Raw genomic sequence first — 53,789 nt, 5'->3', positions numbered from 1 at the left:
ATTTTTCAGAAAAAACGTCTGAAAAATGGGGTTAGGGCATCTTTATTTTTCGAATACTGTCTGTTCTGTTACTTCAGTTTCCAATGCTCTTAATGCTCTTCCAACAAGGTTTCTTCTGATGTCTTGTTCTTCTTCAAGAGTCAGTGAAGGATTTCCAAGCGGGTGAGGAATTGCTATAGTAGGAACTATTCTGTTAGCTCCAACTGTCAGGGATATAGGAACTATTGTGCACATATGTACAACAGGAATTCCTGCTCTTTCTATTTCTTTTACCATCGTTGCGCCGCAACGAGTGCAGGTACCTCAGGTTGATGTGAGTATAACTGCGTCAACTCCGTCAGCCTTCAGTTCCTGTGCAAATTTTGCAGCAAAAGCTTTTGCGCTCTTAACAGCTGTACCGTTTCCGACAGTTGTATAGAAATATCTGTGCAGACTTCCGATTTTGCCTTGTTTTTCAAATTCTCGAAGGATGTCAACAGGCAGTACTCTGTCAGGATCAAGATTTGCATATACAGGGTCATATCCGCCGTGAGCTGTTTCATAAGTTGCTTCTGTTAAATCCATCACTCCGTCAATGTCGTATTTTCCATACTTGGAAGCACTTGATGATTCAATGTGGTCAGGGTTTCCTTTAGGAACAATACCACCGGAAGTAACCAAAGCAATTTTAGCTTTTGTTATGTCTTTTACTGCAGGGTTAGGAGCAACTCTGTCAAAGTCAGGCATTGGGAATTCTGTTTCGAATTCTTTATCAGCCAATTTGTTCAGAAGCATCTTAACTGCTCTTTTTGATCCTCTTTCAGTATCAAAGAAGTTCTTTCTGATTCCGTTTGGCATGTAGCCTTCTTCAGAAGAAGCTCCTATTTTTTCACCTTTTGCAAGTTTTAATGCAAGAGGAGCCATTTTCTTAACTGCATCACGCATGCCTGCTGCTGAATTCTTTGTGGAAACAACATACAGACTTGTTTTGAACATATCAGCTCCGGGATTTTCTTTGTACATACCTGTTAAAACAGGAATGTTCAATTGATCTTTAACTGCCTTTGCAATAGTTCCACATGCAACGCCGTATCTTCCTGCATTAAATGCCGGACCAGCTATGAATAAATCTGGTTGTAATTCTTTAACCATGTCTATGATGATTTTTTGTGCTTCTTCCATGTTCTCATTGAAATAAGAGTCTCCGCACACAATTGTAGCTACAATTTGTGCTTCATCTCCGAATGCCTGCTGGAAAGCTAATCCAGGTCCTACATTGCCTTCTCTTAATTCAGCCGGAATGTGAGCCATTTCTTCTCCGCCTACATTGGCAAAGAATTGGTTTATATAGTGAACAACTTTTAGCATAATTATCTCCTCCTTCCTATCTTGCACTCAATTTGTTGAAGCCCATTTCATTGGTAGCTCCTGTAATAACCTGCAGCTCAGCAGTTATGCTTCCGTCAGCATGGAGACTGCCGTCAAAACCACCGGCAATTACATCAGCAACTTCAACGTGGCCAATTATTTTGTCCATAGGTGGAAGTTCAATTACTTCATTGGCATTTCCGCCTGTTACAACTGCATTTGCTCTTACGTCAGCGTCTGCAAGAGATTGTGATGTGCCGTCTCTTCCTGCATATTCATCTGTGATAAGAACAGTCTTAATGCCTTTGTTTTCAATTTTCTTGCAGTTCATTATAAGGTCAGTGTCAGGGTTACCGAAACCTTCTTCTGATACTATAACGCCATCAACTCCAAGATACTCAGCAAGCTTAGCACTCCAGTTTGATGATCTTTCTTTGTCTGCAAGGTACACATTTTCATTTGTGATAATAACACCAACAAAGTTCAATGTTTTTCCATGTTCAGCAAATAAGTCATGAACTACAGGGTTGTTCAAGTGGTGGTAAGTAGTGTTTTTATCGCATGCAGATACGCAGTTGCCGCTTACAATAGCGCCATCCATCATTTCTGTAGGATAAATTAATGTTGATATGGTCTGTTTAGCATCAACGCCATATACATATGTATCATGCATTAAGCCCTGGCTTTGAAGCATGCATACATAAGCAACTCTCGGAAGTTCAGGATACATTTTGATTCCTTCTACCAGAGTAGGAGTTTCAAATGTTTCAGCCTGATCTGGAGTCATGCTTTTCGCAAGTTCTCCAAGATACATAGCTACCTTGTATCCTGCAAATCTCAATGCTTTTTCATGTTCGTGCTGTTTCAGTGAATCTATTGGTTCACAAACCAATACTAAATTGTTCAATTGTGAAAATGGTGTATATTCTGCACCAGGACCAGTCATATCGATTATACCTTCCTGGAACCCAACGATCTTACCCGTTGTTACAACAGCTGCGCCTTTCAGTACATTTGTTTTGCCTGAACCCACAGTTTCAACCTTGCTTACCATGCCTGGGAATATTCCTCCAGGTCCATCTACTTTAACCCTTGGTTCGATAACATCCTTAACAGGCATTATACGAATGCTCTCACCAGGTCTTGCAAGCTCAACATCTGCTGACTTAAAATTTTGATCTTCTAGAATTAACGCTTTTACTTCTTCCTTGTTGACGTACAATGTGCCGTTTTCTACTTTGGACACTTCAGCAAACTGAATATCCTTAATAAAAATGTAGCCTAATTCTAACTTCAAAACGTTCACCTCCATATTTTTTAGCTCGTTTATATATTTAACGCGCTCTCCAGCACAGTTAAATCAATTAGTTTGAAATCTTCCTGCATTCTCTCATCAATACACATTATTCTGCACTTGTTGAAATTGTCGTAGGCCATTATGGAATTTTCTATTATGTACAGGGAATCAATATTCAAGCTGCCTTTATTATCAGAAATCATAACTGATTTATAGGGCGTTTCATTGGGTTTTACGCTGCTTGAAAGGGGGTGAGTCAACAACTCGTGTCCTTCATGCACCTTGTCCCTGATTTTTACAAGCACATCTCTGTAACTTCCGTCGATGAAGACGATTTTGTAATCATCCTTGTATTTACCGAAAACCTTTTCGTTATTAGTAATAATCATAGATACCACCTTAAATCATTATTCCCACTAAAAATAAGCTTATTCTTTTTTGTCAAAAACATTAATGTTTACATTGAACAGACTATTTTTAATTTAAACGTTATCTTTGCGGACAGTTTGAAGCATGACAATTTTAAAATTATCAGGCTTAACCAAACAGCCCGGATTTTAAGTACTTTTGCACAAAATAAAAAGCAGAAAGCAAATAAAAACCATATGCCTTCTGCTCTGTTTTCTAACCTGAGAGTTTCCTCGCAAGAGTTGCCCCTTCGGTGCTTTCGCTTTTCAGAGTTTTGTCAGTCTACGGTCCTTTTGCCTGAGATTATCATCAATAATACGGCTAATATATATTTACTTACTCCTTCGGCGCTGTTAAATACATAACAGTCTCTCCCGCAAACGTCATTCAATTATTAACTTAATTCAATTATATATAATAATTTTTAATAAATCAAGTGATATTTATTATTTTTTTTCATTTTTATTTTGGATGACCTCAAGTATTGATTCTGCTATGTTTGAAGAATGATCACCAATTCTTTCAAGGTTTCCGATGATATCAAGGAATATAATTCCTGCGCTTGGTTCGCAAATGTACTTGTTTAGCCTCTCAATGTGGTTTTTCCTTAGAGTTTTGTACATTTTATCGATTCCGCTGTCTATTTTGATTACTTCGTCACAATCATCACAATTTATGGTTGCCAGCGCAGTCAGCGAACTTTTGAAAACACTGACTGAATCTTCAAACATCTCTCTCAGCTCCTCTATCGCCTGATCGGAAAAAGGAACATTGTTATCTAACTTGTACAATACAAGCTCACCTATATTGTCTGCATGGTCTCCCACACGTTCAATATCATTGTTGGTGTTCATAAGCACGACAAGTTTGTCTTTCTCGAAATTCGTCAGCGATTCCTTGTCCAGTTTGACAAGGTACTCCAAAACCTTCTTGCTCAGCTCATTGACTTTCTTTTCTATTTCAAAAACCTTGTATGAAAGATCATCGTTGTTTGAAAGAAATGCATCAACTGCAGTCTGAAGCTGTTCCAGCGCCATGTTTCCAAGATGCAGAACCTCCTTTGAAGCCTGTGTGAGCGCTATGGAAGGAGTAACAAGTATTCTTTCATCTATATACTTGGTAACGTGCTCTTCATCGCTGCCATCGCTCTTGACGATGACCTCAGATGCCTTAACCAATAAACCGGAGAAAGGAAACATTATTACTACATTCAGAATATTGAAGAAAATGTGACCTGCTGCAATCTGTTTGGGAACATCCGCAGGTATCATTCTCATAACTGCCAATTCCACAGGCATTCTTAAGAAAATCATGAACAATAGCGTTCCTATAATGTTGAAAAGCAAGTGAATAACCGCCGCTCTTTTGGCAGTCGTGTTTGCACCCACGCTGGAAATCATGGCTGTAACACAGGTTCCGATGTTCTGTCCAAAAATTATCGGGTAGGCAGCATCGAATGAAATGACTCCCGTAGCTGCGACAGCAATCAAAATACCAGTAGTGGCACTGCTTGACTGAAGTATTGCAGTCATGACAAAACCAACAAGTATTCCCAAATATGGATTGTCAAATCTGGTCATGAGACCGGTGAAGCTTGGATTTGACTCCAAAGGCTTCATTGCATCTTTCATTATATCCATGCCGATGAACAAAATACCAAAACCTATTATAACTTCGGCAAAACTTTTTACCTTTCTTTTTTTCGCCGCTATGTGCAGAATTACTCCAACACCTACCATGAAAGTTGCAAACTTTGTAATGTTCAATGATACCAAAAATGCCGTAACTGTTGTACCGATGTTTGCTCCCATTATGATGCCAACAGCCTGGTTCAGATTCATAAGCCCTGCATTGACAAATCCCACAACCATTACCGTGGTGGCACTGCTGCTTTGTATTACTCCGGTAACCAATGTTCCGACCAACACTCCCATCAGCTTGTTTGTGGTCAGTGCTGCCAAAATGTCCTTCATCTTGCTTCCGGCGGTTCTTTGCAGCCCGTCTCCCATATAGCTCATTCCAAACAGGAACAAACCTAGGCCGCCCATTAAACTAATTGCTATATCCATACATCCTCCTAAATCATCTTTGGAAAGCCCATCTGTCTCAAGGCTTCGTACATTACTATATTTACAGAATTGGCCAGGTTCAAGCTTCTGGCATTAGCATTGTCAATCATAGGAATCTTTATCCTGCTTTCTTTAAACCTCTGATGTATGAAATCAGGGAGTCCGGCAGTTTCCTTTCCAAAAATTATGTAACATCCGTCAGTGTAGGTGACATCCGTATAAAAACGGCTTTCCTTTGTGGTTGATATAAATACCTCCTTGTTTATCACATTGCCTATAAACTCGTCAAAATTCTCATAGTAGGTAATATCTACAAGATTCCAGTAATCTAGTCCCGCTCTCTTCAGATACTTGTCCTTTACGGAAAATCCCAAGGGCTTGATAAGATGAAGCCTTGAACCCGTTGCAGCGCAGGTCCTGGCAATGTTGCCTGTGTTCTGCGGTATTTCAGGTTCAAACAAAACTATGTTTAGTGACATTTCTTTCTCCTGCGGTAGTTTATTTCAAACTCTGTAATTATAACATTAAAAGTGCATATTATAAAGACATTATTTTTTCCATATGCTGTAAATTTTCAAAGTGCCTTTGCCTTGAATTCTTTCCTGTAGTAATTGCAAAGATCTCTCACAGCGCAGTCGCTGCAGCGCGGGTTCTGTGCAATGCAAGTTTCCCTGCCGTGTGTTATAAAAAGATGATGCGTAAGATGCCATTTATACTTTGGAAGCTTCTTCATCATTTCATCCGAAACCTTGTCTGCCGTGGACCCTTCCGCCAGCCCTATTCTCCTTGTTACCCTGTATACATGAGTATCTACAGGAAATGCCGGAATGTTGAATGCTTCAACCAGCACAACAGAAGCCGTTTTTCTCCCTACACCCGGCAGTGAAATGAGATCATCCATGTTTGTCGGCACATGGCCACTGTATTTTTCCTTCAGAACCCTGCACATGGAATATATGTTTTTTGCCTTATTTTTGTACAGCCCGATTTTCTTTATTTTTTGTTCAAGCTCTTCCTGCGTCAAAGTGAGAAAGCTGTCTAAATCCGGATAGCAGGCATACATTTCGGCAGTAACCTTGTTAACGCTTTTGTCGGTAGCCTGGGCACTGAGCATCGTGGAAACCAGCAGCTGAAATGGAGTTGCGTAATCCAATCCACACTTTGCATCGGGGTATGTTTCCCTTAAAATCTCATATACCTTTGATGCCTTGTTCATCAGTAAATCTCCTTGTTGTATGTTATGATTTCTACCCTTTCATCATTATCCACAAAGTTAATTATCTTTGAAATGGCAGATTCACACAGTTTCTGGTCGTTTGACACTACAGCCACTCCTATGACAGATTTGTTCCAGATGTCGTTGAAATCCACCTCTGCCACGGAAGCATTGAATCTTGACTTTATACGTTCAATTATGCTTTTTATCACATGTCTCTTTTCCTTCAGGGAATGTGATTCATAAATCAATATCTCTATCTCGCATATTCCAATTGTCATCATAAACCTCCAGAAGTTTTTCAAATTCATGTCTAACCTTATCTTTTTCATTATTCAGGCGGTTATTCAAAACAACAGATGCTTTTTTCGCATGAAGCATCAACAGGGACCATGCGGCATAAATGCGGATCATTTCAGAAGGACTGTCAAGTTCCTTTTCAACAGCCTCATACATGGATTGAAGCCTGAGATTTCCTATAGCTATGAGGGCATTTCTTTTCCAAATGTTTTTTCCCCTCCATCCTCCCGACGTATTTCCGTATTTTTTTGCAAATTCCGCGCCGGAGATTGTAAGTATTTCTTTTAAATCAACGGCAAGACAGCTGTAATCAACAGAAGAGCCCATACCCAGAACCTTCTTGTTCCTGGGGCACACCAGCTGGCACATATCGCAGCCGTATAACTGGTTTTTCATAGACAGCCTGTATTCGTAAGGAATGTCTTTTTTGGTCTGCGTCAAGGCTGAGATGCATCTTCCTGTGTCAATTCCGCTATCCGTTATGGCTTTGTTCGGACAGCTTTTCATGCAAAGGCTGCAGCTGCCGCATATGTCCTTTTCTTCATATTTTTCACACTCCATTTCAATATCGGTTAGAATATATCCCAGGTTGACAAAGGAGCCGTAATGATTGTTTATTAGCATGGTATTTTTGCCTTGATGTCCAAGATTTGCATTCCTGCAAACCTCCCTGTCCAAAAGCGGCGAGGTGTCTACGCAGATCACGTATTCAAAATCAAATTGTTTTTGTATTTCTTTGGCCAGTTTCTCAAGCATGCAGCGAATTTTTGTATGGTAGTCTTCGCCGAAAGCAACCACGCTTAAGAGCCCTTTGTCCGCAACGGATGGTTTCTTATATCCAACCCCATAGGGAACTGCCACTGCTATTATGCTTTTGCACTTCAAAAAAACGTTGCGGACATCCAGTCTCTTCTCGATATCATGCTCCTCAAACTCGCTTTCGAATCCATATGCTTTCCTGCGGCGCAGATTTTCCTCCAGGTAACTGTAATCCAAAACATTGGTGAAGCCTATTGATTCTATGCCCAAAGACACAGCAGCTTCCTTTATTGTATCTTTTATGTTCATAATAATTTCCTCATCTATAACAACAATATATCACATGCAAAAACATTTTTAAAGATTTTTTCATTCAAATATAAAAAGTAGTTGTCATTATAATCAGAAGTAACCATAGTGAATTTCCCACCAAAAAAATGATTCAGGCAAAAACCCGAATCATTTTTTCATAGGATATATTAATGTTATATGTTATACCAAAACCTTTACGGCTTCAGCACCTTTTTGTAAAGCTTCTTTGTTTAGAGGAACCAGGTGAGACTTGTTTTCACCGAACACTTTCAGGAACGCGTGAAGAACTGATTCAATATCAACAATCTTGGTTAATCCAATGTAGGCTCCTAGCATTACCATGTTTGCAACCTTTGGATTTCCGAGCTCTGCTGCAATCTCATTTGCAGAAACATAGTAAACTTCAAGGTCTTTTCTCTTTGGTTCCACATCAATCAGCGATTTGTTTATTATGAGTTTTCCTCCCGGAACAAGCTCGTTTTCAAACTTAGTAAGTGAAGGCAGGTTCATTACTATTGCTGCCGTTCCGTCCTTGGAAATCAAAGGAGATCCAACCGCTTCATCAGACACGATTACTGCACAGTTTGCAGTGCCGCCTCTCATTTCAGGTCCATATGAAGGAAGCCAAGATACTTGTTTATCTTCAAGCATTCCGGCGTATGCCAGAAGCTTGCCTATGGCCATAATGCCCTGGCCGCCGAATCCGGCCATTATTACTTTTTCTTCCATGTTATTTGTCCTCCTCAAAATCTCTGAAATTTCCCAAAGGATAATATGGAATCATGTTTTCACGAAGCCATTCCAAAGCCTTAACGGGAGTGTAACCCCAGTTTGTAGGGCATGTTGATAAAACTTCTACGATTCCGAATCCCTTACCCTGAATCTGGCATTCAAAAGCTCTCTTAATGGCTTTTTTAGCTTTTCTAATATTTGCCGGAGTATCCACTGATACTCTTTCAACGAATTTAGCTCCGTCTATGGTTGCAAGCATTTCAGAAATTCGTATAGGCTGTCCGCAGTGGCTTTCGTCTCTTCCGAAAGGTGATGTTGTGGTTTTTTGGCCCACCAAAGTTGTCGGAGCCATCTGTCCGCCAGTCATTCCGTATATAGCGTTGTTAACGAATATTGTAGTTATTTTTTCTGCTCTGTGAGCTGCATGAACAATTTCAGCAGTTCCTATGGAAGCAAGGTCACCGTCTCCCTGGTATGAGAATACCACGCTGTCCGGGTGAACTCTCTTGATGCCTGTAGCTACGGCAGGAGCTCTTCCGTGTGCTGCTTCCTGCATGTCGCAGTTGAAATATTTATAGCAAAGTACTGAACATCCAACAGGAGCAACTCCTATGGCCTTATCCAACACTCCCAGTTCAACCAATACTTCGGCTACAAGTTTATGAATAACTCCGTGTGTGCATCCTGGGCAGTAGTGGAAAGGAACATCAGTAAGTCCTTTTGATTTTTCATATACCATTGTCATTATTTTGTACCTCCCGCAATTTTTTCAATTTCAGCCAATATGCTTGCAGGTGTAGGAACCATACCGCCTGTTCTTCCGTGGAAGTATACCGGCATTCTTCCTTCAATACCCATTCTTATATCATCTACCAATTGTCCCTGGCTCATTTCAACTCCAAGAATTCCCTTGCAGTCCTGATTGATGTCCTTGTAAATAGCATATGGATACGGCCACAGCGTTATAGGTCTTATCATTCCAACCTTTATTCCTTTTGCAGCAGCCTGTTTGATAGCTGTTTTTACTATTCGTGATGTAGTTCCGTAAGCCACGCATACAACATCTGCATCTTCCAAACCGAATGCTTCGTAGCGAACTTCATTTTCTTCAATTAATTTGTATTTCTTTTCCAGTCTGATGTTGTGTAATTCGCACTCTTCAGCTTCCAGAAACAGCGAGTTAACGATGTTCTTTTCTCTCTTGCCTTGAGTTCCTGTTGTAGCCCAGTCTTTCGAAGGCAGGTTCTGGTTCATTTCATCTTTGAATTCAACTGCTTCCATCATCTGTCCGATCATACCGTCGGCAGCAATAAGTACAGGGTTTCTGTATTCGTCAGCCTTGTCAAATGCCAGCATAACCAGGTCTACAGTTTCCTGAATGCTTGCAGGTGCATAGCACAATGTCCTGTAGTCACCGTTTCCGCCGCCTCTTGTTGACTGATAATAGTCTGCCTGTCCAGGCTGAATGCTTCCAAGTCCGGGGCCCCCTCTCATCATGTTAACAATAACACATGGAATCTCAGCTCCGGCAGCGTAAGTGATGCCTTCCTGTTTCAAAGATATTCCAGGGCTTGATGAAGCAGTCATACATCTTGCTCCTGCTCCCCCTGCTCCGTATACCATGTTGATTGCCGCTACTTCACTTTCAGCCTGCAGGAACATCCCGCCCACTTCAGGAAGGGCTTTTGACATATATTCTGGAATTTCACTTGATGGAGTTATTGGATATCCGAAAAAATATCTGCAGCCAGCTTTTATAGCTGCTGCTCCAACAGCTTCATTACCTTTCATCAATATTTTAGACATAATCTACCTCCGCTATTATAATCTTTCTACTGTTATTACCGAATCAGGACACATGATTGCACAGCTTCCGCAGGCAATGCATTCTTCCATGTCAGTTACATAGGCCGGGCTGTAACCCTTGCCGTTGATCTTTTCTTTATTAAGCTTTACTATTCCTTTTGGACATACTGAAACACACAGTTCACAACCCTTGCATGCTTCATCGTTGAATGTAACTTTACCTTTTGCCATTTTTGACCTCCATTCTTAACTCATCCATTCTTCCCTCATATAAAGATTTATGGGGAACAACTTTTCCAAAATTTCTTTATTGGTAATTTTTAAAGCCGTCTGATTTATAACAGCTTCATATCTAATTGGTATATCAGTCTCCCAAGATACTTTCTTGGTAAGTTCGTGGCCGAATTCAACATCTTCAACAGTAGTTTCTTTTAAAAGATGCGTGTTATTTATAAGGCCTGTAATTTTCAAACCAGATGTTTTCTCTATCAGTCTGAGATATTTTACGGTGTCTTCCGGCGTCCTTGTTTCAGGACGATTTCCGTTTATGACGTAAAACATGTCGTGATCAACATTCTTTATCTGTTCCGCATATCTTGCAAGAACTCTGGCGCCTACCGGATCTCCGCCTACATCTATGACAGACCACTCATCCTGGTTCATTATGACTCCTGTCATTTGAGCAGGAAGTGCCGGAATGTCAATGGCCGTGTTCCTTATGCTGCTGTCAAACACCTTAATGCCCATCTTTTCAAACATTTCTCTTTTTTCTCTGGACCTGAAATAAGGATTGACAATATCCAAGTCGGCAATATTAACCTTATCATGACGCTCCTTCAGTTTTACGGCATAGTTTACTGAAAATTCAGTCTTTCCGCTGCCGTAATGACCAATAACAATAACTAACCTCTTATCATGCATATTTACCCCACCTTCCAAGTCCGTCATACTACATGTATTCCTTCGCCAGTTCAGTACCGTTCAATACTCTCAGTCCTCCCTGAGCAAGTGCCAGGAGTTCGTCTTCGCCGGGATAAGTTATTACGTCTGCAATAAACTTAACCTTGTTTTCTATCATATCAACAAAATATCTGTCGTAAGCTATTCCGCCTGTTATCAAAATGGCATCGACTTCGCCGTCAAGGACAACTGCATATTCTCCAACAGCCTTTGCCACCTGGTAAGCCATGGCACTGTATATGAGTCTTGCCTGTTCATCTCCTGCCTTTGCCCTGTCACTTACTTCCTTGGCACTGTTTGTACCCAGGTATGCGCTGATACCGCCTTTACCTACTATCATCTTCTTAATTTCTGCTTCTGTATATTTTCCGGAGAAGCACATTCTCACCAGCTCCTCTGCAGGAAGCGATCCTGACCTTTCAGGAGAGAATGGGCCTTCACCGTTAAGTGCGTTGTTAACATCTATTACTTTTCCTTTTTTGTGAGCTCCTACTGAAATACCTCCGCCCAAGTGAACAACGACAAAATTCATGTCCTTGTAATCCTTGTTGAATTTTTCCTTAGCTGCTCTTCTTGCCACTGCCTTTTGATTCAAAGCGTGCCAGATTGATATTCTTTCAAACAGAGGATGTCCGCTTATTCTTGCAACATCATCCATCTCATCAACAACCACAGGATCCACTATGAATGAAGGAATGTTAACCTCGTCTGCTATGGAACGTGCAATGAGTCCTCCAAGGTTTGAGGCATGCTCTCCCTTTACGTTTGTCTTCAGGTCTTCAACCAGTCTGTCGTTTACGGTATATGTTCCGCCTTCAATAGGTTTTAAAAGGCCTCCGCGACCTACAACTGCATCCAGAGAATCAACCGGAATGCTGTTTTCCTTTAGGGCTTCCAGTATGAGCTGCTTCCTGAATTCAAACTGTTCTGCAACTTTGTGGTATACGCTCAGTTCTTCGTTTGTATGTCTTAGGGTTTTTTCAAATATAAGATTTTCATCTTCAAAAACTGCTATCTTTGTCGACGTTGATCCCGGATTAATAATTAATTGTTTCATATTTATCTCCTTTAATGTTATGAACACACCACTGCTAAAGCGATGGAATTCAACTTGGCCACATCCGAATCCGCTCTTGAAGTAAGCACAATCGGTGCTTTAGCTCCGAGAATAATTCCTGCATTTTCAGCTCCGGCAAAGTATGTAAGTGATTTGTACAGCACATTTCCAGCCTCTATGTTCGGCATAAGCAGGATGTCAGCATCTCCTGCAACATCACCTTTGATTCCCTTCAATTCTGCAGCTTCCCTGGATATGGCATTATCAAGTGCATAAGGCCCGTCAACGATGCATCCTGTTATCCTGCCATCGTTGTACATCTGCACAAGTTCCTGGGCATCTACGGTTGCCTGCATTTTTGAACTTACCTTTTCCTTGGCACATATAACTGCAACCTTTGGCTTTTCAATCCCCAGTGAATGCGACAGAACCAGAGAGTTTTCAAGTATCTGCCTTTTTTCATCCGCATTGGGAGCAATGTTCATTGCAGCATCTGTAATAAGTACAACCTTGTGATATCTTTCAATGGCGAACACAGCAGCATGGCTTAGGATATTTCCTGTTCTAAGGCCTATTTCCTTATCAAGGACGGCTTTCAATATAACCGATGTGTCAATAAGCCCTTTCATCACGATGTCAGCCTCGCCGCTGCTTACAAGTTCAACAGCCTTTCTTGATGCTTCATTTCCATCTTCCTCATGGATAATTTCCAAATTGTTCAGGTCAAAACCGATTTCTTCGGCAATTTTTTTTATTTTTTCCTTGTCCCCCACAAGCACGGGAACACAGATTTTTTCATTAACAGCTGATTTTACCGCCTTTAGCACTTCCTCATCCTGAGCAACGGCAACAGCTATCTTCTTTAGGCCCTTGCTCTTGGCAAGAGTCAATATGTCTTCAAACTTTTTCACTTTCTCACCTCACCATATAATATAAGCAATTATCGTGCCAACTTTTTTCGACAAAATAAAATAAAAAGCCAACTATTGAAAATTCAACACTGACTTTTTATTTTTCATTTAAATATATATTTTTTTGTTTCAAGTTTTGCAGATTATTGCGTGCAATATATTGCATATGCAACTTTTTTGCAATTTCTTGCATCAGCTTATGCCGTACTTCTCCATCTTGTAGTATAGACTTCTGATGGAAATCCCCAGAAGCCTGGCGGTTTCGGTTTTGTTTTTGTCCAGCCTTTCATATGCGCTTTTGATGTAGTCTGCCTCTGCCTTGTCCATTACTTCGCTTAAAGATGTTATTTCGTGACTGTTATATACTACGCAGTCTGCAGTCTGCACCTTTTTGTTTGAATACAAATGGGGTAGGTGATCAGATTGAATTGTTTTTTCGTTGATGTTCATGTTGATGATGGATCTTCCAACGACATTCTCAAGCTCCCTTACGTTTCCCGGCCAGTCGTGGCTCATCAGAATGTTCAGAGCTTCTTCAGATATTCTGACGATGTTTCTTCCATATTCATCATTGAATTTGACTATGAAATTTTTCACCAGAAGCGGTATATCTTCTTTTCTTTCCCTTAAAGGCGGGATGTATATGGGAAGTATGCTCAGCCTGTAGAACAGATCTTCCCTGAACCTTCCTTCTTCTACGGATTTTATAAGATCGGCGTTTGTAGCTGCTATGACCCTTACATCGACGGAAATGGTCTTGTTGCTTCCGACCCTCATTATTTCTTTCTCCTGCAGAACTCTCAGAAGCTTAGCCTGTGTATTCATGCTTATTTCCGATATTTCATCAAGAAATATGGTACCCTTGTCGGCTTCTTCAAACAGTCCCTTCCTTCCGCCCTTTACAGCTCCAGTGAAGGAACCTTCTTCATAGCCGAAGAGTTCGCTTTCCAGAAGAGAATCAGAAAGAGCAGCACAGTTAACCCTGACGAAATTGTTGTTTCGTCTGCTGCTTTGTGCATGAATTGAATTAGCGAAAAGTTCCTTTCCTGTACCGCTTTCTCCTCTTAAAAGCACCGTTGCTGGAACCTTGGCGGCCTTTTCTATCATGTTCTTGACTTCCTTAATGGACATGGATTCACCGATTATGTCCTCTGGCTTGTACTTATATGTCAGTTCCCTTAATTTTTTTTCAGCTTCCTCTAGCTTGTCTGTAAGGTCCTTGATGCCTGATATGTCGTGAAGCACAGCAACGCTTCCCTTCATCACTCCGTTAACTATTATTGGAGCTGCCTGGGCAACAACCGTCTTGCCGCTGGGCCTTATCTTAAGCTTTGTGTTTTCAACAGGTTTTTTTGTTGAAAGGACCTTCATGTGAAGGCTTTCTCCTTCTTCGATGTCATAGAGGGCGTTTTGCCCCAGGACATCCTTATGTTCCAGTCCTGTTATTTTTGTGTAAGCAGGGTTTACAAGTATGTGAATGCCTTTTTCGTTTACAACGCTTATTGCATCCTGCGTTGCACGAAAAACGGCTTCAAGCATACCCTGGTAATCCATGCTGTTTATTTCTATTTCAGGAATTTCTTTTGATTCCATCTTTACCCCTTATAATAGTTATTCTTCTGCAGTCAAAGCTGAAGAAACTGTCACCTCTACAGTTTCATTGCTCAGTGTGATGCTGTTGAATTTTTCTTCCGTCACACATTGAACAACTGCAACATTGTTTCCCTGCAAAGCACCCGCCATATCAGCAGTAAGAATGAGGTCAGTTTTCTTCAATGAATTGACGATACTTGAAGTTCCTACAACCTTCACGGTTATTTCGCCGTCAGGATTGGCAGGTTCTGCCGTTGTTCCTTCAGCAAGGTTTATGTACTGCACTTCAGAATTGTTGAATACAAATTCCTTCTCCACCACTTCTTCCACAACAGCGTTAATCACAGGTGTCGTTGCAAGATCAAGAATTATGAGCCCGTCTGTGTTCAACACTTCCCTGGGAGACATGATGTTGTTGTATGATCCTGAAACATCAAGCTCGGCAAGTTTCAGTTCCTTTACCGTGTCCAATATATCCTTTCTTGCAGCAATTCTTACCTTCTCAGGATTTACTGTCACGCCTGCAAGCTGGTATCCTTCCTGAGGCGTTCCTGTTACATTAGGTACAAGGCTCACGTACTTGGTTGGATATACGGGAACTGTGACTTCCACATTGCCCACAGGCGATGACATGAATATTTCGTTGTCTGTTCCGTCATAAATTCTCACCGGAACGGTCTTAACAAGGTCATTCGTCACACCGTCGATATTAACCGTGGCCACTGCAAGGTTAGCTGAATTCACAACGCTTCTTGGTCCAGTAATCTTTACTGAAGACGGATTTGAAAGCGGCAGCGACCTGTAGTAGTCATTTGCCTGATTTCCGTCAAACTGTACCGTAACATCCATTACCCTGGATATTATGCTTTCAATGCTGCATGCAATCTGAGCGGGATAGGTGCTGACTATTTCAACTCCACTTGGTCCGGAAACTTCAATCTTGGCATTTGTAATTCCCTCACCGTAGCCGAGAACATCTATGGATGCCGAAAAATCGCCCTTGCTTATTTTGCTGAGCTGCTCGCTGTATCCCTTTACCCTTACCGTAACAGTCAGATTGTCTTTGTCCGTATTCATCATGACCAGGTTGGAATTTTCAAGGGCAGCAATGTTTTTAATCGTAACGGGAATGTTGTTGTATGTGCCTTCAAGAAGCGGACTTGTTTCAACCATAATAATTATCCAAAGGATTACTGAAACTACAAGACAGGTTACTTGAATGACTAATTTATCGTTTTTTATCTTCATTTCGGTTTCTCCATTTATCAATTATATTTACCTTGTCATTGTCCAAATACAGGCCGGAGAGCATATCCTGAAGCTCTTCTATCTGAATGTTCCTGTAAAGCCTTCCTTCAACTGCATAGGAAATGTAGCCAGTCTCTTCTGATACGATCAATGCAACGGCATCGGACTTCTCTGTCATTCCTATGGCTGCCCTGTGCCTTGTTCCTATATCCTTGCTCAGCAGATTGTTTTCGGTCAAAGGCAGGAAACATCCGGCTGCCCGTATGGTGTAATCCTTGATAATTACGGCTCCGTCATGAAGTGGTGTGTTAGGTATGAATATGTTTATCAATAGTCCGCTTGAGATGTTGGCATTTAGCCTTGTTCCGCTTTCCGTAATGTCTGTAAGGCCTATTTTTTGCTCAAAGATCATGAGCGCACCTATTTTTTGCCTTGCCAGAGATGATGTGGCAGATACAATTTCCTTTATAACCTGCTCGGAAGTCTGCGCGTTCTTCTCATAGCTTGTAAGCGTGAACGAAGTCCTTCCCAGATATTCGAGAGCCTTTCTGATTTCCGGCTGAAAAACAACTACCAGGGCAATAATGCCTACCTGAAAAGTGTGGTCAAGAATGTACTTGACCATGTGCAGCTGAAATATCTGCGAAATTGGTATCAAAGACACTAGAAGAACAATACCCTTCACAAGCTGCTTCGCTCTCATATCTCGTATGAGCAAGTATCCGTGATACAGCACATAGTATACGATTCCTATATCAACAATGCTGTTTAATCCGATGTTAGAAATAATTAATTTAATCTGCTCCATGCCATCACTTCCCCAATTTATTAGTATCAACTACTCTGCATTCATTTGTGCCATTGTGTCACTGTAGGACCTGCTCATCCTTGATATGGAATCTTCACTGAGATCATTGTTTTCAAGAAATTCCATTATTGGATAAACAATGTGTTCAGTTCGTCCCTCTGATGTTGTTCCTTTGTAGACCCACAAAGGTGTGTATTCGATGCTTTTAATTGAAACTTCCCCTGTTTCTCCCTTTTTTTCTATGTCTATGTCTATTATTACTCCATCTTCCGTATACTTGGATACCTCCGCCGACATACCGTAAGGAACCAATGTTTCAACTCTCTGGTTTGATATAAAGTTTCCCATGGAATATGCCACAAATTTCGTCTTTCCGTCATAATCAAGAGTCTTTGCAGGCTGAATAACGTGAGGATGGCTTCCGAGTATTATGTCCACACCTTCTTTAAACAGCATGTCTGCCAATGCTTCCTGGGAAGGGGTCTGTTCTCTTTTGTACTCAATCCCCCAATGAAGATACGCAATTATCACATCGGCATCATTCTCTTTGGCATATGCAATGTCTTCTTTCATCTTGGTTTCATCCGTTATGTTTATGAGTGTATCCAGGTCATCTGCCGTAAGAACCGAATCAAGACCGTTGAGCATTTCAGTGTATGATAAAAATGCAATCCTGATTCCTTTCACATCCTTAATGAGAACCCGAGTTTCAGGCTTTTCGGTGTAAGTGCCTACATTGTACATTCCTCTTGATTGAATCTGTTCCACTGTCCTGATCAGACCTGCCTTCCTCGTATCGAGGCTGTGATTATTTGCAGTTGACAGAATATCAAATCCCGCATCCCTTATGGCGTCCAGAACTTCGTCCGGAGCGTTAAACAAGGGATAACCCTGGTAGCTGTAAACTTCATCCCCAGCCGTTGTCCCTTCAAAGTTGGCTATTGCCAGGTCTGCTTCCTGGAAAATACCCTTCACCGCCTTGAAGCTGTTGTGAAAGTCATAGGATTTTGTGGATGCATTGTAGCCACCGTCTATCTGGGAAGGATGAAACATTATGTCTCCTGTGGCCTTTATGTTTATGATCGTATCTGGAATCACTTCTGGTTCAGGTTCCTGCGGCTCATTCTGCGACACATCCTGCGGTTCTTCAACTGCAGGCTGCTCATTTTTTATGTCCTCGCTGTCTTTTCCGATGCCCTTAGCGGCAAAGGAAACTGCTGTTACAGCCACTATGACAAGGAGGCCAAGAAGCGATGCCCTTAATCTTTTTTTTCTAAGTCGTGCTTTTCTGTTCATCAGTTACCTCTTGTACTTTATTCATTTGCTGATACTTCAATATTAACTTAATGTGAAAGAATTTGCAATATTCTAATTATTAAAAAACGCTTAAAAATTCCCGCAAAATCTTGATTTAAATCTTAATTTTTTCTTGGCTTTATTAGAGCTTTTGGACCGTATCCTATCAGGTCGCGCCTGTTTTCCTTAAGCAGCGCCCTTTCGACAAGATCATAATTTTCCTTCTTGCTGTACTGCATCAAGGCTCTTTGCATTCTCTTTTCTTCCTTGTCTCTGGGAACATATACCTTTTCATCTGTAAGCGGGTTGATGCCTGTATAATACATGCAGGTGGACAATGTGCCCGGAGTGGGATAGAAATCCTGCACCTGCTCCGGCATGTGCCCCATGTCTCTTATATATTCCGCAAGTTCAACTGCATCCTTGAGCGTGGAGCCCGGATGGGAAGATATGAAATATGGAACAATGTATTGTTCCTTGTTCATTTTTTTGCTGATGTCGCTGAACTTTTTTACAAACTTGCTGTAAGTTGCTATGGAAGGCTTGCCCATAAGCTTCAGAACAGATTCAGAAACGTGCTCCGGTGCGGTTCTAAGCTGTCCGCTGACATGGTGGCTGCAAAGTTCCTCTAAAAATTCATCATTATTATCATATATTGCGTAGTCATATCTTATGCCTGAACGAATGAAAACTTTTTTGATTCCTTCAACCTTTCTGATTTTCCGCAGAAGTTCGATATAATCACTGTGATCCACTTGAAGGTTTTTGCATTTTTCTGGAGTAAGACACTCCTTATCCTTGCAGGCACCAAATTTTTCCTGTTTTTTGCAGGCCTTAATTCTGAAATTTGCTGTGGGTCCCCCCACATCGTGGATGTAGCCCTTGAATTCTTTGTCATGTTTCATCTTTTCAACTTCTGAAAGGATGGACTCATGACTTCTGGCCTGAATTATTCTTCCCTGGTGGAAGTTGAGCGCACAGAAGCTGCATCCGCCGAAGCATCCCCTGATGCTGGTTATGCTGAACTTTATTTCATTAAGAGCCGGTATGCCGCCGTCTTTTTTGTAAACAGGATGACAGTCCATCATGTAGTCCAAATCGTATACATCGTCAAGCTCAGAGGTGCTCAGTGTTTCCATGGGCGGGTTCTGGACCACGTATACAGTATCGTACTGTTCAACCAGCGTCTTTCCGGAAATTGCATCAGTGTTTTCATACTGTATCTTAAAGCTTTTCGCATATTTTTGCTTTGACGAGGAAACCTCTTTATAATCAGGCAAAAATAGAGGCTCATATGGCCGTTCCCTGTCCTTGGTCTTATAAACTGTGCCGTTTATGAACGTTATTTCCCCGATGGGCAGTCCGGAGTCCAGTGATTCGGCAATTTGGACAAGCGCCTTCTCTCCCATGCCGTAAACCAGAAGATCTGCTCCCGAATCCAGAAGCACGCTTCGTTTTACCGTATCGCTCCAGTAATCGTAGTGGGCTAATCTTCTTAGGCTGGCTTCAATTCCGCCTATTATTATTGGTACGTGCCTGTAGGCTTCCCTTATGCGGTTTGAATACACTGTCACTGCTCTGTCCGGTCGAAGATTCGCCTTGCCGCCGGGAGAATATGAGTCTGTGCTTCTTTTTTTCCTGAAAGTTGTGTAATGATTAACCATGGAATCGATGTTTCCCGAATTAACCAAAAAACCAAGGCGAGGTTCTCCCAGGACCTTGAAGGAATCCAAATCCTTCCAGTCAGGCTGGGCAATTATTCCCACCTTGTAACCGTATCGTTCAAGAAGCCTTGAAAGGATTGCGGCTGCAAATGATGAATGGTCCACGTATGCGTCTCCTGTAACAAACACAAAGTCGCATTGATCCCATCCTCTCTTTTTCATATCATCTATGCTGATTGGCAAAAAATCCATGTATCCTCCAAAATATTTGATATTTTAATTATACCATCAAACAAAGGATTAAAACAATATAAAATATGTTCCTACTATATTATCGTCATTTTACGCAAAAAAATAAACGGAAGATAAACTTCCGCCATTTAACCATTTTGATTTACATAAAATATATTTATGTACTATTTTATTACTTCTACTGCATCTCCGTTTTTAAGTCCTGCTGCATTTCCTTCTTCTACGTCAAGGTGCATATCCAAAGCAAATGAGTCACTTACCCTTATAAGCACGTTGTCAAAAGTCAGGCCTCTCTGTCCGCCAACTTTTACAGATACAACGTCCTTATCCTTAACGCCGAATTTTTCTGCGTCTGTTGTATGCATATGAATGTGTCTGGAAGCCACTATAACACCTTTTTCGAGTTCAACTTCTCCGCAGGGTCCAACCAGCTTCAAACCAGGTGTTCCTGTTGTGTTTCCGGAATCTCTGACTGGAACATCCTTAAGTCCCAAGGCAAATCCGTCTGCCATTGATATTTCCACCTGTGTTTCCGGTCTTGCAGGTCCGAGTATTCTTACTCCCTTTAAAGTTCCCTTTGGTCCTACCAGATCAACCTTCTCGTCGCAGGCATATTGACCCGGCTGGCTCAGATCCTTAATGCATGTCAACTCATGTCCTTCACCGTACAATATATTTATATGTTCCTTGCTTAAATGAACATGCTTGTTTGATAAACCCACTGTTACTTGAAAACTCATTTCATCCTCCGTGTTTTAATATTTTCTTGTAAAATTATAATATACATTGAAAATAATATCAACATCAAATTGGACTTTTTTCGATTATTTAGCTTTTTTTTTCAGGTTAATCCCCGCAATTGTGTAAAGCAGTCCAACTACCGAAAGAAGAGAAAAATAGTAAAATATGTATCTGGATACAAAACTCCCGCTCATTATTCTGGACGAACCATAAAAGAAAATTGCTGCCAAAATATATATGACAGTCTTTTTGTTTCCGAAAATGTTATTCTTGATTTCCTCCCTGCTCTTAATCACATTTTTCTCTTCTGTAAGTCTATGTATGAAGCTTTCATCTTCGGGCAGCATTTGATATCTGCTCATAATTTCATAAAGCTCATCAACTCCTATGCGGTTAATTTCAAGCCTGTCTTTGAATTTTTCAAGCATTTCCGTAGCTCCGTCGCTCAATGAGCCCGTATAAACCATATGACCGGTTTTTATGCTGTTCTGTCCCATGTATTCAATCATGTTTCTGACATCGAGCCTTTCAACATCAATGTCCGCATAAGTCCTGAAAATCATGATACAGTGTATTATCCCGTCTTTTTCGGCCAGGTACATGTGTCTGCCTTTTTTTACGTAATTTCTCCAACCCTCCTTACCGAACAAAAAACCTATAAGAATTTCAAAATCTTCAGTATTTATTTCATCCAGCCTCTTTCTAAAGTGTTCCTTCTTCTTCCTTAAAATAAGTTTTTCCTTTCCCTGGTCCGTTTTCCTGTCCACGTTAAGTTTGTTGATCAGCGTGAATACGGCAAACACCTGGGCGGCAAACAGTGCTGAAATGAAAAAATCTCCTGTCATGATGTAAAATACCAATAAAACCGCAATGCTCAGCATAACCTTGTACAAAGCCAGGTCTATCCTGTAGCTCATGTAATTCCTGTCGCCTATGGCTTCCTTCACAAACGCTTTTTTCAGGTTTTTGTCTTTCGTCATAAAATCACCTCTTTTGAAATTTTTTCCAAATTTCATGATTTTATGCAATAAAAAACTGCCCAAAGGACAGTTTCTTCATTAAATGCCGTTTACGGCCTGCTCCAGCTTGTCAAGATGCTTTATAGGGAAATAAGCCAACAGTTCCTTGAACTGTTCAACCGTCAACCCCTGAGCGGTAGTGTATATTTTTATTTTCTCATCCAGACTTGCATTGATGAATTCTTCCTTGATATCTTCAAATTTCTTTTCCATAATACTCCTCTTTTCATAGTTAGTAAGCTGCAGGCGATGTTATGCACATGTACTGTGTCGTCTCTTCCGAGGGATTGAAAAGCTTGTGCGGAACATCAGAGCATATGTAGATGCTGTCGCCTTCTTCGATTATTTCATTGTAATCCGCAAAGTTCACAATCAATCTTCCTTTAAGTATTATTACACATTTATCAAAATCTATTATCGAAAAATTTTCACTTTCCCATTTTCCAGGTTCCAAAAAACTTTTATATACCGAAAACCTGTTGTTTCGTCCGTTTCCTATAGGAATAAGGAACTCAAGTTCCTGATTGTTTTCAGGAATGGTGAGCTTTTGCCTTTCTTCCTTCCTCGTAACTGTCACATTGCCCTCTTCGTCAAGAAAATAGTAAGGTGAAACATTGAAAACCTTGCATATCTTGGTCAGAGCCGACAGTGAAGGTTCTATCAGGTTTCTTTCAACCTGGGAAATGTAGCTTGAAGTAAACCCGGACTTTTCTGACAGTGCATCTATTGTCATATCATTGTATTTGCGCAGTTTTCTAACCTTGTTGCCGTCCATAAATTTACTCCGTTAATTAAATTTGTAAAATGATATTACTCTAATCAGCAAAAATAGTCAACTGTTTTGTATTGCATCTATTCACAAAAAAGACGCCTCCGGGCGTCTTTCTCTATCTTTTCACTTGATTATGGGTACTGTTCTTTTCGTTGTGGTCAAATTCGTTCTGCAGGTTATCATCCTTAAGTCCGAAAACCGCCCTGGCACTTTCAGCCTGTGGATTGTGGCTTATGTGCATTGATCTGAATTTGCCGTCTTCCTTCTTGTTGTTGCTTGTACTTTTCATTTTGTTGTCAGACATGATTGCTCCTTTTTCTGCTTTTTATATTATTATGTCAGCTTTCAATATGAATATGCGCAAATTTAAATTTCATCGTCAATCTGGTCGCTCATGTGGCTTGATTCAAGCAGTTCCCTTGCCACATCCAGAACATGGGCAGGCACGTACAGGTCTATGCCGTACAAATTTGTGCCTGTGTAAATTTCCATAATCTCTCCGGTTCCCTTTTCCTTCTTCAGCACCGGAATACCGTATGATCTAAGCTTAGACATTATGATTTCAGCTTCAACCTTGTTAAGATTAAAAAGCAGCAGCGCTTCATCGTCGCCGTCTATAAATTCGTCAGCCATAAACATCTCCTAGTATTTTTTATTTTATTATACTGCTAATCGCAAGAGATTTCCACATAAATGTAAAAATAAAGCCTCAGGCTATAGGATTATGGTCAAACCTGAGACTATACTTTCTGTTTTTTCATCGGATGATAGAATCTCCAAAAGAGACCCTATCATCTAGATGAATTTATGAGGGAATACGGAATTGGTATTAGTTATTGATTTACACTAGCCTGCTTAGGAAGCTTTACAGATTTTGTCACCGGCTTCCAGATTGCCTGAGCCAGATAGAAATCTATCATGCTGTGGAAGACGGTTCCCACTCCTACAAGCAGAATTACAGATGTCACAAACCCCTTTGCATAGTATCCGGAGCTCATGTTGTTTCCGAAATAAAACGGAATGACCACCAGAACCTCGCTGACGCCGTGGATAAGTGCAATTCCAAAAGAGTACAGCACAGAGGATTTCACCGTTCTTAACATTTCAGGACGTTTTTTCAGAATAAGGGAGCCTGCCAAAGCAAACACAATGTGAGAAGCAGCCCTCATCACAACAACTATGGGGAAACCTGCCAGCAAAAACCCTGCTGCAGAACCTACAGCAACGAATACTGCAGTTGAAGGAGATATGAACATGGCTATAAAAATTGCGACATGGCTGGCCAAGGTGAATGAAGCCGGTTCCATGGTAATTTTCAACGGCGATATTATAGGTATTATAATTCCGATAGCACAAAGAAGCGCGGATATTACCATTGAATTAAGACTGTTGTTTTTTTTCATAAATTTTTCCTTTCCAACAAAATCATATTATCACATGTATTTACTTGTGTCTTGACACCTGATTATACAATTATAGAAAAGGATTTTATTTTTGTCAATACCTTATTCGCAAATAATGTTTTCTTTTTTCAAAGCTTCCCTTATTCTGACGAAAGTCTGATCATCAGCGCACCTGATAGTGTGCAGGTGGATCCCGCCTGTAAGGTGCATAAGAGGCTGTGCTGCGTTGTTTTTAATTTTATCCATGAAAAGATCCGCGTCATACCGGGATGAGATTCTGAGCTCACCTGTTATCTGTCCGTATACCGGATGCTCAACTGTAACATCTGCAACCGTTCCTCCGTTGTCAACCACAGCGTACAGTTCCATGATCATATTTTTGTCGTCATGGCAGCACGCCACAGTGTAAGTGTTCTCTGTCTTTTCAAAGTCTGAGTTTATTACATACCCTCTGGGAGTTGCTGAAATTTTCACTCCGGCTGCTCTCATAAGAGCAATGTCACCGACAATTACCTGTCGGCTAACAGAAAACTGCCTGGCTAAGGCATTGGCGCTTACAGGTTCAGTGTTGTTTCTGAGAGTCTTTTCAATATTTTTTCTTCTTTCTTCTGAAATCATAACGTTCTCCACGCAAATATTAAAAATCTGGCAAATTTGCATTTGCCAGATTCCTGTTGTCCCATAAAAGTCGGAGTGAAAGGATTTGAACCTTCGGCCTCTTGGTCCCGAACCAAGCGCGATACCAAGCTTCGCTACACCCCGACAACATTTATTATTATAATCATATTTCATATGATTGTCAACAGTTTATTTTCCTATATTTAACTCCCGAGCGTAGTAAAACAAATATTGCTGGGCGTATCCAGAGAGCTTTCCGAACTTGCTTTCGGCGAAGCTTCTTATGTCTTTGTCGCTGGTGTCCTTATCGACATAAAGTGTCTGCATAACCCTTCTTACCCATACGTCCACAGGAAATGTGTCAAACTGCTTCATGGAAAAGAGAAGTATGCAGTTTGCAACCTTATCTCCGATGCCGCAATAGCTTTTAAGATAATCCAGTCCTTCCTGGTAGCTTTTGCCCTTCAGGCTGTAGACTGTGTCTTTCTCCTTCAGAAACCTTGCAGCCGCCTCCTTTATGCGGGGAGACCTGAATCCGGCCCTGCATTCCATGATCTTATCAACTCCAGCTCCGGCAAGCTTTTCTGCAGATGGAAATGCGTAGTAGTCCCTGCCTCTGTACTCTTGGATATATTCTCCGAACATTTTGCTCAGGTTTTCTATGACCTTCTTTATCATGGGTATCCTGTTGTTTGCCGATATCATGAATGAAATCATTGTTTCCCATTCGTCCTGGTTCAATATTCTTATGCCACTGCCAAAACATATGGCCTTGTCCATAATTTCATCTGTGTTAATCATTGTCTTTATAAGGCCGTAGTCGGTATCCATATCGAAGTAATTTTTCACGTACATTTCATAGTCCTTCATGGATACATTGTCAAATATGACCCTTGAGCCTTCCTGTTTTACGTTGATTACATTTTTCCCCACAACTCCCGTATATGAGCCGTCTTCTTCCCTGTTCCATCTGAAGCACTGCCCGCAGTCGAATATGTGCGTGATTTCAAAATCCTTGACATCATCTATTACAATCTTGTTTTCTTTTTCGGTTATTTTCATTTTTCACCTGTCATTCTGCCCTTGCCAGATTTTCGATAAAGCTTCCCCTGCCGCATTCTGCAGCCTTGATGAAGTTTGCTTCAGCCTCGCTTATGTTGTCTTCCTGTTTGTTTATTTTGCCAAGAAAATAGTATCCGAATGATTTTCTGTAGTCATTGGCGCCGCTTTGAGAAAGTTCAGCAAAGTATTCCTTCTTCCTCTCTCCCCTAAAATAATCAGAAACAGCGTATACTATTTCAACCATCTCCGTATAGTAGCTGTTATCCTTGTATTTTTCCATGACCTGTTTTGTTTCCTCCAGCTTTTTCAAGGCCTCTTCTGTTTCTCCCTTGAACAGAAGACTTAAAATCAGATTCTGCAAGTAAATGGGTTCCCAGTTTCCAGGCACGCTTTCAGCTATGTCTTCAAGTGTTTCAACAGCTTCATCAAACCTTCCGTCATAAAACAAACCTGTTGTCTTCTGCAGTATATTGACTGCCGGATTCCTTCCCGCCTTTTTCTTCTCAAGCAGCTTGTCAAACTCCCTTACATATCTTCCCGGCTGTTTATCCTCGAATAAGATCCTGTTTAATCTGTTGATCTGATCGACCTGATTTTTAGCCTTCAAAAATATTATAACTATGAAAATTATCATGAAAAATACTACATATTCCATATTATCTCCTCGAATGTGAATTTTTACAGTTTAAGCTTTGACAAGGCATCCGCCAGAGCTGTGTTTATGTTATCTTCCTGAGATTTGTTTTGCTTTGCAAGAAACCTGGATGCTTCTTTTTTTGATACTGATGTTGTTTCAGTTTCTTTTCTGGTTTTCCAGGATGCAAGTTTTTCCCTGTAACCGCACTGGCACACGAATATCTTTCCTTCCCCTTCTCCGCGAAGCTCCAGCTTTTTGTGGCAGTTGGGGCACCTGGCGTTTGTAACCTGAGACAACCCTTTTTTGTAGCCGCAGTCCCTGTTCTGGCATACAAGCAGCTTACCCTTCTTGCCGTTGACTTCAAGGAGGTAACTGCCGCACTCAGGACACCTTTCCCTCGTCTCGTTGTCATGGATGAACTTCAAGTCGCTGGAATTTATCTCTCTGATAACCTTCCTTGTGTATTCCTTCATGTCGCTGAGGAAGCTGTCCTTGTTGAGATTACCCCTTGATATATCGTTAAGTTTCTGTTCCCACTGTGCAGTCAGTACCGGAGACTTAAGCTCTGCAGGAGCCAGCTCCAGAAGCTGCCTGCCCTTTGAAGTGGTGTATATGAATTTGTCCTTTTTTTCTATTACAAAGCTGTTGAAGAGCTTGTCGATAATGTCTGCCCTTGTTGCAACTGTTCCAAGGCCGCCTGTTTCCCCGATGGTTTTTTTAAGTGACGAATCGGCACTTTTCATGAACTTTACCGGATTTTCCATGGCCGAAAGAAGATTTGCCTCAGTAAACCTTGAAGGCGGCTTTGTTTCACCGGTTGTCACGGAAATTTTGTCAACGCGCACTTCGTTTCCCTTAGCGAATTTTCTTAATGTGTCTTCGCCCAGATCATCAAGCTCTTCATCGTCCACATATCCTCCGTATACTTCCTTCCAGCCTGCGTACAGCGTAATTTTTCCGACAGCTGTCATTTCTTCAGCCCCTATTTTTCCTGAAACTGTGATTTTCTCATATTCAAAAGGCTTTGAGAGCACAGCAAGAAATCTTTTAACAACCAGGTCGTAAATTTTCCTTTCCCTGTCTGACAGGTCGTTTAAAAATACTGTCTGTTCAGTGGGAATTATTGCGTGGTGATCCGAAACCTTAGAGTTGTTGACGAAGTTTTTGCTTCCTCTTATGGGGTTTGAACTTATCCTGAATCCTATTTTTGCATAGGGACCCACGCTGCATGCCTTCACCCTGTCCTTCAGGGTTTCAACTAAATCCTCTGTAAGATACCTTGAATCGGTCCTGGGATATGTCAAAACCTTGTGATGTTCGTAAAGTCCCTGCATGGCTGACAGCGTCTCCTTTGCCGAAAACCCATACAAATTGCTGGCATCCCTCTGAAGCTCCGTCAGGTCGTACAGCAGGGGTGCATATGTTGAAGCTTTGTTTCTGGATACGTCAATAATAGTCAGGTTCTTTGATTTCATGCTGCTTATTGCACTCTCGCACTTTTCTTTAGAAAATGTCCTGGTGTCGTTGTTTTTGCCGTGCCATGTAAATTTCACGCCGCTAGCGTAGGCTTCTATGCCGTAAAACGACACAGGCTTGAAATTTCTTATTTCATCCTCCAATGCAGCAATCATTGCAATTGTGGGAGTCTGAACCCTGCCGCATGAAAGCTGCGCATTGTGCTTAACAGTCAGTGCGCGGGTGGCATTGATGCCAACAATCCAGTCAGCCTCAGCTCTCGCTTGGGCAGAAGCAAAAAGGTTGTCATAAAGATGACCGTCCTTAAGCTTTTCAAACCCTTCTCTTATAGCCTTATCGGTTACAGAGGATATCCAAAGCCTTTTTATGGGCTTATGAACGTTTGATTTTTCCAGAATCCATCTGGCCACCAGCTCTCCTTCACGGCCTGCATCTGTTGCTATTACAATTTCATTTACGTCCTTTCGTTCCAAAAGGCCTTTAACCACGGTATACTGCTGCCTTGTCTTTTTGATGACTTCTGTTTTCATCTCCCTCGGTATTATGGGAAGATCCTCCATTTCCCACTTTGCATATTTCTGATTGTAGCTTTCCGGGTCAGCCAGAGTCACCAAATGACCCAAAGCCCATGTAACTATATATTTGCTGCCTTCCACAAATCCGTTTCCCGACTTGGCGCAGCCCAGTACCTTTCCTATGTCCTTCCCTACGGAAGGCTTTTCTGCCAAAACTAATATCATTTCATCTTTCCTTTTCTGTTGATTTTAATATTGTACCACAATATGATAAAATTAAAAATATATTTGTTAAATGAAATGAATATAAGGTTTCATCAACATATATTTCTTGGCCAAAATAAAAAGGCGTTTGCTCAACGCCCGGTATAACTCATAAAGAAAATTGCGGTTTCATTCTTCATCTTCCAATAGTTCTTCTTCTTTTTTCCTGTTGTTTTCGGTTTTTATATGTTCAAGCTTTGTAACAGATACCTCATAGGCAGTCTTTGTCTCATAGGATTCATTGTCATTCTTTTTCTGGTACTTCCTGCTTTGAATCCTCCCCCAGAGCTTAACGTGGTCCCCAACCTCCAGCTTTTCGCAGTACCTTGCATTTCTCCCCCATGCAATGCAAGGTATGTAGTCGGACTTGTTGTAGGAGCGGTTGACAGCTATGAGCATATCTGTTATCTCCCTTCCGAAAGGAGTTGTTCTGAATTTCGTTTCCTTGCAAAGGTAGCCGTTTAAAAAAACTTCGTTGGGATGCTTCTTCATTTCTTCAAGTTCGTCATCGTCAGGAACAAATATATCTCTTACAAAAACCCTCAGCAGAAGTTTGTTGCTGGTATCCTCATACCTGTTGTAAGATCTGAACTGGCCGTCAACCACTATATAATTGCCTATGTCCATATTTATGTCGTCAATAAGCCTTTCTGATATGATAACTGGCAGCAAATCCCTTGTTTCGCTGAGTCTGGGTACCTCCAGATAAAATTCGTAAAACTTTTCCCCGAATACTTCATGGCTGAATTCCATACTGCTGTTTATTTTGCCGACAACTCGTATATAGTTTGACTGCATTTGTTTTTCGTTCATTCTATTTCTTCCCCCTATAATTTGTCTTATATATTCCATCATATTCAGCATCAACCAATATATGATTTATCTTTCAAAAAAATATTAACGTTTGCAGAACGGCCTTCGCCTACGAGCTTGAGAAATATATTGAAATAACACGTTCCTTGTTATATAATAACTTGACATACAATAATATTGTAAAGCGAAAGGACGGTTAATTACGTTAATATGAAACTAGGTATAGTAGGACTTCCAAATGTGGGCAAAAGCACATTGTTCAACGCAATAACATCAGCTGGAGCAGAATCAGCCAATTATCCTTTTTGTACTATAGAACCGAACATAGGTGTTGTGGAAGTGCCGGACAAAAGATTGGACTTCTTGACAAAAATGAGCAATTCAGGCAAGACAGTCCCTGCAGTCATAGAATTTTTCGACATTGCCGGTCTGGTCAAGGGAGCCAGCAAGGGTGAGGGCCTCGGAAACAAATTCCTTTCACACATCAGAGAGGTTGAGGCAGTTGTTCATGTTGTAAGATGCTTTGATGACGACAATGTAATACATGTTGAGTCTACAGTTGACCCCAAGAGGGACATTGAAATAATAGAGCTGGAACTTGTACTTGCAGACCTTGAGGTAATGACAAAAAGGCTTGAGAAGATATCAAAGATGGTTAAAAACGACAAGTCCTTGCAGCCGGAGCTTGAGTTGGTTCAAAAAATAGTGAAGGCACTTGAAGAAGAAAAGCAGGCGCGGTTCCTTGACTACACCGAAGAAGAGGAAAAGATGCTCAGGACTTTCAACCTCATTACAGCGAAACCTGTGCTGTATGTGGCCAATGTTGATGAAAACTACATCGACAACCCTTCATCCAACATGTACGTTGACGATGTAAAGAAACATGCTTCTCAGGATAACTCCGAAGTAATAACAGTATGCGGAAAAATCGAAGAAGAAATTTCAGCCCTTGACGATGATGAAAAGAAGGAGTTCCTCCAGGAACTGGGTCTTGAGGAGTCAGGCCTTGACAAGCTTATACGCGCCAGCTACCACCTGCTTGGACTCATAAGCTTCTTCACCACGGGCCCTATGGAATCAAAGGCATGGACCATTATCAAAGGAACCAAGGCACCGCAGGCAGCCGGTAAAATCCACTCAGATATAGAAAGAGGCTTCATACGCGCTGAAGTCACATCCTACAAGGATGTAACTGAATGCGGCTCAATGCAGGCAGCAAAAGAAAAAGGCCTCATGCGTCTTGAAGGCAAGGAATATGTCATGGAAGACGGAGACATTGTGCTGTTCAGATTCAATGTATAAATGAAAAAAGAAGGCGAACTGCTGAAGTTCGCCTTTTATTTATTAATATGGTTATCCTTTGTCCTTGTGGATGTGTTTCAGCATCTTGAAAAAGTTTTTGTCTCTTCTTGACATGGCTTCTTCGCCCTTGCCGTTGGAATAATCATACCATCCTCGTCCTGATTTCACTCCCAGCATCCCGTCGTCCATGAGCAGCTGCTGGAGTTTGGTGGGCTTCTTCTCATCGCTCAGCTCGTTGAATAGGTAGCTTGAGATGTAGTAGAATGTGTCAAGGCCGCCCAGATCTGCAGTCTCAAAGGGTCCCAGAACCGGATATCTGAAGCCGGGTCCGAACTTCATAGCCTTATCAACATCCTCAACTGTTGCTATTCCTTCCTCAACTATTTTAAGAGCCTCTCTGTAAACAGCAAACTGAATTCTGTTTCCTATGAATCCGTTTGCGTCCTTAAGCACAACCACTGATTCCTTGCCTATCCTATCAACAAGCTTCTTTAAGAGCTGCACCGTTTCATCCGTGGTCTCATCGGCCTTCACCAGTTCAATAAGTGGGATTATGTGCGGAGGATTCCACCAGTGCATTCCAATGAACCGCTCTTTATGTTCAATCTTCGCACAGATTTTGTTTATGCTGAGCCCTGAAGTGTTTGTGGCAAATATGCAGTCCTTGCGGGCTATTCCTTCGACTTCCTTCCAGTAATCCTGCTTTATGTCCATCTTCTCGATTATGGCTTCAACAATTATGTCAGCATCAGAAAATACACTTTTGTCAGTGGAATAGCTGATATGCTTCAGAGATTCCTCAGCCTCTTGTTCCGTTAATAGCCCCTCTTCTATGAGAGTCTTCTGATTCAAGAGAATAATCCTTCTTGTATTATCAAGATATTTTTCTGCTATGTCGGTAACCACAACATCATATCCGTTTTGCGCAAATATCTGTGCTATGCCGGAGCCCATTGTTCCTCCGCCGGCTACTCCGATCTTTTTTATGTCTTCAAGTTTCAAAATACACCTCCTGATTATCAGTTTTATACCGCTGGGCGGTTGTAACTATCTTTACTAATAGATTCCAAGACTTCCCAAAAGAATGGCAGGTATGGATGATACAATAGGAAGTATCAGTGAAGTCATGCAGATGTCAATGTATGAATCCTTGTGTGTCATTCCTGTAACAGCCAGCAGCGTCAGCACTGCACCGTTGTGAGGAAGAGTGTCAAGACCTCCGGATGCCAGTGATGCTACTCTGTGGAAAGCTGCAGGGCTTATTCCTGTTTCAGCAGCAATAGCCATGTATTTTTCCCCCAATGCTTCAAGAGCTATGCTCATGCCTCCTGATGCAGAGCCTGTTGCTCCGGCCAGCAGGTTTACTGCAATTGCTTCAGAAATAAGGGGTGTGCCGGGAACGTTTAAAAGAATCCCCGTCAGTGTGGCAAATCCCGGGACTGCCTTTACAACCGTACCGAATCCAACTGCCGCCGCAGTGTTGAGTATAGCAGTTATGGATCCTACAGCACCGTTGCTTATGGATTTCGTAAAGCCCTGGTACTTGTTGAAGCTTATAACCATTGACAGAACTATACCGCATAGAAGTGCTACAACAATATCCCATTTGAAAACGTTCATGGTAACTATTACAGTTATGAGAGGAAGGAATGATAGAAGTGGATTTGGCAGACTTGCATAGTCAACTTCCACGGCTTCCTTGTTCTTAGGTTCCGTAAACACGTCCCCTGCCGCCGTAAACTTTCTCTCTCTGTACTGAAGCCATGCAACTCCAAGAACAAACATCAGTATTGCTGCCAGTGAACCCATGATTGGAGCAGCTGTGGCTGTGGTTCCGTAGTAATTTGTAGGAATTATGTTCTGAATCTGAGGAGTGCCGGGGATTGCAGTCATGGTGAATGTGAAAGAACCAAGGGCTATTGCTCCCGGTATGAGCTTTCTTGTTATGTTTGCTTCCCTGAAAAGCTCCAGTGCAAGAGGATACATTGCAAATACAACAACAAACAAGCTTATTCCGCCATAGGTCAACACTCCGCAGCCTACAACAACACCGACGATTGCCCTTTTTGGTCCTAAAGTTTTTGTAAGCCAGTGTGCTATTGATTTGGCAGCACCGGTGTAGTCCATCAGATGCCCGAATATGGCACCCAGCATAAATACAGGAAACCATGATTTCACGTAGCCTGCAAGTCCGGTCATGTATGTATCCTTGTAAAGTGCCAATGGTTCCAGGCCTCCTGTTAGACCTACGACCAATGCGCACACAGGGGCAACCCAAAGAATCGAGTACCCTCTGTAAGCCAAAAACATCAAAAGCACTAATCCTAAAATAATACCAAACATATATTATCCTCCTATTTTTATTATTGAGGAGTCAGCAAAACTGACTCCCTGTAGTGTTGCTTAAGCGCAGGTCCAGCCGCAGTCGATTGTCAGCATTGTTCCCGTTATGTAGGAACCTGTGTCAGAGCATAAAAATTTTGCGACTTCGCCCACATCGTTTGGTTCAAGCAGTTTCTTTACGGCTGCTTTTTGAAGCATGATGTCTGAAATTACTTTGTCTTCGGAAATTCCATGAGTCTTTGCCTGATCTGCTATCTGCTTGTCTACAAGAGGTGTCCTTACATAGGACGGACAGATTGAATTTACGGTTATGCCGTATTTTGCTCCCTCCAGGGCTGCCACCTTTGTGAGCCCTCCGAGGCCGTGCTTTGCAGATACATATGCAACCTTAAATTCGGAAGCAACGAGTCCGTGTATGGAGTTAAGGTTTATTATTCTTCCCCAGCCCTGTTGTTTCATTGTGGGCCATACATACTTCGTGAGAAGGAACGGAGCTGTGAGCATCAAATCCATCATGAAATCCCATTTATCTTCCGGGAACTCTTCGATGGGGCAAACCGTCTGAATTCCTGCAACATTAACAAGCACATCCACCTTGGAAAACTGTTCAACGGTAAAATCCACCAGTCCCTTGCAGTCTTCCCTCTTGCTGAGATCTGTCTTTATGTATAATCCGCCGATTCTGTCGGCTTCTTCCTTTAACTTTTCTTCATTTATGTCGGCCATTACAACCTTTGCTCCGTCCTTTGCAAATGTTTCGGCTATGGCTAGACCTATGCCGCTGGCAGCTCCTGTAACTATACAAACTTTATTTTCTAACATCTTATCCCTCCACTTATAATTTATAATTCTATGTTCTTCAAATCTTCAGAAACAATAAGCGTCGCTCCCGTGGCAGCTTGAACCTGTTCAACAGTGAACTCCGGATTGATTTCCTTCAGAACAATTCCCTGATCTGTAATTTCCATCACACCCATTTCCGTCACTATTAGGTCCACCGCATGCACTGCTGTAAGGGGAAGCGTACATTTTTTAAGAATCTTATGGTTTCCTTTTGCCGTATGATTCATTGCCACAATAACCTTCTTCGCTCCGGTAACCAGGTCCATGGCTCCGCCCATTCCGGGAACCATCTTGCCGGGAACCATCCAGTTGGCAAGATTTCCTTTTTCATCTACCTCCAGCGCACCAAGAACTGTTGCATCCACATGACCTCCTCTAATGATAAGGAAGGACTCTGCACTGTCAAAGAACACTCCTCCGGGATTTACTGTGACGTGAATCCCTCCGGCGTTTACAAGATAAGGGTCTTCCATTCCCTTTTCGGGGGCAGGGCCCATGCCCAGAAATCCGTTTTCGGACTGAAGAGTAATTTCAATGTCATCAGGAATGAAATTTGCAACCATGGTCGGAAGACCGATGCCTAGATTGACCACGTCTCCGTCTTTCAGTTCCTTTGCGACTCTTCTTGCTATATATTCTTTTTCATCCATATCTAATTACCTCCCACAATATAATCAATGAAAATTCCGGGAGTCATAACGTCATCCGGGTCTATTTCACCAACCTCAACAATTTCATCTGCTTCTACGATTACAACATCAGCAGCAGCTGCCATTATGGGATTGAAGTTTCTCGTTGCCTTTGCATATCTTACGTTGCCTTTCTTGTCAACCTTTGCCCCCACGATGAGAGCAACGTCAGCCTTCAAAGGTTTCTCCAGAAGATATTCCTCACCGTCAACGGTTATGATATCCTTGCCTTCGGCTACTACGGTTCCAAGACCTGTTGGAGTCAGTATGCCCCCAAGTCCTGCTCCGGCAGCTCTTATTCTTTCAGCCAGTGTACCCTGAGGAACCAGTTCAACATCAAGTTCCCCTGCATTCATCTGGTTGCCTGTTTCCTTGTTCGTTCCTATATGCGATGCAACCAGTTTTTTTACTTGTTTGTTCACTATGAGCTTTCCTATTCCTACCTCAGGAAATGATGTGTCGTTGGCTATGAGCGTTATGTCCTTCACTCCTTTTGCCACCATGGCGTCAATAATTGTATAAGGATTTTTGCATCCCAAAAAACCGCCTATCATGATGGTCATACCGTCATGAATCATGCCAACAGCTTCTTCAACTGAAATCACCTTGTTCAAATTGCTACCTCCTCTATCTCTTTACTATGAGTGATGTTCCCTGGCCTCCGCCGATGCAGAGTGTTGCCAGTCCTGTCTTCGCATCACGCTTAAGCATTTCATGTACCAGAGTGACCAGAATTCTTGTTCCGGAACACCCGATGGGATGGCCAAGAGCTATGGCTCCGCCGTTTACATTCGTTTTATCCGGGTCAAGGTTTAAGTCTCTTACAACTGCTATGGATTGTGCTGCAAAGGCTTCGTTTGCTTCCACAAGGTCAATGTCTTCTATTGTCATGCCAGCCTTGGCCATAGCTTTCCTTGATGCCGGAACAGGACCGTATCCCATTATTTTCGGGTCAACTCCTGCAGATGCGTAGGATACGATTGTTACAAGCGGAGTGATTCCAAGTTCCTGAGCCTTTTCCTTTGACATTACCACAACTGCAGCGGCTCCGTCGTTAATTCCGGAAGATGAAGCGGCTGTTACGGTTCCGTCTTTTTTGAAGGCTGGTTTCAACTTCTCCAGGCTTTCAAGAGTTGCACCGAATCTTGGGAACTCATCTGTGTCAACAACAATTGGATCACCTTTTCTCTGTGGTATTTCAACAGGAACTATTTCATCCTTGAACCTGCCTGCTTTTATGGCTGCTTCTGCTCTGTTCTGACTTCTTACGGAAAATTCATCCTGATCCTTCCTGGTTATGTTCCACTGCTCTGCAATGTTTTCTGCAGTTATTCCCATGTGATAGTTGTTGAAAATGTCAGTTAGACCGTCGTGGACCATAGTGTCTACTATGGCTCCGTCACCCATTCTCTGTCCCCATCTGGCACTTGGAACTATGTAAGGAGCCATGCTCATGTTTTCTGCTCCCCCGGCTAGAACTATGTCTGCATCGCCTGTCATTATTGCCTGTGCGGCAAGCTGAATCGTCTTTAAACCAGAACCGCAAACCTTGTTTATGGTCATGGAAGGCACCTCAAATGGTATTCCCACTGCTACGGATACCTGTCTTGCCAGATTTTGTCCGATGCCTGCCTGAAGGACGTTGCCGAATATTACCTCATCAACCATCTCAGGTTTAACGTTCGCTCTTTCAAGTGCTCCCTTCGCAGCAACTGCTCCGAGATTAACAGCCGAAACATCCTTTAGCTTTCCTCCAAAACTTCCGATGGGGGTTCTTACTGCACTTACAATTACAACCTCTTTCATGTTTCCTCCCTTTTCCATATTAATAAAATTCAATATTTTATTTACGCTTATAGTAAAGCAAACTCCGTGCCAAAGAACAAAAAAATCTTTAAAATTATTTATTATTGAATTTTCAATGGTTTTGTAATCAGGCCAACAAATGAAAAGAAAGGCACAAAAAAATGATGTAGATTGTTATCTACATCATTTAATATGGTCAGAAACGTTTGCTTACAAAATCATGGTCTTAGTGCCTGTAGACAATTTTCTACATCAAATAACCCTTGTAGAATTTTTTCTACACAATATTTTTTATGTCAATTCCGTATGATGAAAGCTTTTTATACAATGCAGTCCTATGGATGCCAAGCATCCTGGCTGCTTCGGTCCTGCTTCCGCCCGATGACTTGATTGCAGACACGATTGCATCTATTTCAGCGTCAGCTAACTTGTCTTTAAGCTGTTTGCCGCTGTGTACATTCTCCTCATGATTGAGCTTGTTGCTTATGTATTCAGGAAGATTGCCGATGTTCACGCAGCTGTTTGAAGACATGTTAGCAGCCCTCTCCAGCACATTTCTGAGTTCCCGGACATTTCCCGGCCAGTCGTGAAGCTTCAGAGCCAGAAGAGAATCCTCCGATACCTTCTTGGGTTCAAGTCCCACAGCCTGAAGCTGCCTGGACAATATATCCTCGCACAATATTTCTAAATCGTCCAGTCTCTCCCTAAGGGGAGGTATTGTTATGGCCACTACATTGAGCCTGAAATATAGATCCTGCCTGAACAGTCCTTTTTCAACCAGATTTTCCAGATTTTCGTTAGTGCATGCAATCACCTTCATATCCAGCTTTATGGCAGTGTTGCCACCTATTCTTTCGAATTCCCTTTCCTCAAGAACTCTCAGGAGTTTGGCCTGCATGCTGAATGGCATGGAGCTTATTTCATCAAGCAGTACTGTGCCGCCGTTTGCCAGTTCAAACTTGCCTATTTTTCCTTCTTTCTTCGCTCCGGTGAATGAACCTTCATCGTATCCGAAAAGCTCAGATTCCAAAAGCTCATGGGGTATTGCTGCGCAGTTAATTCTTACGAAAGGAGCCTTTCGTCTGAAGCTTGCATCATGGATTGCATGAGCGAAATATTCCTTTCCGGTTCCGCTTTCGCCTTCTATGAGAATTGTTGACGAAGAGTTGGCTGCCTTTTTTGCAATATCCTTTATTTTCAGCATTTTATCATTTTGAGTGATAATGTCGCCAAAGTTGTAATTTGCACGGTACATTTTCCCGATTTCATTTTTATATATGTTGACTGTATTTTCAAGAACCTTTATCTTGTTGGCCAGATCCTTAACCTCTTTAACATCCTTGAACAGCACCGTCCCTACGGCACCGATAACGTGGCCGTCTTTTACGATGGGGGTTCTGCTAGCAATCATGTCATGGCCCTGTATTCTTTGAATGTCATACAGCTCCTTGTTTCCTGACTTAACCACCAGATGAAGCCTTGTGTTTTCAATAACATCCTCCACCGGCTTACCCAGCACATCTTCTTCCTTTATTCCAAATAGTTTTTCATAATTCCACTTGATAATCCTGGCTTCCTTATTGACAAGCACCATACCCTGGTATGAGTTATCAAAAATATCCTTCATAACATTAAGGCTTTTCCTTAATTCCTCAATTTCGTAGCGGGTTTCGTCGATATCTGAAGTTTCCTTGAAAACGACCATTGAATATGCGGTCGTACCATCATAGATATAATTGAAAATCTTAACCATGACTCTTTTGCCACCCACTGCTATTTCCTTATCAAAACTGCCGCCGATTCCTATCAGTTCCGCCAGACTGAATTTCTTTAATACATCCCCTGCTTTTTCCGGTCCTTCGCTTTCAACACTGAATAGCTTATTAAAGCTTTCGTTGGTTATAAAATTATTGTTTGAATCCATAAATAATATTCCGTCGCTTAGAAAGTTCAACAGTTTGCGAAAGTCATTTAAACCAGTCATACTTCACCACCCTCATATGATTTCCACCTGTTGAGATAAATACCCCTTTAAAAATGCCCTTAAACAATTATATACTAATATGAAACCGTTGTCATGTTAAATTTTTTTAGTTATTTTACACTTTCGTCTTTTTTCGACAAAAAAGCGCCGGTTTCAGTTAACACGGCGCCTAAAATTATTTTAGTCTTTTCAATATCTGGCACAAAAATTCGAACACTCTTCCTGCTGATGAAATGCTCATTCTTTCCTTTGTTGTATGAACGTCGAACAGGTCGGGACCCAGTGAAATCATGTCTATGTCTCCAACCTTTTCTTTAAGAAATCCGCATTCAAGACCTGCATGTATGGCTTCTACCTTAGCTTCTTTGTTGTACATGTCCCTGTAGGTTTTCAGCATGAGCTCCCTCAAGGGCGAATCAGCTTTGTACTGCCATTCCGGATAATCTGAAGATAAATTAGCTGCTGCATGTGTAAGATTGCTTATTGCTTCAATCCTTTCTGCTATTTCTTCCTTTCTGCTTTTTACTGAGCTTCTGATGGAGTTGCTTATGACAACTTCATTTTCCTTTATTTCCACAATTCCGATGTTGTTTGAACTTTCCACAAGACCTTTGATGTCGCTGCTCATGGTCTGTACCCCGAAAGGCAGAAGTCTCAGCAGGGAAACAAGGTTCCTCCTTGACTGTACGCTTAATATCCTGCTGTTTTCCGTCTTATTAATCTGGACGAACAGACCTGGATCTGATGTTTTGTATTCATTTTTAAACATGCTTTCCATTTGGGCTACTGCGTCTTTCAAATTTTCTTCACATTTTAGGTCGACCGCCACAGTGGCCTTTGCTTTTAATGGAATGGCATTTGTCTTAGTGCCGCCCTGAACGTTTGAAATCTGAATTTCAAATTGCTTGTCAAGACCGTATAAAAGTCTTCCCATAAGGTTGACAGCGCTGGCCCTGTTCTTGTCAATCTCCGCGCCTGAATGGCCGCCCAGCAGTCCGGCAATGACCACTTCATAGGAGCATTGGTCTGCAGGGCATTCTTCCCATTCAACAGGGAGTGTCACCGTGCTGTTTACGCCCCCTGCGCATGAAGTCCAGAATATTCCTTCCTCTTCAGAATCCAGATTTATAAGAATGTCACCCTTGACGTGGTCGGGATTAAGGTTTATGACTCCGTCCATGCCGGTTTCTTCGGAAACAGTGAATAAAGCTATGATTTCAGGATGTTCAAGAGTCTTTGACTCCAGCACCGCCATAGTCATAGCAACTGCAATTCCGTTGTCTGCTCCGAGAGTGGTTCCTTTTGTCCTAATCATGTCGCCGTCAACCACCACCGGAATCGGATCTTTGTCAAAATCAAATTCAAGGTCGTCGTCCTTTACGGCAACCATGTCCATGTGACCCTGAAGAATGACCGTTTTGCTTTGTTCATAGCCCGGCGTTGCATTTTTTTTGATAATGACGTTGAGAGTGTCATCCTGTATTACTTCCAGACCATGATCCTTTGCAAACTTAACCAGAAAGTCGCTGACCTGCTTTTCGTTTCCCGAACTTCTGGGGATTCTCGTAAGGGCTTCAAAGTTTCTGAACACAGCCTCCGGCTCCAGCCCTTTAAAAATATTTTCCATTGTACCCTCCAATTATTAAACTTCTTTTTCTATGTTTTTCTAAAATAGGTTATACTTTGAAGTGTAATACAAGAAAAATGCAATGTCAACATATACTGAACCATTACAAGACTTGCCTGCCCAGTTCCTTCTCAAGCTCTGCAGCATCAGTTATGGGAAGTGAGCAATTTTTGTTTCTGCACACATAGTACGTTGTCTTGCCGCCCTTCATGCTGTAATCTTTCACATATTTTATTACGTCAGCAGCACTTTTCACATCCTGATTTTTTAAAGCCACAACAGACGTGTTTACAACGGACAGGTGCCTGATTTTCTCTGTTGCTTCATTAAGTGATTCATCATCGCCTGCAATGCAGACAACCTCTGTGGTGGGATACAGTTCGTACATTGCTGCAAGAAGTGCAAAAGTGTATCCTGCCGGATAGTTTTCAATGCTGCCTGACAAAAAATCAAATTGTTTTTTTGACAGCTCTTCTATGCTTTCATCTCCGGTAAGCCGTGAAAGTCTCACAAGGTTGTACGCAGCGGCAGAATTTCCCGAAGGCATTGCACCATCATAGGTTTCCTTGGGATTGTATATGAGATTTTCTCCCTGCTTGCTTCCCAGGAAAAATCCTCCCTTTTCTTCATCCCAGAACAGTTCAGTCATCTTTTTTGTCAAACTCAGCGCTTTTTTAAGATACATCATATCAAATGAACATTCATACAGTTCAATTAGACCCCAGATAACCATAGCATAGTCTTCAACTGTGGCATTTTTCAGCACGGAACCTTCCCTGTATCGGGCTGCCAGGCGGCCGTCCCGGTCAATGAGATGTTCATCGATGAATCTCATCGCCTTCCTGGCAGCTTCAATGTATTGCCTTTCACCAAACACCTTGTGCGCAATGGCAAAAGCTGCTATCATCATGCCGTTCCACGAAGCCAGTATCTTGTCGTCCTTGTGGAGGCGGGTCTTTCCCTTTCTGTACTCATACAGCTTTGCATTCATATGTTCTATTTTTTCATTTCTTTCGAAATAATCATCGTTGTGAAGAAGATTAGGAATATTCTTGCCCTCAAAGTTTCCGCCTGCGGTTATGTTGTAATAATCATTGAAATATGAACCGTCTTCCCTGCCCAGTACCTTAATTGTTTCTTCTGGAGTGAAGACGTAGTATTTTCCCTCTTCCCCATCGCTGTCAGCATCCTGAGCCGAATAAAACCCGCCGTTTTCATGTGTCATTTCCTTTAGAACGTAATCCAGAACTTTGCAGGTTATATTCCTGTACAGCTCTATGCCTGTTGCTTCATAGGCAAAGGAATATGCTGCTGTCAGCAGTGCGTTGTCATAAAGCATTTTTTCAAAATGTGGCACCAGCCACCTGTCATCTGTTGAATACCTGGAAAACCCGTGTCCCACATGGTCAAACATTCCTCCCCTGAACATGCACTCCAGGGTTTTTTCCGCCATGAACAGCGCATCTTCATCTTTCTCAAGGGCGTAGAAGCTTAACAGAAACAAAAGGTAGCTTGGCTGCGGAAACTTTGGCTTTTCAGAAAACCCTCCGTATTCCTCGTCAAAGTTGTTCTCAAGGATTTTCACCGCTTCCAACACCGTATCCTTTGACAGATTTGCCTTAACCGGATGCTCATTTTCAAGTCCTCTGATTATGTCTGTTATCCTGTTTCCGGACCTGATGAGTTCATGCTTGTTGTTTTTCCATTTGTCTCTAACAATTTCAAGAAGCTCTGTAAGTCCCGTCATGCCGTATCTTGATTTTTTTGGAATGTAGGTGCCTGCAAAAAATGGCTTCTGCTCCGGTGTCATGATTATGGTCAGGGGCCATCCTCCGCTGCCGTTAAGTCTCTGTGCAACATTCATGTAAACTGAATCAACGTCCGGACGTTCTTCTCTGTCCACCTTGATGGATACGAAATGATTGTTTAACATTTCAGCTACTTCCGTATCTTCAAAGGACTCCCTCTCCATCACATGGCACCAGTGGCAGGTGGAATATCCGATGCTTAAAAATACAGGTTTATCTTCTTCTCTTGCTTTGTCAAAAGCATCGCTGCCCCATGGATACCAGTCTACCGGATTATGGGCATGCTGAAGAAGGTATGGGCTTTTTTCGTCAATGAGCCTGTTGGCTGTTGTGTTTAAGTTACTCATAATATCTACTCCATTCAATTATCGTTTGTTTTATAATACCCAGAATCCGTCAAAATATAGAAATAAAAACTGTAATCTGCCTCATTGTTGATTTAAGGTTTTCAAATTAACACCACGGTATCTTTTTCATATAATAATATAATTTATCAAAAGGAAGTGGTCAATTGAGCAATTTGAATCCTGGTAAGCTTTCAGTGGAATACAGGGAAGGTATTACAGCCACAGAACCAATTATTCCGAGGCGTTACACACTTACTCACTCTGATTTAACGGCAGAACTTTTTTTGACAATTGGGATGACATATGCTTATGATAAGATTAACTCAATGAGAGACGAGGTACTTGGAGAATGGATTAAGAATGGAGATAATTACCTTTACTATGTTTATTTGTATGTAGATGGGCAATTCAGTCCATTAGAAGCACAAATTAGGAACTATATTTTCAGGCGTGAACTTCCGCTTGCCCTTGAAGCCATCAGATTCGGTGACAGAAAATTTTTCAGCGCACATTCTGAACTGGATAGCTCACCAATAATAGTATATTTCTTATCTACTTATCCCGATTATAATAAAGCAGAAAATTGGGGAACTTTTTCTGACTATGATATTTCCAAATCCTGAATGCACTCGAAGATAAATCCCGGATAGCTCATATGATATGAAATTAATTGAAATAGCAAGGGACTTGGTACAGAACAGATTATTGTAACTCATACATTATATAATAACGAAAAGCCTCTGCCATCACATATGGCAGGGGCCTTTTCCAAATCATTTTAATTGTCGGTAACTGAATTTATTTTATGCAAATACTCATCAAGATGAACTACTCCTTCCTCTTCAAGAAACCTTTTAAGTTCTTCTTCCGTTGATATTGCCGCCATATCTAGGTGGCCTGCAAGCTTCGATGACACCGTAATGAGAAATCTGTCTTCACAAAGCTTTTTAACACTGGTCGTTTCAACAACCTTCTTTTCTATTATTACAAATTCCTTTTCGTCATCGTCTTCGTCCTGACTTTCTTCAGCTTCAAGCTCCTCTATTTCGTCTATTTCCCTGATATGGATTTCGGGGTAGGAACTTTCCGTGGTTTCGTCTATGATCTCAACCTGCATGGCCGCAATGTATCCGTGTTCTTCCTTGTATATGTAGGTTGTAACTGATTGTTCCCAGTTTTCGGCCAGATCAAACAGCTTTATTTCCTTATCATAGACAATGTATCCATGCCTGAAGTGGTCGAAGTCCTCATAGAAAAGACTTTCACTGAACTCAAGCTCCAACCCGTACTCCATGTTCATTATTTCAGCCAGTTCATGGGCAGAGTCCACATAGTCAAGGAGTCCTTCCCTGTTTTTAAGTTCATCTATCTTGCTGTTTAAATCATCAACAGTTAGTTCTCCCGTGTTGTCAACCAGAAGTATGCGGTAATAGTCGCTGATTGTGATCTGATCCTTGAAGTTTTGGCTGTCGCCTATGTAGCACCAGTTAAGCGTACCGTCCTCTGACTCATATATGTCTTTTTCTGCTGCACATTCCTTAAATAACTTTTTCATAATTTCTCCTCTATGTGAATTGAATAATGTTCTACGACTAATATATCATGAAAGACTGCACAGTTCAATCCATTCGATGGAGAATCGTAAAAACAGTTATTAATAGAAATTTGCCAGAAACATTATTTTTCAGGGTGCCAGTTCGTTTAGCTTGGCTTTGATTTCCGAGAAAGACAATCCCTCATCAAGACAAAAATCTTTTATTGACATGTTTGACGGCGGAATTTTTCTCCCCAGTATTTCTTCAATCTGCTCTTTTGCGATTCCTGCATCCAAAACCTGCTGGAAAGTTGTCTTGCCGTTTACAAGGTTTTCTTCCTCTGATATATCCTCTTCTTCTGTTTTTTGTTCTCCTGCTTCATCCTGACTGATTTTGGGAAGTTCAACCACATGCTCGAGAAGGTATTCCAATTGCTCATCAGTCAGGTTGTTGTTGTATTCAATTATGATATCAGCAGCCTGTTTGGGAAGGTACGTATCTTCCAAAGCAATGGGCAGATTCTTGTACAAGGCCACAAATACCTGAACCGAACCGTTTCCTATCTCGTTTTCCAAATCAGCGTACAACGACTCCAGTTCCTTTGTCTGGATTTCACGTTCGCCCAAACCCTCAAGTCCGAAAGCCCTGTAAAGAACTTCTGATTCTACCTCAAACAGACGTGAAACATCACTGAATGTGTAGGAACCTCTTATATCCTCGGGATTGTACTGACCTGCAAATTCTCCTTCCTTGTAAGTAGCTGGAATTTTGTCAGACTCTGTTGACCACACTCCTGCTGCAATGGTTACAGCTATTCCGCCGAATATTACGATAAAAATAATGAAAGCCATGCTCCTGATGTTAATTTTCATTGTCAGCCTCCTTTTCTGCAAATACATTTGTTTGAAGGTTTACGGTATTATCGACAGGACAGCTTCTTTCCGAAGTGCATTCGAAGCAGCTTATGCACTGCAGATCCCTGATAGTATCACTGCTTGAGACTTCTATGTTCATGGGACATGATCGGTCGCATTTTCTGCATGATATGCATGAAGAATCGTTTCTTCTTATCTTGAAGATTCTGAACTTATTTGTAATGCCCAGCAAAGCTCCGTAGGGACATGCGTACTTGCACCAGGGCCTTTCTGTGAACAATGACAACACAAGCGTAACAACAAGCACTGCTATTGCAAAAGGTGCTGCTTCTTCCGACCAGAACGAGAACAATGCGTTGTAAGGGTCAACCTTGTCAAATATGAGGTAACCTGATATGGATGTAATATAAACAACCCATATGAGCACACCATATCTTAAGTACCTGAGAATCCTGTCAGCTTTCTTCGGAACAACACTGTTGTACCTGTTTTTAAATATTTTCCTTCCTGCCTTCCCAACCCATTCCTGAGCCGAACCCAGAGGGCACACCCAGCCGCAGAATACCGGTCCGAAAAGGATTGCCAGAATAAAAATGACGGACATCAGTATTACTGAAGACATGTGTATTTTTTTAATAAACGTACCCAGCGTGAACAAATTGTAAAGCGTAACGACCCCGCCAAAGGGACACAGCGCGTGAAGCGACGCATCAGACAAAAATGGTATGCTTCCCGAACCCGATTCGGCCAGAGTCTTGTTCACAGTAATCAATGCTATGAGCGCAAAGAAAAAAATCTGCACCGCTCGCCTTATGTTCTTGTTTTTCATAAATATCTCCTCCTATAAATGTGAGTTAAATATATATGATATTTGTGTCATAAATGTGGCGAAATTTTGATTTTAATTATTTTTCGAACAGCAAAAAATCACGGCGCACCGTGATTTTAATAGTTTATTGTTTCAACGCATACCCGTAAGCATATACTGAAGCCATGACGCGTGGCGCTGCTCATCGTGAGAAGCATGCATGAAGTGCATCTGAATGTGCCTGTCATCTGTGTTGTATGCTACATTCTGATAAAATGACGCAGCGTTTAGTTCATCAACAATGGCTTCCTTTAACCCTTCCTCGTAATTTAACGGCACTTTGCCTTCAGGAATTTCCGGAATCTGCCCTCCAAGCCTTTGAAGAATCATGGTAAACCAGTGGTAATGCCTTGCTTCGTCCTGCTGAATGCTCTTTATTGTCTGACGTTCCCGGTCAGTGGGAGCAATCTCAGCCAGCGTTTCATAAAAGTAATAGGCATGAACCTCATCCCTTATGGCCCTTAAAACATCATTCACAAGCTCCGGGTTTATGTCCCCGCCGTCCTGCCACATTCCCATGCGGCCTCCGTATCCCTGATTGTCATAAAATGGGTTGTACATAATGATCTCCTTCCTGTCAATATATGTCATTATATTCAACCATCGACAAATTGTTTCGTTTTGAAGTCCAATGAAACAAAACCCCTCAAAGCTGAGCCTTAAGGGTAATTTCTTTAATAGTCGCCGGATGGCCTGGTGTCGTAGTCATCCAGGAAATTGTGCTTCACTCCGCCTTGTTTGTATCCGATAATCGTGTCCAGGTTTAAACTGTGGATGCTTCTGAATATGTTCATATCCACATTCGGATTAACCAGCTTCATTTTTTTTATAAGGTTTTTCATCTCCTGCCTCTTGGATGTTCCCTCGTCATCAATGGAACAGTGTTCCGTGAAACGGCATGCGCACTGAATAAACTGGAGTCCATTATGTTTTCTCCAGTGTATGATGTCCTCCTCGCGGATTTTGTACATGGGCCTTATGAGCTCCATTCCTTCAAAGTTGGTGCTGTGAAGCTTGGGCATCATCGTCTTTATCTCGGCTGCATAAAACATGCTCATAAGCACTGTTTCTATTGCATCGTCAAAATGGTGCCCCAATGCAATTTTGTTGCACCCGAGCTCCCTGGCGTTTCTGTACAGGTATCCTCTTCTCATCCTTGCGCACAGATAACACGGAGTCTGCTCTATGCTCTCTACTATGTTGAATATCTGAGTGTCAAATATCCTTATGGGGATGTTCAATAGCTTTGCATTGTCTATTATACGCTGCCTGTTTTCGGGATTGTATCCCGGATCCATCACCAGGTATTGTGTTTCAAACTTTATGTCGCTGTATTTTTGAAGCTGCTGCATGCATTTTGCCATAAGCATGGAATCCTTCCCGCCCGAAATGCACACTGCTATCTTATCATTGTCCTTGATGAGCTCATATTCCTTTATTGCTGATATGAATTTGGACCAGATGGTCTTCCTGTATTTTTTAATAATGCTTCTTTCTATTTCTTCAAACTTTTCCATATATTTTCCTGCTTTTTTTAATTTTCTTTTGACTTATTAATTATATTAACATGCAGTGCTAATTACAAGAAAAAATTTTTTCATGAATGTTGCATGTTGCTCATTATTTTGTTATGCTGAATATGCATAATATGGAAAACAACAAGGGGATCAATTATATCAGGAGGGAATTATGGAACGAGCGCACCAAGTTGACTTTCAGATTTTCGGTGATGACATCCAGTTTGTGGAAATCGGCCTTGATTACGGCGAAACCATCGTGGCAGAACCCGGGGCAATGATGTACATGGATGGAAACATTGAAATGGACACTGTTTTCGGAGACGGAAGCGGAACTGAAAAAGGAAAAGGATTCAAGGGTATACTTGCCACAGCAGGCAAGAGAGTTTTAACCGGAGAAAATTTGTTCACATCAACGTTTACAAACAAAGGCAGCCAAAAGAGCAGCATTGCATTTGCAGCACCGTATCCCGGTAAAATCATACCGGTAGAGCTCATGGAGTACGGCGGACAGCTCATATGCCAGCGTGATTCGTACCTTTGCTCTGCCAAGGGTATTCAGATTTCAATAGCATTCCAGAAGAAGATAGGAGCAGGTTTCTTCGGTGGAGAAGGTTTCATCATGCAGAAACTTTTAGGTGACGGGCTTGCTTTCCTTCATGCAGGCGGGACCATCATCAAAAAGGACCTTGGACCTGGAGAAAAGTTGTGCCTTGACACAGGCTGTCTTGTAGCATTTACTCAAGGTGTTGATTACGACGTTGAGTTTGTGGGCAATGTAAAGAGCGCATTGTTCGGGGGAGAAGGATTGTTCCTGGCAACGCTGAAAGGACCCGGAACAGTCTGGCTGCAGTCTCTTCCATTCAGCAGGATGGCTGACAGGATTTTTTCTGCAAGCAAGAAGGCAGGAGGCACCGGCTCTAAAGGCGAGGGGAGCCTGCTTGGAAACATAGGAATTGGAAACTTGTTCGGAGAAGATTAAATAGTTATAGCTTCGCAAGGGGACCTATGTCCCATTCTGTATACAAAAAAGTGCACACAGTGCACTTTTTATTTTTCAGCGGGTTGTTTGGAGCGGTACGTCTATTCCTTAAATGTCATGTTTTTCATAAATCCTGGCGTGAAAATTCCTCCGTTATAAGCTGTTATATATGCTGCAGACGCCTTTTGTGGCGGGAATGTCCTCTGCTATTATTTCATAGTTCTGTATGTTTTTCTGGATTTCATTCAGGTATGATGACACTGTGCAGCAGCTGTTGTGGAAAACTCCTCCCTTGAGCCCTATGGTCACAAGTCCGTTGAATCCGGCCTTTCTGTATGCCGTAAACGTAAGGTCGGCAAGATATTTCCCGGCGTTTTCCAGAAGACTGACCGCATAGGTGTCACCTTTCATGGAATGTTCAACAATAACAGGAAACAGAGAAGCTATTTCACTTTTTTCGTTGCTGTATATGAAATCCATTATTTCAGATCTTGATGAACCACCTATTTTTTCAAGTATCGCGCTGCTGAGTCTGTCAAAGGGAAGGCATTTGTCATACATGCACACTATATTCCTGAAAACTTCTATTACTGTGTGATAGCCGCTGCCCTCATCTCCGAGTATGTGACTCCAGCCGCCGACCATCTGGCCCTTTCCGGATTTTTGCACAAAGCATGAAGAACCGGTACCGGCTATTGCCAGTATTCCATCGCTGTTTCCGAAATATGCCTTGCATGCCATTTCCGCATCGTTTATTACAACCGTTTCAACCTCAAATGTCCTCTTTACATAATTCCTGATAAGCTGTGCGTAATTGCCGGTTTCAACGGCTGCCATGCCTATGGCTATTAGATTGCAATGCTCCCTGCCCAAATCCAAAAGGCATTCACCTATCAAGGAAATTGAGTTGTTGATGGTCTTGTCCAAATTCACTGCAGGATTACCAAATCCTCCGGTTTTTGAATAAATCGGCTTATAACTCATGTCGTAGGCTGTCAGCTCCGACTTGGTTCCCCCTGCATCAATACCAATTAAGTAGTTCATGTTATTCACCGCCTTTAATCTATTATAGCACAGTTTTTTTAACTTTCTACCACTTTATGCATGTTTTCAAATAAATTTAAAGTTTTACAGCATTGTCATCATGGCTTCAAGCATTGCCATTATGGCTTCAAGGAATCGCAGTTTCGTATCAGCTAGCTTTAGCTCGCAACAATGGGGTTAGGGCTCGCAACAATGGGGTTAGGGCATACAAAAAGACTTCCCAAAGAAAGTCTTTTAGTGAATTTATTCAATTATGATCGCGTTGGTCGGGCATGCTTCCTTTGATTCTTCGGCGCAATCCTCTGATCCTGCCGGAACGGGATCTGCGATGACCGTTGATATGTTCTCGTCATCCAGCTTGAACACATCCGGGCAAATTGATTCGCAAAGGCCGCAGCTGATGCATGCGTCTCTTTCCACAATTGCTTTCATAAATATTCCTCCTTGAAATTAGAATGGACATTTAAATAAATATCATACATATATTTCTCATATCTGAAATTTTTATTCTAATTCCTTGTGATGAATTTTATTTATAATAATCTGTTTTGCCTTTTCGTGTCCTGCCTTTGCCTTTCCCTGCAGTTCCGGAACAGGAGGTTGTTCGTTTTTCTTAAAATGTGTTATCTTGTTGCTTTCTGTGCCATGGGGATCTCTTGGATCCGGCCTTCTCATTCCTGCTTTCGCCATTGTATCACCTCATTATTATTTTGGTGATTTAAGCATCATTTATTCATTCTAATTTTAAAAATTTAATCAGGATATTACCGTTATTTCATCTCCGGCCTTCACCCATCCGGGAACCAGCACTTTTGCGAATATTCCTTCTCTTGGCATCACACAGTCTCCCACAAGTTCCCTTATGGCGCATCCCTTGTGGCATTCCTTCCCTATCTGAGTGACTTCCATCTCTGTTTCACCTATCTTAAGTTTTGTTCCTATGGGAAGGTCGTACAAAACTATTCCTTCTGTGGTGATATTTTCTGCAAACTTGCCCGGAGTCAATCCTTCGGCTCCAGATTTAATCATTTTATCTATACTTTCCTGGGCAAGCAGGCTAACCTGCCTGTGCCAGCTGCCTGCATGGGCATCTCCTTCAAGTCCGTGATTAAGCTGAAAATATCCCTTTTCAATTGTTTCCTTCACAACGCCCTTTGTTTCACTTATGTTTACAGCAGTTACTTTTGCCATGATTCACCTCTTAAGTATTTCTTTCAAATGTTCCGGATTTTCCGCCTGATTTTTTCATAAGCATCACATCAGACACTACCATTTCTCTGTCTATTGCCTTGCACATATCGTAGATTGTCAGTGCCGCCAGTGAAACGGCACACAGCGCTTCCATCTCGATGCCTGTCTGGCCCGTGGTTTTTGCCGTTGCAGTTATTTCAACCCTGTTCTTTTCAAAATCCAGAGAAAAGCTGATGTCGCAGCCTGATATCATTATGGGATGGCACATGGGTATTATATCGGAGGTTTTCTTTGCTCCCATTATTCCCGCAACCTGTGCCACAGATAGGACGTCGCCCTTCTTTATGGTGCCTTCCCGTATTTTTTCAAGCGTCTCTTTCTTCATGTAAACGCATCCGCAGGCGACAGCTTCCCTGAACGTCTCCTGCTTCTGGCTTACATCAACCATTCTTGCCCTGCCCTGTTCGTTTATGTGAGTAAGTTCCATATTAGCCTCCAATCTGGTACATCATTTTGGCCGAGTGGCTTTTCTTTTCGGTCTCAAGATGATGTTCTGCAGGTTTGTTATACACTGCATCTTTCATGACCTCAATGAGTTTTTCCTGATCGTCAAGATACGGAAGGATGTTGATTTCCTCCTGGGAATGGAGGCACGGCTTTATGGTTCCTGTTGCGGTGAGCCTTATGCGGTTGCAGTCTGAGCAGAATTTGCAGCTTATGGGTGTAATGAGCCCCACAGACCCCTTGGCTCCCGGCAACTTGTATACGGATGCCACCTTGCTGTCGTCCTTTATCTGAACCAGCTCCGGAAATCTTTCCAGAATCTCTTCAACCTTCATGCTGCACCTGTCATAATACCTGTATCCTTCGCCTATGGGCATCAGTTCTATGAATCTTATCTGTATGGGCAGCTCTTTCGTCATGTTTATGAAATCACCGATTTCATCGTCATTTATGCCCTTCATCAGTACCGTATTTATTTTAACCGGAACCATGTCAAGGCTCATGCATTTTTCGATAGCAGCCATAACCCTGCCTATGTCGCCTAATCTTGTGATCTCTCTGAACTTGTCAGCCTTTAAGGTGTCCAGGCTTATGTTCACCCTCTTAAGGCCTGCTTTTTTAAGGTCCTCTGCCATATCGGCAAGAAGAATTCCGTTTGTAGTTAGCGAAATGTCTTTTATGGAAGACATTGACGAAGTATGTGCTATAAGCTTGTCGATACCTTTAAGAATCAGAGGCTCTCCGCCCGTAAACCTGACTTTTTTGATTCCTATGGCTGCGCATGCGGTTATTACCTTTTCTATCTGCTCAAAACGCATTATGTCCTGGTGGCATACTTTTCCTATGCCTTCTTCAGGCATGCAGTATATGCAGCGCAGGTTGCACCTGTCAGTAAGCGATACCCTTAAATAATCAATTGTTCTTCCCTTATTGTCAAGCATGTGATCAGCTCCTCTGATAAATTGTTCTGCCTGTGTTAGTGTAGTCGTATCCCCCAAGTTCATCAAGCTTGTTTTTGAACTCCTGTGATTTGATTGTCTCGATGAATTCCTTAACTATTTCCGTTTCCATATATTCTTCCGGTATCGCCAGGTCATATTCTTCGTTGCAAACCGGTATGAAGTCAAGTCCCATCATTGCTGCAGCAGAGTAAACTCCAAGACCCGCATCTGCATCGCCTGATTCAACGGCGGCCGCAACTGCAAGATGTGTGAATTCTTCCCTGTAATATCCGTTTATTTTTCCTGTTTCAATTTTAAGTTTATTAAGGTTGTAGTCAAGCAGCAGCCTTGTGCCTGACCCTCTCTGCCTGTTCACGAACTTCACGTCTTCCCTTGTGAGATCTTCGAATTTTGTTATGTTCTTCGGATTGCCCTTTTTCACCATGAAGCCCTGGATGCGGTTCACGCATTTGACCAGGCAGATGCTCTTTCCCGGAAGGTATTTTTTCAGGTATGACAAGTTGTATTCGCCTGACTCCATATCCAGCAGATGGGTGGGAGCCATGTGGGTCTCACCTGTTTTAAGGGCCATAAGACCGCCTGTTGATCCCACATTGGCAGAAGACAGGAAAAACTTCCTGTTCCTTCCGTGTATTAAATCAGCAGCTATGTCTATTATCGGGTCATGGCTTCCTATGCTGATGAGCGTGTTCTTAATTTTCTCTTCGGGTGTCAAAAGCTTTATTTCAACCTCAGTGCCCGCTTCAATCCCTTCGATGCTCTGGTCAATTTCAAGCACGCCGTCAGCGTTTACCAATGACATAGTTGCTCCTGCTCCTCTTGTAAGCGGAGTGGCAATGTAGCGTCCTGCCACGTATCCGAGCTTCACTCTTACAAACTCCAGATATTTAAGTGAAGACATGCACCTTCTGGTGATAAATGCCTTAACTTTTGCCGGCTCCTCTGCTTCAAGGCCTTGGTATGCCAGTACAAGCTTCCTAGCTATTTCTTCCATAACAAAATAGGCTGAAACAGGGTATCCGGGTATACCTATTATGGGCTTATTGTTTATGACACCCATCATAACGGGTTTTCCGGGCTTTATGGCAACCCCGTGTATAATGAGGTTTCCAAGTTCTCCTATGACATATGAGGTGAAATCTTCCCTTCCTGCAGATGAGCCTGCATTTATAAGCACTATGTCGTTTTCTTCAATGGCCTTCTGTACAGCAGCTTTAATTTTGCCGTAATCATCCTTGACTATGGGATATCGGGTGGGTATGGATCCCCAGTCGCTTACCTGAGCAGAAAATGTTCTGGAGTTGAAGTCGATTATGTCTCCCACCTTTAGTTCTGTTCCCGGCTCAACAATTTCCGTACCAGTTGGTATTATCCCTACCCTTGGGCGCTTGAAAACTTCAACTTCGTTTATTCCGCCGGCAATGAGCGCTCCTATGTCCACCGGCCTTATTTTATGCCTTGAAGGAACTATGAGCTGATTTTCAACGATGTCTTCGCCCAGCGGCCTTATGTTCTGCCATGGAACGGCACTCTGGTATATCTCAAACTTGTTCTCTCCTGCCTTTATTAGGTCCTCAATCATTATGACGCAGTCAAATTCTCTTGGAATGGGATCTCCAGTGTCTACAACAACGTAGTCTTCTCCCTCCGTGAGAATCACATGGTTTCTGTCAGAAGCTGAAGCAGTACGTTCGCTTTTGGCTGCAATGCCGTCCATGGCCGACGAATTGTAATGAGGTGAAGATATGGCTGCAAACACGGCGCTGGCTGTAACCCTTCCGTTTGCATCCCACGTTCTGATTTTTTCAGTCTGGGGATTAAATTCACCCAGTTTTTCAAAATACATTTTTATAGCTTCGTCAAGCTCGTAATTGGACAAATATACCTTTTGCATAATCCCTCCTAAAATCTGTATACGCTGACTGTCTGACCTTCCCGTATACCCTCCTCGTTTCTTTCAATCCGTATATATCCCCAGGCCTTTGAAAACCCTGTAATCAGACCGGACTTTCCAAACACGGGACATGCAGTAAGTGACTGTCCGTCGTCCTCGATAGTCACAGGCAGATATTCTTCCCGGCCCTTGGCTTTGTGATAATTTATTTTGAACGTGCAGGTAACCGGATATGATTTTTCTTTATTGTTTGTAATCTTTTCGATGTAGTATTTAACCATTACCTGGAATATCACGGCGCATGCCAGAGGGT

The 53,789-nt window shown here is 42.0% G+C and carries 57 protein-coding genes, 1 tRNA gene and 1 riboswitch (1 of these 59 cut by a window edge); of the genes, 3 read left to right on the top strand and 55 right to left on the bottom strand.

Annotated elements, in window-relative coordinates; genetic code table 11:
* Window positions 1-42: 42 nt before the first annotated feature.
* From grdB to AAGU76_RS00665, 33 genes are all read right to left on the bottom strand, one after another.
* Window positions 43-1,353: a glycine reductase complex selenoprotein B gene (gene grdB, locus AAGU76_RS00825; protein ID WP_342484662.1), complete on the bottom strand. Its 1,311-nt coding sequence runs from the start codon at window positions 1,351-1,353 to the stop codon at window positions 43-45.
* 10 nt (window positions 1,354-1,363) lie between these two features.
* Window positions 1,364-2,644: a glycine/sarcosine/betaine reductase component B subunit gene (locus AAGU76_RS00820; protein ID WP_342483540.1), complete on the bottom strand. Its 1,281-nt coding sequence runs from the start codon at window positions 2,642-2,644 to the stop codon at window positions 1,364-1,366.
* A gap of 29 nt (window positions 2,645-2,673) precedes the next feature.
* On the bottom strand, window positions 2,674-3,033 hold the full coding sequence (locus AAGU76_RS00815; RefSeq protein ID WP_342483539.1) for a GrdX family protein: 360 nt from the start codon (window positions 3,031-3,033) through the stop codon (window positions 2,674-2,676).
* Window positions 3,034-3,327: 294 nt separating this feature from the next.
* Window positions 3,328-3,439: riboswitch (glycine riboswitch) on the bottom strand.
* A 59-nt stretch (window positions 3,440-3,498) separates the two neighbouring features.
* Window positions 3,499-5,121, bottom strand: a complete 1,623-nt coding sequence (locus AAGU76_RS00810) for a Na/Pi cotransporter family protein (protein ID WP_342483538.1) — start codon at window positions 5,119-5,121, stop codon at window positions 3,499-3,501.
* A gap of 8 nt (window positions 5,122-5,129) precedes the next feature.
* Window positions 5,130-5,600, bottom strand: coding sequence for a tRNA (uridine(34)/cytosine(34)/5-carboxymethylaminomethyluridine(34)-2'-O)-methyltransferase TrmL (gene trmL / locus AAGU76_RS00805; protein WP_342483537.1), 471 nt, complete (start codon window positions 5,598-5,600; stop codon window positions 5,130-5,132).
* Window positions 5,601-5,695: 95 nt separating this feature from the next.
* Entirely contained in the window at window positions 5,696-6,337 is a 642-nt protein-coding gene (gene nth, locus AAGU76_RS00800; RefSeq protein WP_342483536.1) for an endonuclease III, read from the bottom strand.
* Complete coding sequence (locus AAGU76_RS00795) at window positions 6,337-6,618, bottom strand: DUF503 domain-containing protein (protein WP_342483535.1); 282 nt, start codon at window positions 6,616-6,618, stop codon at window positions 6,337-6,339. The genes nth and AAGU76_RS00795 overlap by 1 nt, the downstream gene beginning before the upstream one ends.
* Window positions 6,578-7,705: a tRNA epoxyqueuosine(34) reductase QueG gene (gene queG, locus AAGU76_RS00790; protein WP_342483534.1), complete on the bottom strand. Its 1,128-nt coding sequence runs from the start codon at window positions 7,703-7,705 to the stop codon at window positions 6,578-6,580. Before queG ends, AAGU76_RS00795 begins: the two co-directional genes overlap by 41 nt.
* Window positions 7,706-7,888: 183 nt before the next feature.
* Window positions 7,889-8,437 carry a 2-oxoacid:acceptor oxidoreductase family protein gene (locus AAGU76_RS00785; protein ID WP_342483533.1) on the bottom strand — a complete coding sequence of 183 codons (549 nt, stop codon included), beginning with the start codon at window positions 8,435-8,437 and terminating at the stop codon, window positions 7,889-7,891.
* Window position 8,438: 1 nt separating this feature from the next.
* The gene (locus AAGU76_RS00780; RefSeq protein ID WP_342483532.1) at window positions 8,439-9,185 is read right to left on the bottom strand and encodes a thiamine pyrophosphate-dependent enzyme; all 747 of its coding nucleotides are present in this window, start codon (window positions 9,183-9,185) and stop codon (window positions 8,439-8,441) included.
* Window positions 9,185-10,246 (bottom strand): 3-methyl-2-oxobutanoate dehydrogenase subunit VorB, encoded by a 1,062-nt coding sequence (locus tag AAGU76_RS00775; protein ID WP_342483531.1) that lies wholly within the window; start codon window positions 10,244-10,246, stop codon window positions 9,185-9,187. Before AAGU76_RS00775 ends, AAGU76_RS00780 begins: the two co-directional genes overlap by 1 nt.
* 15 nt (window positions 10,247-10,261) lie before the next feature.
* Window positions 10,262-10,477: a 4Fe-4S dicluster domain-containing protein gene (locus AAGU76_RS00770; protein WP_342483530.1), complete on the bottom strand. Its 216-nt coding sequence runs from the start codon at window positions 10,475-10,477 to the stop codon at window positions 10,262-10,264.
* Window positions 10,478-10,492: 15 nt separating this feature from the next.
* Entirely contained in the window at window positions 10,493-11,167 is a 675-nt protein-coding gene (locus tag AAGU76_RS00765; protein ID WP_342483529.1) for an ATP-binding protein, read from the bottom strand.
* A 28-nt stretch (window positions 11,168-11,195) separates the two neighbouring features.
* Entirely contained in the window at window positions 11,196-12,269 is a 1,074-nt protein-coding gene (buk, locus tag AAGU76_RS00760) for a butyrate kinase (RefSeq protein ID WP_342484661.1), read from the bottom strand.
* A gap of 11 nt (window positions 12,270-12,280) precedes the next feature.
* The gene (gene ptb / locus AAGU76_RS00755) at window positions 12,281-13,174 is read right to left on the bottom strand and encodes a phosphate butyryltransferase (RefSeq protein WP_342483528.1); all 894 of its coding nucleotides are present in this window, start codon (window positions 13,172-13,174) and stop codon (window positions 12,281-12,283) included.
* A gap of 192 nt (window positions 13,175-13,366) precedes the next feature.
* Window positions 13,367-14,767 carry a sigma 54-interacting transcriptional regulator gene (locus tag AAGU76_RS00750; RefSeq protein WP_342483527.1) on the bottom strand — a complete coding sequence of 467 codons (1,401 nt, stop codon included), beginning with the start codon at window positions 14,765-14,767 and terminating at the stop codon, window positions 13,367-13,369.
* A gap of 18 nt (window positions 14,768-14,785) precedes the next feature.
* A complete protein-coding gene (locus AAGU76_RS00745) occupies window positions 14,786-16,015 on the bottom strand; it encodes a CdaR family protein (protein ID WP_342483526.1) in 1,230 nt (409 codons plus the stop codon).
* Window positions 15,996-16,823: a diadenylate cyclase CdaA gene (cdaA, locus tag AAGU76_RS00740; RefSeq protein ID WP_342483525.1), complete on the bottom strand. Its 828-nt coding sequence runs from the start codon at window positions 16,821-16,823 to the stop codon at window positions 15,996-15,998. The genes AAGU76_RS00745 and cdaA overlap by 20 nt, the downstream gene beginning before the upstream one ends.
* A gap of 30 nt (window positions 16,824-16,853) precedes the next feature.
* Entirely contained in the window at window positions 16,854-18,119 is a 1,266-nt protein-coding gene (locus tag AAGU76_RS00735) for a CapA family protein (RefSeq protein WP_342483524.1), read from the bottom strand.
* A gap of 122 nt (window positions 18,120-18,241) precedes the next feature.
* Window positions 18,242-20,035, bottom strand: a complete 1,794-nt coding sequence (locus AAGU76_RS00730; RefSeq protein WP_342483523.1) for a YgiQ family radical SAM protein — start codon at window positions 20,033-20,035, stop codon at window positions 18,242-18,244.
* 164 nt (window positions 20,036-20,199) lie between these two features.
* Complete coding sequence (locus tag AAGU76_RS00725; RefSeq protein WP_342483522.1) at window positions 20,200-20,775, bottom strand: phosphate propanoyltransferase; 576 nt, start codon at window positions 20,773-20,775, stop codon at window positions 20,200-20,202.
* A gap of 84 nt (window positions 20,776-20,859) precedes the next feature.
* Window positions 20,860-21,756: a hypothetical protein gene (locus AAGU76_RS00720; protein ID WP_342483521.1), complete on the bottom strand. Its 897-nt coding sequence runs from the start codon at window positions 21,754-21,756 to the stop codon at window positions 20,860-20,862.
* Window positions 21,757-21,834: 78 nt separating this feature from the next.
* Window positions 21,835-22,008 (bottom strand): hypothetical protein, encoded by a 174-nt coding sequence (locus AAGU76_RS00715; RefSeq protein WP_342483520.1) that lies wholly within the window; start codon window positions 22,006-22,008, stop codon window positions 21,835-21,837.
* Window positions 22,009-22,027: 19 nt separating this feature from the next.
* Window positions 22,028-22,570, bottom strand: coding sequence for an XRE family transcriptional regulator (locus AAGU76_RS00710; RefSeq protein WP_342483519.1), 543 nt, complete (start codon window positions 22,568-22,570; stop codon window positions 22,028-22,030).
* Window positions 22,571-22,682: 112 nt separating this feature from the next.
* Entirely contained in the window at window positions 22,683-22,871 is a 189-nt protein-coding gene (locus AAGU76_RS00705) for a CPC_1213 family protein (protein ID WP_342483518.1), read from the bottom strand.
* A 62-nt stretch (window positions 22,872-22,933) separates the two neighbouring features.
* Window positions 22,934-23,200 carry a DUF2007 domain-containing protein gene (locus tag AAGU76_RS00700; protein WP_342483517.1) on the bottom strand — a complete coding sequence of 89 codons (267 nt, stop codon included), beginning with the start codon at window positions 23,198-23,200 and terminating at the stop codon, window positions 22,934-22,936.
* Between the two features lie 200 nt (window positions 23,201-23,400).
* A complete protein-coding gene (locus AAGU76_RS00695; protein ID WP_342483516.1) occupies window positions 23,401-23,970 on the bottom strand; it encodes a hypothetical protein in 570 nt (189 codons plus the stop codon).
* 102 nt (window positions 23,971-24,072) lie between these two features.
* On the bottom strand, window positions 24,073-24,588 hold the full coding sequence (locus AAGU76_RS00690) for a transcription repressor NadR (RefSeq protein ID WP_342483515.1): 516 nt from the start codon (window positions 24,586-24,588) through the stop codon (window positions 24,073-24,075).
* A gap of 70 nt (window positions 24,589-24,658) precedes the next feature.
* Window positions 24,659-24,732 (bottom strand) — tRNA-Pro (locus AAGU76_RS00685).
* A gap of 45 nt (window positions 24,733-24,777) precedes the next feature.
* Window positions 24,778-25,650, bottom strand: a complete 873-nt coding sequence (locus AAGU76_RS00680; protein WP_342483514.1) for a DNA glycosylase — start codon at window positions 25,648-25,650, stop codon at window positions 24,778-24,780.
* A gap of 10 nt (window positions 25,651-25,660) precedes the next feature.
* Window positions 25,661-26,305, bottom strand: coding sequence for a hypothetical protein (locus tag AAGU76_RS00675; RefSeq protein ID WP_342483513.1), 645 nt, complete (start codon window positions 26,303-26,305; stop codon window positions 25,661-25,663).
* A gap of 23 nt (window positions 26,306-26,328) precedes the next feature.
* The gene (locus AAGU76_RS00670; RefSeq protein ID WP_342483512.1) at window positions 26,329-28,503 is read right to left on the bottom strand and encodes a DNA topoisomerase III; all 2,175 of its coding nucleotides are present in this window, start codon (window positions 28,501-28,503) and stop codon (window positions 26,329-26,331) included.
* Window positions 28,504-28,671: 168 nt separating this feature from the next.
* Window positions 28,672-29,355, bottom strand: coding sequence for a single-stranded DNA-binding protein (locus tag AAGU76_RS00665; RefSeq protein WP_342483511.1), 684 nt, complete (start codon window positions 29,353-29,355; stop codon window positions 28,672-28,674).
* Window positions 29,356-29,565: 210 nt separating this feature from the next.
* Between AAGU76_RS00665 and ychF the strand changes: the two genes are divergently transcribed.
* The gene (ychF, locus tag AAGU76_RS00660; protein ID WP_342483510.1) at window positions 29,566-30,657 is read left to right on the top strand and encodes a redox-regulated ATPase YchF; all 1,092 of its coding nucleotides are present in this window, start codon (window positions 29,566-29,568) and stop codon (window positions 30,655-30,657) included.
* A gap of 51 nt (window positions 30,658-30,708) precedes the next feature.
* Here the strand turns inward: ychF and AAGU76_RS00655 are convergent, their stop codons facing one another.
* From AAGU76_RS00655 to AAGU76_RS00615, 9 genes are all read right to left on the bottom strand, one after another.
* The gene (locus tag AAGU76_RS00655; protein ID WP_342483509.1) at window positions 30,709-31,659 is read right to left on the bottom strand and encodes a 3-hydroxyacyl-CoA dehydrogenase family protein; all 951 of its coding nucleotides are present in this window, start codon (window positions 31,657-31,659) and stop codon (window positions 30,709-30,711) included.
* Between the two features lie 54 nt (window positions 31,660-31,713).
* Window positions 31,714-33,000 carry a GntP family permease gene (locus AAGU76_RS00650; protein ID WP_342483508.1) on the bottom strand — a complete coding sequence of 429 codons (1,287 nt, stop codon included), beginning with the start codon at window positions 32,998-33,000 and terminating at the stop codon, window positions 31,714-31,716.
* Window positions 33,001-33,060: 60 nt separating this feature from the next.
* The gene (locus AAGU76_RS00645; RefSeq protein WP_342483507.1) at window positions 33,061-33,822 is read right to left on the bottom strand and encodes a 3-hydroxybutyrate dehydrogenase; all 762 of its coding nucleotides are present in this window, start codon (window positions 33,820-33,822) and stop codon (window positions 33,061-33,063) included.
* A gap of 20 nt (window positions 33,823-33,842) precedes the next feature.
* Window positions 33,843-34,493: a 3-oxoacid CoA-transferase subunit B gene (locus AAGU76_RS00640; RefSeq protein ID WP_342483506.1), complete on the bottom strand. Its 651-nt coding sequence runs from the start codon at window positions 34,491-34,493 to the stop codon at window positions 33,843-33,845.
* Between the two features lie 2 nt (window positions 34,494-34,495).
* Window positions 34,496-35,146 carry a CoA transferase subunit A gene (locus AAGU76_RS00635; RefSeq protein ID WP_342483505.1) on the bottom strand — a complete coding sequence of 217 codons (651 nt, stop codon included), beginning with the start codon at window positions 35,144-35,146 and terminating at the stop codon, window positions 34,496-34,498.
* Window positions 35,147-35,159: 13 nt separating this feature from the next.
* Window positions 35,160-36,338, bottom strand: coding sequence for an acetyl-CoA C-acetyltransferase (locus AAGU76_RS00630; RefSeq protein ID WP_342483504.1), 1,179 nt, complete (start codon window positions 36,336-36,338; stop codon window positions 35,160-35,162).
* Window positions 36,339-36,615: 277 nt separating this feature from the next.
* On the bottom strand, window positions 36,616-38,322 hold the full coding sequence (locus tag AAGU76_RS00625) for a sigma 54-interacting transcriptional regulator (protein WP_342483503.1): 1,707 nt from the start codon (window positions 38,320-38,322) through the stop codon (window positions 36,616-36,618).
* A 175-nt stretch (window positions 38,323-38,497) separates the two neighbouring features.
* The gene (locus AAGU76_RS00620) at window positions 38,498-39,949 is read right to left on the bottom strand and encodes an aminoacyl-histidine dipeptidase (RefSeq protein WP_342483502.1); all 1,452 of its coding nucleotides are present in this window, start codon (window positions 39,947-39,949) and stop codon (window positions 38,498-38,500) included.
* A 103-nt stretch (window positions 39,950-40,052) separates the two neighbouring features.
* A complete protein-coding gene (locus AAGU76_RS00615; protein ID WP_342483501.1) occupies window positions 40,053-42,104 on the bottom strand; it encodes a thioredoxin domain-containing protein in 2,052 nt (683 codons plus the stop codon).
* 164 nt (window positions 42,105-42,268) lie between these two features.
* Between AAGU76_RS00615 and AAGU76_RS00610 the strand changes: the two genes are divergently transcribed.
* A complete protein-coding gene (locus AAGU76_RS00610; RefSeq protein ID WP_342483500.1) occupies window positions 42,269-42,727 on the top strand; it encodes a staygreen family protein in 459 nt (152 codons plus the stop codon).
* 155 nt (window positions 42,728-42,882) lie between these two features.
* On the opposite strand, the gene AAGU76_RS00605 is transcribed toward AAGU76_RS00610, so the two are convergent.
* The 5 genes from AAGU76_RS00605 to AAGU76_RS00585 all read right to left on the bottom strand — a co-directional run bounded on the left by AAGU76_RS00605 (window position 42,883) and on the right by AAGU76_RS00585 (window position 46,899).
* On the bottom strand, window positions 42,883-43,659 hold the full coding sequence (locus tag AAGU76_RS00605; protein WP_342483499.1) for a hypothetical protein: 777 nt from the start codon (window positions 43,657-43,659) through the stop codon (window positions 42,883-42,885).
* Between the two features lie 129 nt (window positions 43,660-43,788).
* On the bottom strand, window positions 43,789-44,511 hold the full coding sequence (locus AAGU76_RS00600; RefSeq protein WP_342483498.1) for a hypothetical protein: 723 nt from the start codon (window positions 44,509-44,511) through the stop codon (window positions 43,789-43,791).
* Window positions 44,501-45,343: a 4Fe-4S binding protein gene (locus AAGU76_RS00595; RefSeq protein ID WP_342483497.1), complete on the bottom strand. Its 843-nt coding sequence runs from the start codon at window positions 45,341-45,343 to the stop codon at window positions 44,501-44,503. Before AAGU76_RS00595 ends, AAGU76_RS00600 begins: the two co-directional genes overlap by 11 nt.
* 132 nt (window positions 45,344-45,475) lie before the next feature.
* Window positions 45,476-45,943 carry a ferritin-like domain-containing protein gene (locus AAGU76_RS00590; protein WP_342483496.1) on the bottom strand — a complete coding sequence of 156 codons (468 nt, stop codon included), beginning with the start codon at window positions 45,941-45,943 and terminating at the stop codon, window positions 45,476-45,478.
* Between the two features lie 113 nt (window positions 45,944-46,056).
* Window positions 46,057-46,899 carry an ATP-binding protein gene (locus AAGU76_RS00585; RefSeq protein ID WP_342483495.1) on the bottom strand — a complete coding sequence of 281 codons (843 nt, stop codon included), beginning with the start codon at window positions 46,897-46,899 and terminating at the stop codon, window positions 46,057-46,059.
* A 172-nt stretch (window positions 46,900-47,071) separates the two neighbouring features.
* Between AAGU76_RS00585 and AAGU76_RS00580 the strand changes: the two genes are divergently transcribed.
* The gene (locus AAGU76_RS00580; RefSeq protein ID WP_342483494.1) at window positions 47,072-47,881 is read left to right on the top strand and encodes a TIGR00266 family protein; all 810 of its coding nucleotides are present in this window, start codon (window positions 47,072-47,074) and stop codon (window positions 47,879-47,881) included.
* Between the two features lie 153 nt (window positions 47,882-48,034).
* On the opposite strand, the gene AAGU76_RS00575 is transcribed toward AAGU76_RS00580, so the two are convergent.
* The 8 genes from AAGU76_RS00575 to glp all read right to left on the bottom strand — a co-directional run.
* A complete protein-coding gene (locus AAGU76_RS00575; protein WP_342483493.1) occupies window positions 48,035-48,925 on the bottom strand; it encodes a BadF/BadG/BcrA/BcrD ATPase family protein in 891 nt (296 codons plus the stop codon).
* Between the two features lie 243 nt (window positions 48,926-49,168).
* On the bottom strand, window positions 49,169-49,357 hold the full coding sequence (locus AAGU76_RS00570) for a ferredoxin (protein WP_342483492.1): 189 nt from the start codon (window positions 49,355-49,357) through the stop codon (window positions 49,169-49,171).
* Window positions 49,358-49,429: 72 nt separating this feature from the next.
* Window positions 49,430-49,615, bottom strand: a complete 186-nt coding sequence (locus AAGU76_RS00565) for a hypothetical protein (RefSeq protein WP_342483491.1) — start codon at window positions 49,613-49,615, stop codon at window positions 49,430-49,432.
* Between the two features lie 66 nt (window positions 49,616-49,681).
* Entirely contained in the window at window positions 49,682-50,116 is a 435-nt protein-coding gene (locus tag AAGU76_RS00560; RefSeq protein WP_342483490.1) for an MOSC domain-containing protein, read from the bottom strand.
* A 10-nt stretch (window positions 50,117-50,126) separates the two neighbouring features.
* Window positions 50,127-50,603, bottom strand: coding sequence for a cyclic pyranopterin monophosphate synthase MoaC (gene moaC, locus AAGU76_RS00555; protein WP_342483489.1), 477 nt, complete (start codon window positions 50,601-50,603; stop codon window positions 50,127-50,129).
* 1 nt (window position 50,604) lies between these two features.
* Window positions 50,605-51,561, bottom strand: a complete 957-nt coding sequence (moaA, locus tag AAGU76_RS00550) for a GTP 3',8-cyclase MoaA (RefSeq protein ID WP_342483488.1) — start codon at window positions 51,559-51,561, stop codon at window positions 50,605-50,607.
* A 4-nt stretch (window positions 51,562-51,565) separates the two neighbouring features.
* A complete protein-coding gene (locus AAGU76_RS00545) occupies window positions 51,566-53,479 on the bottom strand; it encodes a molybdopterin biosynthesis protein (protein WP_342484660.1) in 1,914 nt (637 codons plus the stop codon).
* Window positions 53,480-53,484: 5 nt separating this feature from the next.
* On the bottom strand, window positions 53,485-53,789 hold the 3' portion of the coding sequence (gene glp, locus AAGU76_RS00540; RefSeq protein ID WP_342483487.1) for a gephyrin-like molybdotransferase Glp. 922 nt of this gene lie beyond the right edge of the window; only the last 305 of its 1,227 coding nucleotides appear in the window; its start codon lies beyond the right edge, outside the window; its stop codon occupies window positions 53,485-53,487.

Origin of the sequence: Sedimentibacter sp. (assembly GCF_038562225.1) — a bacterium.
In the GTDB taxonomy this organism is placed as follows: Bacteria; Bacillota; Clostridia; order Tissierellales; family Sedimentibacteraceae; genus Sedimentibacter.
Note: the sequence above shows the minus strand (reverse complement) of the source record. Positions and strands in the feature narration are given on the sequence as shown.

Coding starts and splice junctions, on each gene's coding strand:
- AAGU76_RS00815 (WP_342483539.1), bottom strand. CDS start 3,033: ATGATTATTACTAATAACGAAAAGGTTTTCGGTAAATACAAGGATGAT.
- AAGU76_RS00575 (WP_342483493.1), bottom strand. CDS start 48,925: ATGAACTACTTAATTGGTATTGATGCAGGGGGAACCAAGTCGGAGCTG.
- AAGU76_RS00775 (WP_342483531.1), bottom strand. CDS start 10,246: ATGTCTAAAATATTGATGAAAGGTAATGAAGCTGTTGGAGCAGCAGCT.
- AAGU76_RS00630 (WP_342483504.1), bottom strand. CDS start 36,338: ATGAAAGAGGTTGTAATTGTAAGTGCAGTAAGAACCCCCATCGGAAGT.
- AAGU76_RS00695 (WP_342483516.1), bottom strand. CDS start 23,970: ATGAAAAAAAACAACAGTCTTAATTCAATGGTAATATCCGCGCTTCTT.
- AAGU76_RS00670 (WP_342483512.1), bottom strand. CDS start 28,503: ATGATATTAGTTTTGGCAGAAAAGCCTTCCGTAGGGAAGGACATAGGA.
- AAGU76_RS00570 (WP_342483492.1), bottom strand. CDS start 49,357: ATGAAAGCAATTGTGGAAAGAGACGCATGCATCAGCTGCGGCCTTTGC.
- AAGU76_RS00730 (WP_342483523.1), bottom strand. CDS start 20,035: ATGGATTTTTTGCCAATCAGCATAGATGATATGAAAAAGAGAGGATGG.
- ychF (WP_342483510.1), top strand. CDS start 29,566: ATGAAACTAGGTATAGTAGGACTTCCAAATGTGGGCAAAAGCACATTG.
- AAGU76_RS00560 (WP_342483490.1), bottom strand. CDS start 50,116: ATGGCAAAAGTAACTGCTGTAAACATAAGTGAAACAAAGGGCGTTGTG.
- AAGU76_RS00580 (WP_342483494.1), top strand. CDS start 47,072: ATGGAACGAGCGCACCAAGTTGACTTTCAGATTTTCGGTGATGACATC.
- AAGU76_RS00765 (WP_342483529.1), bottom strand. CDS start 11,167: ATGCATGATAAGAGGTTAGTTATTGTTATTGGTCATTACGGCAGCGGA.
- moaA (WP_342483488.1), bottom strand. CDS start 51,561: ATGCTTGACAATAAGGGAAGAACAATTGATTATTTAAGGGTATCGCTT.
- AAGU76_RS00785 (WP_342483533.1), bottom strand. CDS start 8,437: ATGGAAGAAAAAGTAATAATGGCCGGATTCGGCGGCCAGGGCATTATG.
- AAGU76_RS00620 (WP_342483502.1), bottom strand. CDS start 39,949: ATGGAAAATATTTTTAAAGGGCTGGAGCCGGAGGCTGTGTTCAGAAAC.
- moaC (WP_342483489.1), bottom strand. CDS start 50,603: ATGGAACTTACTCACATAAACGAACAGGGCAGGGCAAGAATGGTTGAT.
- AAGU76_RS00725 (WP_342483522.1), bottom strand. CDS start 20,775: ATGAGTTTTCAAGTAACAGTGGGTTTATCAAACAAGCATGTTCATTTA.
- queG (WP_342483534.1), bottom strand. CDS start 7,705: ATGAACATAAAAGATACAATAAAGGAAGCTGCTGTGTCTTTGGGCATA.
- AAGU76_RS00665 (WP_342483511.1), bottom strand. CDS start 29,355: ATGAACGAAAAACAAATGCAGTCAAACTATATACGAGTTGTCGGCAAA.
- AAGU76_RS00640 (WP_342483506.1), bottom strand. CDS start 34,493: ATGGATGAAAAAGAATATATAGCAAGAAGAGTCGCAAAGGAACTGAAA.
- AAGU76_RS00705 (WP_342483518.1), bottom strand. CDS start 22,871: ATGTCTGACAACAAAATGAAAAGTACAAGCAACAACAAGAAGGAAGAC.
- AAGU76_RS00680 (WP_342483514.1), bottom strand. CDS start 25,650: ATGAAAATAACCGAAAAAGAAAACAAGATTGTAATAGATGATGTCAAG.
- trmL (WP_342483537.1), bottom strand. CDS start 5,600: ATGTCACTAAACATAGTTTTGTTTGAACCTGAAATACCGCAGAACACA.
- AAGU76_RS00595 (WP_342483497.1), bottom strand. CDS start 45,343: ATGAAAAACAAGAACATAAGGCGAGCGGTGCAGATTTTTTTCTTTGCG.
- AAGU76_RS00710 (WP_342483519.1), bottom strand. CDS start 22,570: ATGGACGGCAACAAGGTTAGAAAACTGCGCAAATACAATGATATGACA.
- AAGU76_RS00795 (WP_342483535.1), bottom strand. CDS start 6,618: ATGACAATTGGAATATGCGAGATAGAGATATTGATTTATGAATCACAT.
- AAGU76_RS00810 (WP_342483538.1), bottom strand. CDS start 5,121: ATGGATATAGCAATTAGTTTAATGGGCGGCCTAGGTTTGTTCCTGTTT.
- AAGU76_RS00745 (WP_342483526.1), bottom strand. CDS start 16,015: ATGAAGATAAAAAACGATAAATTAGTCATTCAAGTAACCTGTCTTGTA.
- AAGU76_RS00650 (WP_342483508.1), bottom strand. CDS start 33,000: ATGTTTGGTATTATTTTAGGATTAGTGCTTTTGATGTTTTTGGCTTAC.
- AAGU76_RS00645 (WP_342483507.1), bottom strand. CDS start 33,822: ATGTTAGAAAATAAAGTTTGTATAGTTACAGGAGCTGCCAGCGGCATA.
- AAGU76_RS00715 (WP_342483520.1), bottom strand. CDS start 22,008: ATGGAAAAGAAATTTGAAGATATCAAGGAAGAATTCATCAATGCAAGT.
- AAGU76_RS00625 (WP_342483503.1), bottom strand. CDS start 38,322: ATGACTGGTTTAAATGACTTTCGCAAACTGTTGAACTTTCTAAGCGAC.
- AAGU76_RS00615 (WP_342483501.1), bottom strand. CDS start 42,104: ATGAGTAACTTAAACACAACAGCCAACAGGCTCATTGACGAAAAAAGC.
- AAGU76_RS00735 (WP_342483524.1), bottom strand. CDS start 18,119: ATGAACAGAAAAGCACGACTTAGAAAAAAAAGATTAAGGGCATCGCTT.
- AAGU76_RS00750 (WP_342483527.1), bottom strand. CDS start 14,767: ATGGAATCAAAAGAAATTCCTGAAATAGAAATAAACAGCATGGATTAC.
- AAGU76_RS00675 (WP_342483513.1), bottom strand. CDS start 26,305: ATGGAATATGTAGTATTTTTCATGATAATTTTCATAGTTATAATATTT.
- AAGU76_RS00780 (WP_342483532.1), bottom strand. CDS start 9,185: ATGACAATGGTATATGAAAAATCAAAAGGACTTACTGATGTTCCTTTC.
- AAGU76_RS00590 (WP_342483496.1), bottom strand. CDS start 45,943: ATGTACAACCCATTTTATGACAATCAGGGATACGGAGGCCGCATGGGA.
- AAGU76_RS00720 (WP_342483521.1), bottom strand. CDS start 21,756: ATGACGAAAGACAAAAACCTGAAAAAAGCGTTTGTGAAGGAAGCCATA.
- AAGU76_RS00605 (WP_342483499.1), bottom strand. CDS start 43,659: ATGAAAAAGTTATTTAAGGAATGTGCAGCAGAAAAAGACATATATGAG.
- AAGU76_RS00585 (WP_342483495.1), bottom strand. CDS start 46,899: ATGGAAAAGTTTGAAGAAATAGAAAGAAGCATTATTAAAAAATACAGG.
- AAGU76_RS00565 (WP_342483491.1), bottom strand. CDS start 49,615: ATGGCGAAAGCAGGAATGAGAAGGCCGGATCCAAGAGATCCCCATGGC.
- AAGU76_RS00690 (WP_342483515.1), bottom strand. CDS start 24,588: ATGATTTCAGAAGAAAGAAGAAAAAATATTGAAAAGACTCTCAGAAAC.
- AAGU76_RS00700 (WP_342483517.1), bottom strand. CDS start 23,200: ATGGCTGACGAATTTATAGACGGCGACGATGAAGCGCTGCTGCTTTTT.
- AAGU76_RS00600 (WP_342483498.1), bottom strand. CDS start 44,511: ATGAAAATTAACATCAGGAGCATGGCTTTCATTATTTTTATCGTAATA.
- nth (WP_342483536.1), bottom strand. CDS start 6,337: ATGAACAAGGCATCAAAGGTATATGAGATTTTAAGGGAAACATACCCC.
- AAGU76_RS00770 (WP_342483530.1), bottom strand. CDS start 10,477: ATGGCAAAAGGTAAAGTTACATTCAACGATGAAGCATGCAAGGGTTGT.
- cdaA (WP_342483525.1), bottom strand. CDS start 16,823: ATGGAGCAGATTAAATTAATTATTTCTAACATCGGATTAAACAGCATT.